Genomic DNA, 57,671 nt, shown 5'->3' on the forward strand with positions numbered 1-57,671 from the left:
CACCAATTGATCATTATTTTTCAGCATATGTGTATTTACCGCAATCTGAGGTAGTAATGTAAAGCCCAGATTAGAACTCACCATTTCAACCAAGGTTGGTAATGAGCTCGCTTTAAGGCGATGATCATTCTTGCGTTCACCGATAGGGCATACACTTAAAGTATGGTCTCTTAAGCAATGACCTTCTTCAAGCAACATGAGGTGTGTCAAATCAAGGTCTTCTAGAGATTTAGTTTGCGCCGTTTTGTGGTCAGCTTTGTTTGCAACTAAGTACAAACTCTCTTTCGCAACTTCAGCGACTTTTAAGCCACGTGTGTCGAATGGGAGCGCTAACATGATCATGTCTAAATTGCCATGTTCTAGCTTTTCAACCAAATGTTCACTCTGTGCTTCATGAAGATGTAGTTGAATTTTAGGCAGCTCTTTATGAACTTCTTCTAACAATTGCGACAAAATAAATGGTGCAATCGTTGGAATAATTCCTAAATGAAGATCACCAGTAAGTGGTTCGCTCATCTCACGGCTCAGTCGCATGAGATCTTGAGCATCAGCAAGAAGGACACGTGCTCGTGCAACCACTTGCTCACCGAGAGGGGTTAAACGTACATTTTGGCGATCACGTTCAACGAGAACGCCACCCAATAAACGCTCGAGCTCCATAATCCCGCCAGAAAGCGTAGACTGAGTAACGAATGAGCGACGTGCTGCTTCTGTAAAATGCAACGTCTCAGACAGAGTCACGAGATATGACAGCTGTCTTAGGGATGGTAATGCAGCCATAGTGTCCTAGTGTTTATCATTTAAAATGTTTTGCAAACAAACCACTCAGTTGTGGGATGAAATGCGCAGGAATATCATGCCCCATTCCTTCGATTAATTCAAACTTTGCGCCTGATATTGCTTTTGATACTGCCTTGCCGTGGCTAAAAGGGAGTAGACGATCCTTTGAGCCATGTACAACCAGTGTTGGCTTTTGAATTTGCTTATCGATAGAAACTAATGAGCCTGTACATAATATTGCTAAAAACTGTTGAAGTACACCCGCTGGATGATAACTACGCTTATATAATTTACGCGCGTTTTGAATAACTTCCAATTGATTGACGTAACCAGGTGAACCAATCGTCTGAATGACTTTAATACTATGATTTACAATACCATCTTCATCATTCGATGCAGGGCGACCAATAAGACTAAATAATTGTTTTGGAAATGGTGGCGGAAGAAATGGCTGATTATTACTGGTAAATAATAATCCTAGTTTATCCACTTTTTCTGGATATTTTGCTGCCAATATCTGAGCGATCATTCCCCCCATTGATGCACCAATAATATGCGCTTTTTCAAGACCTAATCGTTCAATGAGTAACGCTACATCTTCAGCCATATCATATAAATTGTAAGGAGAGCCTTGATTTCCTAGACCAAAAGCAAATCGACCCATAAGTTTAAATGTATTGAGGCGAGGTCCCTTGTGCTTAATTTTTGTTGAGAGGCCAATATCTCGGTTATCGAAACGAATGACTCTGAAACCTTGGTCTATTAAAGATTTGCAAAAAAAATCTGGCCAAAAAAGCATCTGCGCACCCAGTCCCATGATGAGAATAATCGTAGGATGTTCAGCCTTGCCTCCAACTTCAATATGAAGGTCGATCCCATTGCCTAGACTCACTTTACTTTCTTGCATGAATGGAGCATAAGGTGAAACTTGATATTCTAGTGCGTTATTCATTTTTATTGTGTCCAAACTAAAAGGGTACTTTCATTTGAAAATACCCTAAATCTTTGAATAATTAAACGGCAGCTGGAATTAAATCTGGGACCAGTTTGGTCAATGTTAAACGTTGCTTCGCTGCTGTTGGTCCAAGTAGCACAAATCCACGAAGCGTTGATTCTTGGTCAAGTGCTTTAGCAATCATTCCGTCATCGAGTTCTTCAGTTTCCCAAGTTGCCTCCACACCTTGAGGTACAGGTAATACAGTCAGTGGTGCAGCAGGAGTTTTCACTGCAACTGGCATCGCTGGATAATGAACTTGTGTATTTTCACCAGACAATGTTTTAGCTAAAGCACGTGCTTGTTGCATAATTGGCATGACATACGGAAGCAGTAAACCATTTACTTCTGCACAATCACCTAATGCATAAATATCGGTTTTATTGGTTTCCATTAAAGTGTTAGTCACAATCCCACGGCTGGTATGGATTCCTGCTTCTTGAGCAACTGATGTATTGGGTTGCAGGCCAACAGCAGAAAGAACAACGTCAGCTGTAAAGCTCTGTCCATTTGCAAGCGTTACGGTATAGCTTTCGTCTGAGTTTTTAATTACCCGATCTACGGTGGTGCTTAATGCAAACTGAATACCTGTTTCTTCAAGATTTTGCTGGAAAGCATGTGCAACGTGTTCTGGTAGAAGGCGACCCAAAGGTTGTGGGGCAAGATCAATCACAGTCGCTTGATGACCAGTGTTCTGTAAATCGTTGGCAAACTCACACCCAATGAGGCCTGCACCTAAAATGACAACACGCTTGTCTTGTTTAATGTCGAGCTTAGAGCGAAATTCACGATAATCAATCAGTGAGTTAACTACATGAATATCATCAGCACCATCACCTGAAATGGCTAAACGAATAGGGTTAGCACCTACAGCTAATATTAATTTGCTGTATATAAGGTTTTCAACTTGTCCATTTTTTGTGTAGGTCAATTGATGTTGATCTGCAGAAATTGAAGTGACAGTCGCATGATGAATAATTTGCATATTCAATTGCGCAGACATTTTCTCAGCATCACCTAAGGCAATTTGTTCTGGCGCTTTTTTACCAACAAGTGCATTAGATAAAGTTGGTTTTGCATAGTTCACCGCATCATCTGAGCAAATCATAACAAGTGCTTGTTCAGCATTCAGTTTGCGAAACTCTCGCGCTAATGTGTAACCTGCCATGCCAGAGCCAACAATGATGATCGGTTGCATAGTACTCTCCAATACTGATAATTTTTTTAGTAAATAAGAAAAAAGACCATATCAAAATGGTCTTTAAAGGAAATCTGAATTAAATTTCAATCATTTCAAAATCTGCTTTTGATACGCCGCAATCTGGGCAAGTCCAATCATCTGGAATATCTTCCCATTTAGTGCCTGCAGCAATACCATCTTGTGGCCAGCCTTCTGCTTCGTCATAAATCCATCCACAAACGATGCATTGATATTTTTTCATTTGATTCTCCAAAAATACTGACAATTCCATTTATTGGTGTCAGCCAAAATCTTTCTCACACCTAGACTCAAGTGATATGAATTTTTATCGTTCATATTCAAGCAAATTTTTACGCAGTTCGAGGTGGAAAGTAAAGTAAATAACGGAGTTTAGCTGACTAAAAGCGAAGCTGAATGGCAGATTAGGACAAAACGCATGCTAATTATGCTAATGCATGATAAGACTGAGCATTAAATCTTTGAAATATTTGCCAAAATTATATGTATTATGATTTAAAAAAAATTGTCAGACTTTTGTCGCGTATTGATTTACCAGCTATTCATATAAAATTTATACTGTTTGTGTTTTATACTTGTTATTTAATTAAAAAATGGTTTATTAAAAATCAATAAGTTATATTGGTTGGTATTTTTTCTTAGCTTATGTTTGCTATATTTTTTGTCAATAATTCGTTAAAATTTACGCATTCTTTTGTCTAATTTTTATCTCCTATGTCTACTTCTTTGTCTACATCATTGTGGTCACACATTCGTACGGTCCAAGATTTTCCAAAACCAGGAATTTGTTTCTTTGATTTAACTCCTTTGTTCATGCAGAGCATTGCACCTTTAACTGACGCCTTAATCGAAAGTATTCCTGCGGAGCAATTGGCAGAGGTAGAGAGTTTCGTTGCGGTTGAAGCACGTGGGTTTGTTTTGGCGAGTTTGTTGGCGCAACGTACTGGTAAGGGGTTGTTGTTGGTTCGTAAAGCTGGAAAATTACCACCACCAGTAATTGGTGTGGGCTATAGCCTTGAGTATGGCATGGACCGTTTAGAAATGTCTGCGGATGTACAGGCTCAAAAAGTGATTATTGTTGATGATGTATTGGCCACAGGTGGTACATTAAAAGCAGTTAAGCAATTGATGGATAAATGTCAGCACACTGTTTTAGGGGCGAGTATTTTCCTTGATTTGCCAGACTTACACGCGGATTTAGGAATGAATATTTGGTCTGTTTTGGACGATAAATCAAAACCTCAAATTTAAGTCGAAAAGCCTTGTGATTCACAAGGCTTTTTTAATGTGATTGATGATTTGAGTGGCTGACTAATCCGATCAGGTAATTCAGGCGATCAGGGTTTTCCAGTTGATGACGGCCACCAATAATACTTTCAACGTACATGTATGGCTCTAATAAGTCAGAGGTACTATGCATATCAATCAGTTCATCACCGAGTTCGATATAAGCGATTTGAGATGAGGTTTTGGATTGAAGCTCCTCAATTGTAATCGCTGGATAATCAGGATCAAAAGATGGCATTAGGCTCGGATTTGCAATCACAGCAGGAAGTTGAAATCGATTTGACATCTTTAATGCCCAGTAACCACCTAGACTATGTCCTACTAAAATGTCTGGTTTAATTTTCTCGATCATATCGATATAAAAACGTTCAACAGCAGCGTATTTTAAATTTCGATAATCAACATTAATGCAATATTTATTTTTAGAAAGAATTGCCTGAAACTTGGTAGATTCTCTTGAAGAATCTAATCCATGCATAAACAATACTTTAGGGTCTTGAGTGTTCATAAGTCATCATTAAATCCATTCTATTTTTTATGATTGTTGAAAGTATACTTTTCCACAATTTATAGGATGATTGTAGAGTGCTGTATTCAAAGTACAACTTAGCTTTTGGTCTAAGAAATGTTCAGACCTAGACTTTAGTGGATGAAATTAAGCGTTTTTCAAATGGCTGATTATTTTCTAATGCTCAAGTACTTTGAATTCTGCTATGCTATGCAACTTCTTTTTTAAATAAAATTACGAGGCAGAGATGACGCAACAAAACGCTCAATCGACTTCTGAACAAGCCATTTCCGAAAACGATTTAATCGCACAGCGTCATGCCAAGTTAAAACAGATTCAAGATAAGGCTCAAGAGCAGGGTACGAGCCCTTGGCCAAACACGTTTAAGCGTGAACATTATGCACAAGACCTTCAGGATCAGTTTGCTGATAAATCAAAAGAAGAAATTGAAGGCAGTGAAAAAGTTTATGTCAAAGTTGCGGGTCGGGTGATGTTGAACCGCGGTTCGTTCATGGTGATCCAAGACATGACCGGCCGTATTCAGCTTTATGTTGCACGTAAAGAATTATCTGCAGAGACTTTAGACACCATTAAAGGTCTTGATTTAGGTGATATTATTGCCGTTGAAGGTTACATTGGACGTTCAGGCAAAGGTGATCTTTATGTGCATATTGAACATTTTGAACTCCTCACTAAATCACTCCGTCCTCTTCCAGACAAGTTCCACGGTTTAACAGATACAGAAGTAAAATATCGTAAACGTTATCTTGATTTGATCGTGAACGAAGAAACGCGTAAGACTTTTGAAATTCGAGCAAAAGTAGTTGCTGGTATTCGTAACTTCTTGACTGAAAAACGTTATATGGAAGTTGAAACGCCAATGATGCATGTGATTCCAGGTGGTGCTTCTGCGCGTCCATTTGAAACGCATCACAATGCCTTAGACATGCCATTATTCTTACGTATTGCACCAGAACTTTACTTAAAGCGTTTGGTTGTAGGTGGTTTTGAACGTGTGTTTGAGATTAACCGTAACTTCCGTAATGAAGGTGTGTCTACACGTCACAACCCAGAATTCACCATGATCGAATTCTACCAAGCTTATGCAGACTACAAAGACTTGATGGAACTGACAGAGCAAATGCTAGAAAAACTAGCAATTGATATCTTAGGTTCGACAGATGTACCTTATGGCGAAGAAGTGTATAGCTTCAAAGGTCCATTCAAGAAAATCTCAATGTTTGATGCAATTCTTGAACATAACCCACAATTTACACCTGAAAATGTAAATGATCGCGAGTTCTTAGCTGAGTTTGTTAAGAATGAACTTAAAGAGCAAGTGAAGCCAGGTTTTGGTCTAGGTAAGCTTCAAACGATTGTATTTGAGGAAACTGTTGAAACGAAACTTCGTCAACCGACCTTCATTACTGAATATCCTGCGGAAACCTCTCCATTGGCACGTCGTAACGATGACAACCCGCACATTACTGACCGTTTTGAATTCTTCATTGGTGGTCGTGAGCTTGCAAATGGCTTCTCAGAGTTAAATGACCCAATTGACCAGGCTGAGCGTTTCCAAGCACAGGTAGCTGAAAAAGATGCGGGTGATGATGAAGCAATGCACTATGATGCCGACTTCGTTGAGGCGCTTGAATATGGATTACCTCCTACAGCAGGTGAAGGGATTGGTATTGATCGTCTGGTAATGCTATTTGCCAATGCGCCAAGTATTCGCGATGTGATCTTATTCCCACATATGCGTCACAAAAATGCGTAATAGTGAAATTAAAAAAGCCCTTCTTTGAAGGGCTTTTTTAATTTTTCTTAACATAAAATTAAATTTAAATGTTTTTTAGTGTGAGTGTATTTTGAGGTTTTAATTACAAAATATTTAATTAAGGTGATAAAAAATATAGAAAATTATCATTAAAGCTAATCTGTTTAACTAGCTGTATGTTTATCAAAATATTTATACAGTGTTATTAAATGTATCTAATTAAATACTTAATGTAAAGTTAATGGATTTATAAATTAAAAATTCAAATAATCAATAAGATATAATCCTAAATTGATTTGTGATGAACCCGAATAGACTTATAAAAATCCTATCATCGAGCTTACTATTTTCTAGTCCATTGGTGTTTGCCAATGGCATTCTCCTCAACGATGAAAACCTAAGAAATGATTTAAATTGGCTGAATCAACAAGGTGTGATTCAAATAAGCACCTCGACATGGCCGCTAAGTGGTGATGAAGTCCAACGTGCCCTCACCAATGCTAAAATTAACTCCATTGAACAACAAAAGGTTATTCAGGAAGTCGAAAGAGCGATTAAGCAGCAAAATGAAACATTAAAAGTTGATGTTTTCGCGGAGAGTGATCAAAAGAAAATCCCACAATCTTTTGCCGATCATCAAAAAGCACAATATGCGCTTGGTGCAGAGTTAAATCTTGGGGGGCAAAATTGGGATGCGAAGCTCAAAGTTAGAGGTGAAAAAGACCCTCAGATAGACAATGGGCAAGACGTTAACCTAGAAGGCTCATATCTTGCGGGTAAACTTTGGAATCAATGGCTCATTGCTGGTCAGATTCCAACCTACTGGGGACCTGGACACGATGGTAGTTTGATACGTGGAGATGCAAGTCGACCAGTATATGGTTTCACTCTACAGCGTGCTGAACAGTCTGCTTTTGATCATAAATGGCTATCATGGATCGGGCCTTGGCAATACCAAGCTTTTGGCGGCCAGTTAGATGATTATAAAGCAGTTCCTGATGCTAAAATTATTGGTTTACGTTTGACCGCACAACCACTACCTTATTTAGAGTTCGGTGCATCACGCATTATTCAATGGGGTGGTGAAGGTCGCCCTGAGGATTTAGGAACTCTCTGGGATGCTTGGATTGGTAAAGATAATGTTTACGGGGATACTGTTAATCCATCTAACCAGATTGCTGGATTTGATGCGCGTTTGAATCTAAGCTATTTATTGAACCAGCCAATCGGCGTCTATGCTCAATACGTGGGGGAAGATGAAGCAGGTGGCTTACCTGCTAAGAAAATGTATCAGGCTGGGGTGGATTATTCTTCATCTTTAAAAAAAATGCCTTATCAGGTTTATGCTGAGTGGTTAGACACCACTACAAATGGGAAGGCCCAAGGAATATCTTATAATCACAGTGTTTATACAGATGGATATTATCAACATGGCTATCCTCTTGCACATGCGATTGGAGGAGATGGTGAGATGATTTCTTTGGGTGGAAATATTCGTTTTGATGCCATGAATAGACTTTCAGGTCGCGTATTATTTGCAAAAGTAAATCAATCAAATCGAGATACCAATGTTGCATTTTCTGAGGAAGATGATATCCAAGCATTAGATTTAACTTGGACGCATTTTGTGAAGCCGAATTTGCCATTAAAGATTAATGGTTGGATTGCAGATTCAGATCGTCATGGTAATGATGCAGGTGCTTCTGTTGGTATTGAAATACCTTTAGATGTCAAAAAACTGGGACGTTAATATTCTTAGATTAGTATTTGAAAAAGCCACCTAAAAAGGTGGCTTTTTTTACATGAGACTTGTTTGTATCCGAACTTTCATTTCTAAGCTAAGTTGCGCGATATAATCCTTCATCCATGGGTAATTCTGTCCCATTGGATTTACTTTAGTGGCTGTGTCTAAAAAACTAAGCTCAGGCTGAATGAATAATTGCTTTTCTAAGCAGTCTTTAAATTGCTCAGCGTTCGCATATAAATCTGTTTCAACTACAAAAAAATGTTTTGGATAATTGTAAAAGGCGTAGCACAAATTAAAAGCTTTTTGATTGCCTTTTAAATGACCAATACTAATTTCACTTCTATGATCTTGATTGCTATGTGTAACGCCAATCAAGAACTTTAGTTTTTGATCAGTATGTTCAACAGCAAACTGTAAGCCAATTTGATCAGCAGTTAACTCGTGCTGAACAAAAATATTTAAAGCAGAACCATTTTCAGTAAACGGTTCTTGTAACACTAGAATTTGATGATGCTGATAAATATGACCAGCAATTTGAGCTCGCTCTAAATGTTGTTTAAGAGATTCAAGGCTAAGCATGGGAGATAAAAATAACTAATTTAGAGATTTTTTATATTGAATGAATCCTGTCTCGGTTGCAACACGATTATACAAAAGTCTAGCGTTATCATTGCTTTTATGGGTTAGCCAGTACACTCTATCATAATTATTTTTACATTCATCATAGCTAAATTCTATTAATTTCCTGGCTAAGCCCTGATTCCTGTAATTTGCATCAATAAACAAATCTTGGAGATAACAATAAGGGAGTTTAGTCCAAGTGCTTGCGTGAGAAATGAGATGTACAATTCCGACGACATTTTGATTTTTTATAATGGCATAGCCAAACATATCGGTTTGCGACGCATCAGATAATCGTTTGAAAGTCAGAGCCGCTTGTTGAGGATTCAATTCGGTCTTGTAGAATTCAAGGTAAGCAGACCAAAGGGCTAACCATTCTTGGTATTTTATATTTGAAAAGGCCTGTAATTGTTATCATAATTAGATTGTCTCTTTGCTTATATTCTATTTGAGTATATTAATATAAAAAAACGAGATAAAGCTCTGTTGTCTAAATCACTATAATGAATATAAATTTTCAAAAGTGTCATAAGTACACATATTCTAGCTGGTGTTGTCCATGTCATTAAATGAGGAAAGACTTACTCATCTTAAACAGCTTGAAGCTGAGAGTATTCATATCATTCGCGAAGTTGCTGCAGAATTCGAAAATCCAGTCATGCTTTATTCGATTGGTAAGGACTCGGCAGTTATGCTGCATTTAGCGCTTAAAGCATTCTATCCTGCAAAACTCCCTTTTCCACTGTTACATGTAGATACAGGTTGGAAATTTAAGGACATGATTGCTTTCCGCGACAATATGGCTAAGCAACACGGTTTCGATCTTATCGTCCACCAAAATAAAGAAGGTAAGGATGCTGGGATTAACCCATTTGATCATGGTAGTTCGAAATATACTGATATCATGAAAACTCAGGGTTTAAAACAGGCATTAGATAAATACAAGTTCGATGCTGCATTTGGTGGTGCTCGCCGTGATGAAGAAAAATCACGTGCCAAAGAACGTGTGTATTCATTCCGTGATGATAAACATCGTTGGGATCCTAAAAACCAACGTCCAGAACTTTGGAATCTTTACAATGGTAAAGTGAACAAAGGCGAAAGTATCCGTGTGTTCCCATTGTCGAACTGGACTGAGCTTGATATTTGGCAATATATTTACTTAGAAAGTATTCCACTTGTTCCATTGTACTTGGCGGCAGAACGACCTGTTGTTGAGCGTAGTGGTACATTAATTATGGTGGATGATGAGCGTATGCCTTTAAAAGAAGGTGAAGTTCCACAAATGAAATCGGTTCGTTTCCGTACTTTGGGGTGTTACCCATTGACAGGTGCGGTGGAGTCGACTGCTAACACCTTGCCAGAAATTATCCAAGAAATGTTGCTTGCAACCAGTTCTGAGCGCCAAGGTCGAATGATTGACCATGATGAAGCGGGCTCGATGGAAAAGAAAAAGCAAGAAGGTTACTTCTAGAATCTCTCTTGCGCAGCAGCGCTGCTCCTCTCTTTGTAAAAGAGAGGAGTTATCCTCCTTTTTCAAAGGAGGAACGAGGGAATTCAAATACACCGATTTCAACATATTTGTGGAGCTATGAGCCATGTCTCATCAATCAGATTTGATTAGCCAAGATATCTTGGGTTATTTAAAACAACACGAAAATAAAGACTTATTACGCTTTTTGACTTGCGGTAACGTAGATGATGGTAAATCAACTTTAATTGGTCGTTTACTTTACGATTCAAAATTGATTTATGAAGATCAATTGCAAGCAGTGACACGTGATTCTAAAAAAGTCGGTACAACAGGTGATGCACCTGACTTAGCGCTACTTGTAGATGGTTTACAAGCAGAGCGTGAACAAGGTATTACGATTGATGTAGCTTACCGTTATTTCTCTACAGAAAAACGTAAGTTCATTATTGCCGACACTCCGGGGCATGAACAATACACACGTAACATGGCTACAGGTGCGTCTACGTGTGACCTTGCGATCATTTTAATTGATGCGCGTTACGGTGTTCAGACACAAACACGTCGTCATACGTATATTGCAAGCTTACTTGGTATTAAGAACATTATTGTTGCGATCAACAAAATGGACTTGGTTGAGTTCTCTGAAGCACGCTTTAATGAGATTCAAACAGAATACGCAGGCTTTGTTGCACAATTGGGTGACCGTAAACCATCTAATATCATCTTTACGCCGATTTCTGCGCTAAATGGTGATAACGTTGTAAACAAATCACCAAATACACCTTGGTACACAGGCGAAACTTTGATGGGTACGCTTGAATCTGTAGAGATTAATCGTACTTCAGCTAAAGCTGACTTCCGCTTCCCTGTACAGTATGTGAACCGTCCTAACCTCGATTTCCGTGGTTTCTGCGGTACGATCGCACTAGGTGATATCAACGTTGGAGATACGATTACTGCGTTGCCATCAGGTAAATCATCTACAGTTAAAGAAATCGTTACTTTTGATGGTAACTTAGAACGTGCAGTTGCTGGTCAAGCAGTGACATTAACGTTAAACGACGAGATTGATATTTCTCGTGGTAACGTACTTGTACGTGCAGACCAAGAAGTACCGGCAATTTCTCGTTCTGTTCAAGCGACTGTTGTATGGATGGCTGACCAACCGCTTGCGATTGGTAAGTTATATAACGTGAAGATTGGTACGCAAACTGTTCCTGCTAAGGTAACAGCAATTAACTTCCGTACAAACGTAAATACGCTTGAAAAAGTTCAAGTTGAAAACTTAGAGCTGAATGCGATTGCGAATGTAACGATTGAATTTGATGCACCAGTCGTATTTGACCGTTATCAAGATAGCCGTTACACAGGTTCATTTATCTTTATTGACCGCTTAAGCAACGTTACAGTTGGTGCAGGTATGGTTGAAGAGGCAGTTGAGTGGACTGCACATAATGAGCCTGTAACATCAGAAGCACGTGCGGCGCGTTTGGGTCAAAAACCTGCTGCGGTAACTATATCAAATGCTGCAATTGTGAATGCACAAGTATTAGAAAGCTTATTGATCCAACAAGGTGTTGTCGCGATTGCTAAAGCTGGTTTAACTGCTGAGCAAGTTGCATTATTACGTGAAACTGGAGTGGTGGTCATTACTGATACTGCAACAGGTACGGATGCAAGTTTTGAAGTAGAAGCTGCTGAAGAATTGGCTGAGAAGATTGTGGAATTGGTTCGTCTTTAAGATTGACTGATTTAAAAAAACCCGCCTGATGGCGGGTTTTTTTATTTAAAAGTTAATAACGACCACACTAGCCCTAATGAGCTAAGATAGAATGAACATTAACGATAAATTCGAGATATGATGAAAATAGTAGCGTATTTGCTTTTGATGCTCTTAACGGCATGTGTTAATGCTCCGATACAACAAAAACACCCTAGTAAAGCTTGTTTAGAATACCAACAAATGATGACAGCGCCTATGCCTAGAGAAGCTATGCAAAAACTGCAAAAAAAATGCTTCGAATCTAAAGAATAGAGATTAACGGTAAAATTGAACTAAAAACTTAAAACATTTTCGTAGAGTAGAAAAGCTAAAAAATAAAATCATCGTTTAAAGTTAAATATTTTTTTATTGCTCATGAGTCTTGATTAAGATGGAAACTAATCCATTCTATTTAATATACATTTACTAAGAAAAATTATTAAATCATGCCTCAAGGTTCAAAATTTTAACGATATTGGATTAGTTTTGTGTGCTTGAAACTTGAAAAATATAGGAATAGTGATTGCATTGGTGCTAAATTAAATGAGATGAAATGATTAGGCGCTACAATGAATAAAGCACTCCCAAAATTTCACCCCAAACATCTCAATTGGCTGATGCCGTTAATTTTGTCATGTTTGATGAGTGGTTCAATTTCTTTAATTAATATTGTAATGAATCGTGGATTTTTTGATGGGATCTGGGCGGTCTGGATAAAGACGTGGGCAATGTCTTGGTTAATCGCATTTCCATTGATCTTAATATTTTTACCTGTGGTAAGAAAAATCTTAATGCATTTTGTAAAAACTATGCCATAGCCCTTGAATGAAAGGTTTGATTAGCATTTAAAACAACAATTATAAAATTCTATGATCTTGCAACTGTTAAAAAATCGGGATAATTTTGCAGGTCGATAAAAATTACAACCTAAGGATTGGCATGACATATAACTCAGTGTTCAAGGAAAACTTATTTCAGAATCAGGTCATCATTGTGACAGGAGGTGGTTCTGGTATTGGACGTTGTACAGCTCATGAGCTTGCATCATTGGATGCACAAGTGATTATTACAGGGCGTACCCAAGAAAAACTCGATAAAGTTGTTGCTGAAATCATGGAAGATGGTGGCAGAGCCTATGGCATCGCTTGTGATAATCGTGATGAAGCACAAGTAAAAGCCATGATTAGCGAAGTAATTGAAAAATTCGGACGAGTTGATGGCTTGGTGAATAATGCAGGCGGACAATTTCCAGCGCATTTAGAAAAAATCTCAGCCAATGGATTTGATGCTGTCATTCGAAACAATCTACACGCTACATTCTATCTTATGCGCGAAGCTTACAATCAGTGGATGAATAAGCATGGTGGAAGTATTGTCAACATGACTGCTGATATGTGGGGAGGTATGCCGAATATGGGACATTCAGGCGCAGCCCGTGCAGGGGTTGATAATCTGACCAAGACAGCTGCTGTCGAATGGGGTAAATCAGGAGTTCGTGTGAATGCCGTAGCACCTGGATGGATTTTGTCATCAGGTATGGATACATATACTGGTGAAATGGCTGAAAAAGTGATTCCAAGTATGGCGGAGAAAGTTCCTTTGCAACGCATGGGAACAGAAGCTGAAGTATCATCAGCGATCGTCTATTTGTTGTCTGAAGCATCTAAATTTATATCGGGTGTCACGATACGGATTGATGGCGCAGCTTCTCAAGGCACACGTATATTTCCATTAAGTCCGGCTGAGAATAATCAAGCCTATGATGGATTTCACCGTTCTTTTTTACCCGAAGTGATTCAAAATTTAAAAAAATAAGAAATGCCCAATTGAAGCTTTAAACTTAACAATTGGGCATGTAAATTTAAAGTTTCTTACTGAATCGTGACTGTCACGGGTTTACCGTACAGGGTGTAGCTATAATTCGGAGCAATCGTGTATTGATAGCTCGGCATGACATAGGCTTTGCCTGTTTCACTAAACGTAATCGACTGACCATTTTTACTATATTTGGCAGAACCAGGCAGAACAATCATTGAATTAAAGTTTTGTGCTGAAGCCTTACCTATCTGAGTAACTTTTTCTCCACTAAAAACAACAGGCTGTCCCACTTTCGCAGTAATTTGACCTGGAGTATTGATCTTGACGACTAAATCAGAAGATTCATGAGCATAATCGGTGGTTAAGCCATGTGTTCCTTGTACATACATACGATTAAAATCATCTTTATTGGTACGGAATGTCCAAGGCCAGAAAGTTACGCCACGTAAGCTCGCCATTGACATTAACTCTTTGCTTAATCCTGCAAAAGACGGGTTAAATGTAGAAGAATATTTTTGAGTCGCGTCTAATATTCGACGTGTGTTTACAATATTGCTTTGTGCGTTCGGCGTACTCGTTAAGAAGCCTGTAGAAACACCCGGTAAGGTATTTTTCATCTGTAAGATTTGATCACCATTAAAACTGATGACAATCGATTGATCATAGGCATTGTGCTTATCTAAAAGTTCTTTAATCTTCGCTACAATTTCAGGCTTAGCACTTTTAATTTCGATGAAATTGGTCACATGGGGGTATTTTTTGACTGCAGCCAAAACCTCATCCATGGTTGGAACTGGGCGACCATTGGGAATCGTACGTAACTGACGAATTTCAGCTAAGGTAAGATCTTCAGTATTTCTATTATCACCTGTGGTACGAGTTAATGTTCCATCATGCATCAGGAAAACATGACCATCTTTCGATAGATAAACATCATATTCAACTGCGTCAGCACCCACCTCAATAGCTTTAATTGTTCCTTCTAAAGTATTTTCATCCTCTAAAGCTGGAATGCCACGATGGCCTGTGATGAGGGGTTTTCTTAACAGGGTATTCGGTGCCATCTGCTTCATAATGTTTTGGAAAACATCTGGCTGTTGTGTATAGATCCCATTAATACCAGTGCTTAAAATATCAGCTGCTTTGAATGCATCAATGCCATCTTTTTGATCTGGATGAAGTGTGCTTGCCCAAGGTGTAATTAATAAGCGTTGTAGATGAGATACGACTTCTGATTGCACTAAGTGCGGCGGTAAAATGACAATTTTTGATAAAGAAGAATTGGTATTATGAGCAATTTTTACAATATCTGATTTACTATTGGTTAAACCAGATTGTTTTGAATAGTCGAGTGCTGTACGCAATACAGGGATTTCAACACGAGCTTTACGTAAGAGTTCAGGCTGATCCGACACCAAGGTGATATCAGCGAGATCATAGTTTTCTGTCAACGTTTTCAGATTACGAATTGTTTTTTCTGAATTGATCGTTAATAGCGGAATATGACGTCGTGTTGAATCATTTAAATAATCTTTTAAATGAGTAATTTTCTTTTGATCTTGGTTAAGAAGATTGAGTTGCTCATCCAGTTGGTAGGCAACATGAGTTGCTAATGGAGCTGAGTTCAGTGTAGTTGCGCCAGCAGGCTGAGCGAGTGCTGGTGCCATAGAGACTGGCAATTGCTGATCGATTAGATCTGTAACTCGATTAGACTCTGGTAGGGCTTCAAGTTGCTCAGTCACTTTAATTGAATCTACACGCATCAAAGCGCCAGCTGTAGAAATGCCAATGCCACCCTGATTTAAATTGTAAGGTAGCGTGCTATCGAGTACGAGTTCATCATTAATATAATGGCGTACGCGTTGGCCATGTACGATGACTGTTGCTTTGTAGGTTTTATTTAACTCAAAATTCTCTTTATATGCAGATTTCTGTAAAACATTCCATGTGTTGTTAGGTTGACGCATAGAAAGTTCAAGACCACTTGCAGCGGTTGCATCAACACGAAATGCAAATTGGTAATACGGCGTAAAAGCTGGATCAGCATATTGATCAGCGGCACGATAGATGATGCTACCCCAACGCCCGCCATTGTTATTTTCTAAGAAAGCAAAATCCATATCGATACGATAATTACGATGTTGCTGTAGTTCGGTTGGCAACATGATGGTCGTCATTTGTGTATCGTGCGCCGTACCATTGATGAGTAGTGCTCCATCTTTAACTTCAATATTACCTGGATTGCTACGAAGTTGAGTCCAATTGTTTGGAATAGTAGTTAAAGCATTGAAATTTTCTTCAAAAAGTATTTCGGGTACAGGTACTTCAATGTCTGGTGTTTCTGGTTCAGGAGATGGATTAGGATTTTCCGTTTGATCTGGATTTGATACAGCATTTTTTTGATCATCATCGGAGCAAGCCGTTAAGCTTAATGTTAATAATATTGCTGACGTCAGTGTTGTAAATTTCATCATTAAAAAGTACTCGAAAAGTATGTCCCTAAGCGAGACACAATCTAAGTACATAAAATGACAATTCTATGGATTTGTCATAAAGTAAAAAAAATATTACATATTAAATATTTATGAAATTCATCAGTTTTAAATACTGTCGTGTTTAAGCGGTGAACATCATTAAAAGTCCAGTTGAAATCTTATGAAAAGATAAGGGAAAATGCGATTTTCGAAAAAAACCAACTCAGCGAACTGAATTGGTCTTCGAATATCAATGAGATTTGCTTATTGAATGGTCACAGTCACGGGTTTTGCATAGATCATATAGGTGAAATTGGGTGCTATGGTGTATTGGTAGCTTGGCATGACATAGGCAGTACCACGTTCACTGAAACTCACAGATTGACCATTTAGACTATATTTTGCAGAGCCTGGTAGTACGAGCATCGTATTGAAGCTTTGGTAACTAGATTGACCCAGTTGCGTTAATTTTTGCCCAGCGATTTGTAAAGGTTGACCAACAGTTGCTGTTATTTGTCGTGGAGTTTCAATTTTGACCACAAAATTTGATGCATCTTGTGCATAATCCGTGGTCAACCCATGTGTACCTTGAATGTACATACGATAGAAATCATTTTTTATTAAACGGAACGTCCAAGGCCAGAAGGTTACACCACGTAAACTTGCCAGATACATGACGTCCTGATTCAAACCACTATAATTCGGATTGAATGTCGAAGAAAATTGTCGTGTTGTTTCCAAAATTCTTCGAATGTTTAGAAAAGTAGTTTGTTCCTTTGGTGGATATACCAATAAACCCGTTGATACACCTTTTAGAGTGTTCTTCATTTCAAGAATTTGTTGCCCATCAAAACTTATGACAATGGCTTGACCATATGCATCATATTTATCAAGTAAATCTTTAATTTTCAAAATTATTTCGGGTTTTGCACTCTTAATCTCGATAAAATTGGTCACATGTGGGTACTTTTTAACTACTGCAGCCAATACTTCATCCATCGTTGGTATGGCAAGTCGCTGCCCGGTCGTTTTTAGTTTACGAACTTCTTCGAGCGTCATGTTCTCAATATTTTTTGCGATACCCGTTGTGCGTAAAACCGATTTATCATGCATTAAAACGACATAGTCATCTTTCGTCAGATAGACATCATATTCCACGGCATCAGCACCAACTTCTATCGCCTTAAGAATACCTTCAAGCGTATTTTCATCAACTTGAGACGGGACTCCTCGATGACCTGTAATAAGTGGTTTACGAAGTAGGGTGTTGGGCGCCATTGAGCGCATGATGGAATGAAATAATTCAGGCTGATGTGTATAAATGCCATTTACTCCTGTTGTTAATATCTCAGCAGCTTGATAGGCATCAAGCTTAGGACTGGTCTGTCCAGAAGTATTGTGGGTAAAACCTGCCCAAGGTGTGATCAATAAACGTTGTAAGTGTGCAACTACATGAGACTGAACCAAATGGGCTGGTAAAATCACAATTTTAGAAAGTGATGTATTGGTTGCCTGTGCAATTTTCACAACACTATTTTGATCTGAAATTAAATTGTCCTTTTCAGACCAATCCAATACTGTACGGATTTCTGGAATCTCTACACACGCTTTTCTTAATAGATATGGATCATCAGAGACTAGCGTGACATCACTAAAATCATAATCTGAAGACAAAGATCTTAATTCAGCCAGTGTGTTTTCAGAGTCGATATGCAGAAGAGGAAGTGTTCTTTTGGTTTGATCAGAAAGAAGACTTCTAAGGTGCATCGAGGTCTTATTGTCGAAATCTTTTAAAAATAATTGTTCATCAAGTTGGTAAGCAATATAAGTGGCGGTATGAGCGTTATCAATTGTTAATGAGTCGGCTGGTTGTGCTAAAGCGGGCGCCATTGCAACTGGATATTTGTGATCAATGACATCTGTGATCCGATCTTGAGTAGGGAGAGCATCAAGTTGTTCAATCACCCGTATTGTGTTGACCTTCATCAGCAATCCTGCTGCTGAAAGTCCAATGGCACCTTGGTTTAGGTTGGTGGGTAATTCCCCATCAAAAACCAATTGATCATTCAAGTAATGACGAACACGTTGATCATGAACAACAACTGTAGCCTTATAAGGCGTATTTAAAGCGATGTTTGATTCGAATTTGGATGTATTGATGACATTCCATGTGTTATTCGAACGTCTAAGTGCGAGTTCTAGACCATTATAAGCAGATGCATCTGCACGAATAGCAAATTGGTAGTATGGTGTATATTCAGGTTGAGCAAACACTTCTGAAGCTCTATAAATAATACTTCCCCAACGAGTACCGTTATTACGCTCAAGGTATTCGAATTCTAACTCAATTTTATAGTTGCGAAGCTTTTGAAAATCCGAACTTAACATGATCGTGGTGGGTTTGATTAAGTCTTTGCGACCATCAATCAGTAAGGCACCTTCTTTAAATTGAATGCTACCTGGATTTGAAGGCAGGATATTCCAATCAGAAGGTATTGAATAAATTTCAGTAAAATCCAGATTTAAATACGTTTTTGGTTGTGGAACATTGATCGGTGTTTCAGGTTCGAGATTCGGTGGTAGAGATGGTTCTGGATCTTCAGGCTGAATTGGTATGGTTGGCTCAGGAGTATTTGGTAAGGTTGATTTAGCTTGATCTTCCCCAGAGCATCCTGCTAAACCGAGCATGAGCGATAGTGTGACAACTAGAGTCTGCTTTTTCATTTTAAAATTCTCGAGTGTACGATCCATGACGACCTTAAAATCTATGAAATTAAGGTTAAAATTCCTTTGTAAATCAGAAAAATACGAAGCTTTGTTTGTATTATTGAGTTATTTTAATATTCGTGTCTGAGGCAAGGTTCAAAATAAAAGATTTAAAACTTGCCATCCACCAACAATGACACGAATGATCCCCAAAGCGACGAACAATATCATTTCAAAAAAACAGAAAAATAAAAAAGTCCAACCTGCTGCACCATCCACTTTGCTCGCATCGTATTCAATGTATAGCAATAACAACACCAGCCCAATTTGGAAGTAGATCATCGCAATTACTGCTGAATCCCATGGAAAACGTAACAAAAAAGTCCAACAGATGATGACCAAGGCAGCAAAACTGCATGGCAAAATAAATTGCAGCAAGTAACGCATATTATTTTCCCCAAAAAATAATGATTCGTTTTCATCCTTATACATAAGTAATACAGGACTTTATCAATGCGATCAACTATGATGAAATTGATTGAAATGAATGAAAAATATTGTAAATAAAGGATTTGATTATGGCACAAAGCATGCAACATGTGATCATTACTGAACCAGGCGGCGTTGAGAAGTTGGCTTATGAAACGGTTGATATTCCGCAACCTAAAGACAATGAAGTCTTGGTGAAAGTACATGCTTTCGGCATTAACCGTCCTGATATTTTACAGCGCCAAGGTTTATATCCAATGCCTAAAGGGGTCACACCTGTACCTGGGTTAGAGGTATCAGGGGAAGTCGTTGCAGTAGGGGCTGAGGTAAACGCCTATCAGGTGGGGGATCAAGTGTGTGGACTTACCAATGGTGGTGGTTATGCGGAATACTGTGTGGTGCCTGAATCTCAGCTGATTAATATTCCTGCAGGGGTGAGTCATATTCAAGCTGCTGCAATTCCAGAAACATTTTTTACCGTTTGGGCGAATATTTTTCAAATGGGCAAAGCTAAAGCAGGGGAAACGGCTTTAATTCATGGCGGAACCAGTGGGATTGGAACAACGGCATTGATGTTGTGTAACGCATTTGGCTTAAAAACTTTTGCGACTGTTGGCTCAGATGAGAAAGTAAAAGCAATTCAAGATTTGACGCATGCAATTAATTATAAAACGGAAGACTTTGAACAGGTCATTCAGCAAGCGACTGAAGAAAATGGTGTAGATATTGTTTTAGATATGGTTGGAGCGCCTTATTTAGCTCAAAACCTGAATATACTACGTCGTGATGGACGTTTGGTTTATATCGCATTTCTTGGAGGAGCTAAAGCCGATGGCGTAAAATTAGGTCAAATCATGATGAAGCGTTTAACCATTACTGGCTCAACCATGCGTGCACGTACCACAGCAGAAAAAGCCAAAATCGCTCAAGATTTAAAGACACATGTTGCGCCGTTATGGGCAAAAGGTGAATGTCTACCGATGATTTATAAAACTTTTAATTTTGATGAGATTCAAGCGGCTCATTTGGCAATGGATGCAGGTGATCACATTGGTAAAATTGTGGTGAAAGTCTTGGATTAATCTCAACCACCTATGTTCGATTGAGTCAGCGCTGAGGATGAATAATCTGCTTCGTCCCAACAGACTGTAGATTATTCATCTGCTAACCAATTCTTAGACTGTTCATTGCTTGCGTCCAATCTTGGCAAGAACAGCGCGGACAATCTTGAAGTGGTTGCTGAAGTTCAGTACAGAATCCACAATGTGTACACGCATATATTACGCTAGGTTTTACCTTGTATATTGATTGAGCTTGATCTGGAAAAATTGGTAAGCCATATTTAACTTGCTCATCGGGATAAAACAAAATACTGAAATTCCCATCGGACTCTAATAGACCGACTCGAATTTGACCTAAATGCTCAACGGATTGACGACGCATTTCCGAAAAGAACTCATCATGCGACATATTACCTCGCTTGAATGCTTCAAGGACGAGCATGCCATCTTTTACGATGTAACAGGATTTACCTTCGACTAAGTCTTCGAAAGGCTGATATTTCATCATTAACCACGTTGTGGTGCGGTAAAGCAAGATGATCACACTCATGACGACTACGGCTTGAATTAAGGGTAAATCCTCCGTAAACATTGGATCTCCAGCAATTGATCCAAGACAAAGAATAATGGCAACTTCAAAGATGGAGAGTTGTCTAACCCCTCGCTTGCCAGTCAAACGAAGAAACAGAATGATCAGTAAATACATCACCACACATCGGATTAAAATTTCGAAAACAAATACCCATGTGGTGTCGTAAAAAAAGATAGAAGCAAAATCCATTTGTTCCTCAATTTTCTAGGTGATTCTACTTAAGCTATCAAGCGCCAAAAAAAAGAAATACAGAATTATTGTCGAATTATTATGACTTTATGTAGATGTGGTGCGTGACTTGAATATTAAATCATGTTGTTTAAAAGATAGGGAGTGGAATTACAGTTGTTAATGTTAATCAGGATTTTGAATATATGAGATAAGGTTGGCATTTTTTATTCATTACAATGAGCTGAAATGTTTGTTATGTATTTGTAATATTCTGTTATATTCTTATGGTTGCATGTTCCGGTGTTTAACCAAGAGTTAAGGTGTATTTTGGATTCATTCCGTAATCGCGTTCTGTTCATATTTGCTGGGTTAACCATTATCCTTGGGATATGCGTATCGCTGTATATTGGAAATATCGCATCTCAGCACTTGGCTAAAGCCAGTGGACAGACCCTACATGTCGCAGCAAAAAATATCAGTAATGCTTTGGCAACTTCTCTTGCCGAACGCGAGCGCGAAATGGTGCTGCTCAGCCAATCTCCTTTCTTTTCAGAAGCAAATCTAGATGATCCACGTGTCCGTACACGCTTGGAACAAGTCAAAAATGCGTATGTCTATTATGCTTGGATGGGGGTAACGGATTTAAACGGTGATGTTCAAATCGCTGCGGATGGTATTCTTGAAGGTGAAAATGTTTCTTCACGGCCATGGTTTAAGGCAGGTTTACAGGGTACATACTTAGGTGATGTGCATGAAGCTGTGTTATTGGCAAAAAAAATTCAAGCTTTAAATCCTCATGAGCCGATGCGTTTTATTGATTTCGCAACACCAATCTATGATCCAAATACTCAAAAATTAAAAGGAGTGTTAGCTGCACATGCAGATTGGGAGTGGGCACGTCATATTCTCAATAGAGCTTTATCTCAAACAGCATCTCAGCGTGGCATAGAAGTCTTTATCTTAAATAAACAGGGTGAACTGCTGTATCCATTTACAAGTATTGGACGAGTCCAGCCACCTCAATTTCAAGTCAACGATGCACTTTATTATATTGATGATTGGAATGAAGGACAGGATTTCTTAACCGCAAATATTGCGGTGGAGTCCGAGACTAAAAGTGATATTGGTTGGCATGTGGTTATTCGTCAACCTTTGGCGATTGCTTTGGCTGATATGCGTGATTTGCAGTTCAAAATCTTTCTGATTGGTTTATTCGTCTCGCTGTTTATCTTTTATGTGATTTATCAACTTGCCAATAAATTGAGCAGACCCATTGAGGCTTTAGCCAAATCGGCTTATGCGGTCGAACAGGGAGACGTGCATACGGCATTTCATAGTCAAAGCAGCATCCGTGAAATCCAAGGATTATCACATTCTCTACAAAGCATGACGCAAACCTTATTGGAACAAAAACAACAATTACTTGATGCAAACCAATCACTAGAGCTGAAGGTTCAAGAGCGTACTCGAGCACTTGAATTGGCTAATCTTGAGTTGATTCGATTGTCACGACATGACGCATTAACAGGTTTACACAATCGCCGTGCTTTAAACGAACAACTTGAATACTGGTTTGGTCAACATAAAAGAAATCAAATTGGCTATGCAGCACTTATATTGGATGTCGATTATTTTAAGCAAGTCAACGATCAATATGGTCATGATCAAGGGGATCAAGTGTTACAACAAGTAGCAAAAATCCTTGATCAAGCAACGCGTGAAACCGATTTTGTGGCACGTTATGGTGGTGAAGAATTTGTAATTTTATTGCCTGCAACACATCTGATGGGTGCGCAAGTTTTGGCAGAGAAAATTCGTACATTGGTGGAACAAGCTGTTATTTTGGCAGAGAAAACTTTGACCGTCAGTATTGGTGTCAGTGTGACTGATCTCAACGATGCTGATGCTTATGCCATTCTTAAACGAGCAGATCGACATCTTTATCAAGCAAAAGCCAATGGTCGAAATCAAACTGTGATCGATGCTTAAAATAAAGCATCCACATTTTGTTAAACTCAGTATTCTCTCATTGGACTAAACACCTGACGTGACTTCATTCGAAATTCAATCCAGTTCTTCTGCACAACTTGTTCAAGATCATAAGCTACGAGTTTTGATTAATCAGATTGAACAGCAAAAATTACAATTATCTGCATGGCAACACGCGCAAGAAGAAATTCGTGCTTACACGCAGAAGAAACTTATTCCTGTTTATCAAGTGCTGTTTCAGCAGTTACAAAGCCTATGGAATAGCCTAAGTCAAAGTGATTTAAATAAGTCGTCTCAAAAGGTTGTAGAAGAGAAGTGTTTTAGTTTGACTCAAATGTTGAGCAAATCAAATATGCTCAATGAAACTCAAATTGAGACAGTTGAAAAATTACATATTTATTTCGAACAGGTGTTTGCTCAACCACGAAATAAGCAAGATAAAAAGAACAACTTCGAATCTAGTCAAGCACCAGATGCTCATGGTGAACAAAATGATTCAACGATTGATGACGATTCATTGTGGGACAAAGCGCAGTATCAACAAGCAAGGCAGCAAGCCAAACTTAAACGGCAGCAAGATAAACAAGCCGAAGCAGAAAAGTTAGTGAATCAATCGCTAAAAACCGTATATTTAAAGATTGCCTCGATTATTCACCCTGACCGTGAGCCTGATGAGTCGAAAAAAGCGGAAAAGACCGAGCTGTTACAGCGTGCTAATGAAGCCTATGAACAGGAAGATTTGTTCTATTTATTGAAACTTCAGCTTGAAGTTGAGCAAAGTAAACATGGTTCAAATAAGGGTTTAAGTATTGAGCAAGTCAAGTTTTACCAACAGGCTTTAGAAGCGCAAAGCCAAGCTTTAAAACAGCAGATTCAGGAATTGATTGACTCGCTTGTGTGGTCAAACAAAGCCAAAATTGGCGTGAAAAAGTCAAAAGGGCAATTGAATATTAAGGACTTATATAAGCAGATTGATGCGGATGTGTCTGCGGTGAAGCAACAGCTAAAAGCTGAAAAGCAAAGGCTGAGTTTTATGGGGAAAGAGAGTGGGTTAGAGATGTTGTTGGAGCATGGGGTGCTATAAGTTTTGCTTTTCTCCCTCTCCCTTTGGGAGAGGGTCGGGGTGAGGGGCTATGAAAAAATTTTATTCATAATTAGGCTTATCTCACAATGTTGAGTTTCTCTATAAGGTATTTGGGGAAGATAACTTATATTTGATTCCTCAATAATTTTTAAAGCATTTAGGGCTTTAGATGGTTTATCCTCACCTGAAGTGAGCTCAGGATAATAAGCCTCGATTGCTCCTAAATTTAATACAAAATATCCTAAATCATATAACCGATTTATAAGTTGGATTTTTTCATCTAAATAGAATGTTTCAGATAGTTTTAAAGCTTCGCGGCGCTTGTTATTGGTTTCAAAATCGAAAAGCTCATCAATTTCTTGAAGTTCAATGTCTTCAATTTCTTCTTTATTTTTGACTTTATAGGCTAATTCTTTTAATCGAGTATATTTTTCTTGCCATGAACGTTTTTTGACATGCTCTGAAATTATCGATCCTTTGATTCTACTTTCAATACCTTGCTCTTCACAAATCTGATCGAGTTTATTTAAGAAATTGTTTCTTAAATCCTGAAGTTCAGAACTGTTTTCCCCTAGCTCTAGCTTATCAAATCCATCAATTAAAATATCTAAATCTAAGAGGGTAAATACCTCAATATCAAAATGTTTATAGAAATCATAAAACCTTTTTGTGTTCATTTTTCCATTTATTCTAATAATTGGAATATTTGTTTTTTCGAAACAATAAGATTCATTAATGAATTTTGATAATCCTTTCAAAAATATCAAATCTGAATCACCTTCTACCAATAGAACCTTTTTTGAAAAGAAAGCTGGCGTACTGTTTTCATAACATATAATTTGGAAGGCATCCTTATAAGAACTATTTTGAACAAAATTTATTTCTTTTGCTTTAGAGCTAGGAGGTGTACAAGAAAAGTCTTTATAAATTTTAATAAAACATGTTTCTTTAGCCGTAGCAGAAAAAAAGTTTGGGGAATGGGTTGTGACGAATACTTGATCTTTTAAGGATAATTTTTCAAGAACGTTATAGAGAATTCTTTGACCATTAGGATGGAGGTATAATTCCGGCTCTTCAAAAAGAAAAATGTAGTCTGTGTTTTGGTTGTCAGAATTAAGCTTTTCAACGTAAGTTCTAAGTATAGAAAATACAAGAGTACGTTTAACACCATCGCCTTTATAATCAATAGTGGTTTTTATACCATCATCTATTAAAATTTGAGTGCTATTAAAAATTTGTTTTACTTCTGGATTGGGAATTTCTAGCTCTAATTTAATTTGTGAAAAGCTTTCTTGAAAAACATTTTCTATTTCAGCTTCTAATAATTTAAGGCTAGGTAATCGTTCATCAATAGTACTTTCAGTGCCATCCTCATCTTTGATAAGCTGACGATTTAGCATTTTATTGAGCTTTTCAAAAGAGTTTTTTATGTCTAAAAATTCAGGAGATTGTTCAATTTGTTTGAATAAAATTTTTATTAATTTACCAAAACTTGTACTTTCTTTAGTTTTTGTTTCATCACTAAAATCTTTTACAGCTGGAATATAAATAGGTTCAGGAAACATTGGTGTAACTGTGTTACTGAATCCAGTTGGTAAATTTTCCCAACCATACTGGAATTTATCCTCAGGTAGATTTTCGATTAGCTCTTCAATTTTTTCTCTTGCACCTGTTTGTGTGGAAATTGAACTAGCTATATCTGGTGGCAATAGGTACGTATCTCTCATCAAGGCTTTTATTTCTGCTGATTTTTTGCCTTTAAGTTCACTATTTATCCAGTTAGCATCATAGATTGTATCGATAGGTACTTTTTTGTAGCAAAGTAAATCACTTGTGAAATCTAGTTTATATTTCCTCCGAAAGCTGATTGTATCATTTTGAATAATATTCTGAATTCTTGATCTATTTTCTTCATCTGATATTTTGTTTAAGTCATTTTCATTTAAGTCACTAAAAGTTATATCGATAAAAATTTCTTTAGACTTATCATAATAATCAGATTCTGAAATTTTTGTGCCATTTAGAAATAAATTGATAGCCAATAGAGTAGTTGATTTCCCTGCATTATTTTCACCAATAACACAATTCATCTGTGACGGTGTTAAATCAATATTTTTAAGACCCCGAAAGTTTTCAATGTGTATATTTGAAATTTTCATTTTTGATTATCTATTTAATTTTATTGTATATATTTATAATTCAATGTTTAAAAAAAAGCCACCCTAAGGTGGCTTTTTTGAAACAAACTACAGCCTTAAAGCGCAGCAATTTGCTCCATATTCGCTTTAATCTTCGCTAACTGATCAGCAAACTCAGCAAGTTTCACTTTCTCGCCCTCAACCACAGCCGCAGGTGCTTTCGCCACAAAACCTTCGTTAGAAAGCTTAGTTGCAATTTGATCATGCTGTTTTTGAACCTTATCTAAGTCTTTTTGTAGACGACCCAATTCCGCTTTCGGGTCAATTAAGCCCTTCATTGGAACGAATACAGACACATGACCTACAACGCTTGATGAAGACAATGGTGGTTGTTCAGCATCAGCAAGGAAAGTAATGCTTTCAACTTTCGCCAATGCTTTAAACAACGGTTCAATACGAGCAATCTGTGCTTTTTCCGCATCCGTTGTGTTTTGAAGCAGAACAGGCAACAAGCGCGCATTACCTAGACCCATCTCACCACGGATGTTACGTACTGCACCAATCAAACCTTGAAGCCATTGCATATCTGCTTCAGCTTGTTCGTTAATCAACGCTTGGTCAGCAACAGGGTACTGTGCAAGCATAATCGTTTCGCCAGAAATGTTCAGTTTTGGCGCAAGTGTTTGCCAGATTTCTTCTGTCAAGTAAGGCATCAACGGATGAGCCAAACGTAAAGACGCTTCCATTACAGAAAGAAGAACACGACGTACTTCAGCTTTACGCTCAACCGATACGTTTTCATCATTCAGAACAGGCTTAGTCAGCTCTACATACCAGTCACAGTATTCATTCCAAATGAACTCGTAAATCGCTTGTGCAGCCAAGTCCAAACGATACGTTGCAAATGCAGTTTGCACCGCTTGTTCAGCTTTTTGCAGACGGCTCACGATCCACTGTTCAGGCAATTCCCAAAGGTCTTGGCGAACTTCCTGACCAATCACTTGCTCTTCGCAGTTCATCATCACGAAACGTGTTGCGTTCCAGATTTTGTTGGCAAAGTTGCGGTAACCTTCAACACGTTTCATATCGAACTTGATGTCACGACCCGTATTTGCAAGCGCACAGAATGTAAAACGAACTGCGTCTGTACCGTAAGATTGAATACCTTCTGGGAATTCTTTACGGGTTGATTTTTCAATCTTCGCTGCTTGTTTCGGGTTCATCAAACCTGTTGTACGTTTTTGTACTAAAGTTTCAAGATCAACACCGTCAATCAAATCTAATGGGTCAAGCACGTTACCCTTAGATTTAGACATCTTCTGACCTTCGCCATCACGTACCAAACCGTGTACATACACAGTTTTGAATGGTACTTGTGGCGTGCCATCTTCATTTTTCATGAAGTGCATCGTAAGCATAATCATACGAGCAACCCAGAAGAAGATGATGTCAAAACCTGTCACCAATACATCAGTCGGGTGGAAAGTATTTAAGAAATAGTTTTCTTTATCTTTCGCTTCGTCACCTGTCCAACCTAAAGTTGAGAATGTCCAAAGACCCGATGAGAACCATGTATCCAATACATCTTCATCTTGGTTTAGCTGAACGTCAGCAGGGATGTTGTTTTTCGCACGAACTTCATCTTCGTTACGACCCACATATACATTGCCTTCCGCATCGTACCAAGCAGGAATACGGTGACCCCACCACAATTGACGAGAGATACACCAATCTTGAATGTTGTTCATCCAAGCCATGTACATGTTGCTGTACTGCTCAGGTACAAATTTGATGTCGCCATCTTTTACGGCTTTGATTGCAGGTTCAGCAAGCGGTGCAATCTTCACGTACCATTGGTCTGTTAATAACGGCTCAACGATTACACCTGAGCGGTCTCCACGAGGTGGTTTCAACGTGTACGGTTGAATTTGGTCTAACCAACCTTCGCTTTCAGCTTGTTCTACTAATTTTTTACGTGCTTCAAAACGCTCTAAACCAACATAGTCCGCAGGGGCAGGGATGGTTTTAGAAATTTGCTCGCCCGCTTTTGCGATATATTCAAACTCAGCAAGCACTTCAGCATTTTTGTTGAAGATGTTGATGATTGGCAATTCGCAACGTTTACCCACTTCATAGTCATTGAAGTCATGCGCAGGGGTGATTTTTACACAGCCTGTACCGAATTCTTTATCAACATATTCATCTTTAACGATAGGAACCGCACGACCTGTAATCGGTAGGATAATGTTCTTACCAACTAAAGCTGCATAGCGTTCATCATCAAGTGCAACAGCAACCGCTGTATCACCTAATAAGGTTTCAGGACGAGTGGTTGCAACAACGATGTGATCTTTACCATCGTGGGTACGAAGTGATTTGTCTTCAAAGAAGTATTTGAAGTGCCAGAGTGAGCCTGCTTCTTCTTTATCAGACTCAACTTCAAGGTCAGAAAGCGCAGTTTGTAATTTAGGATCCCAGTTAACAAGGCGTTTACCACGGTAAATCAAACCATCTTCGTGAAGTTTTACAAACACTTCTTTAACAGCGTTTGATAAACCTTCATCCATGGTAAAGCGTTCACGTGACCAATCAACAGAAGAACCTAAACGACGAATTTGACGGGTAATATTACCGCCAGATTGTTCTTTCCATTCCCATACTTTTTCGATGAATTTATCACGCCCCAAGTCATGACGGCTTACGCCTTGTGCACCTAACTGACGCTCTACAACCATTTGCGTTGCGATACCCGCATGGTCAGTACCTGGTTGCCAAAGCGTGTTAAAACCTGACATACGCTTATGACGTGTCAAAGCATCCATGATGGCATTGTTAAAACCATGACCCATGTGCAAGCTACCAGTGACATTTGGTGGCGGAATCATGATACAGAAAGACTCGCCTTTTTCAGACGGCTTAAAGTAACCGCGTTCTTCCCAAGTTTGGTACCATTTTTTCTCGATCTCGGTCGGATCGTAGGTTGTAGCAATATTTTGCGCTGAATCAGTCATAGTTCGAACAGATCAAAAGTAGATAAAAAATTGCATCTATTGTAGCAAAAAAAATGCATGGAGAGGCACGTTAAGCAAATGCATTCTCGTTTCAAATCCCACACAATCGAACAGTAATTGATTTTGAATAACACTAAAGCCAGCGTCAACTCGCGGAATCGGCCTGACAATAAAGGATAACAATCGCATGACCTATACTATTTCTTTGCGCTTACAACCTGAAACTTATCAGCAATATCAAACCATTCACCAAAAACTCAATGCAGGAGATCGTGAAGCGCAAGCTAAAATTCTTGGAGATAATCTGTCCAAAATTGCTTGTGAGATTATTGATCAAGCCTTTGGCACACTGGTCAAAGATTCTAATGCAAAGGATCAAGACTCAGCAAAAGTATTGAAACAAGTGCAAGATGCAATCTTGAAATACATGCCTTGGTCAGTATCTTTTTTTGGTAATGATCGCTTAACGCCTATGGTGAATCATGTACAAAGTTTGATGTATGAACAAGATGGAAAATACTATATTTCATACCCAGTTGAAAAAGTTATTGTGAATGAGCTACTGGGCTGTGCAGAACGTATGCGTGAAGGTCAAAATCAATATGTTGCTCCCGGCTTAAAAGCCTTCACTAAAGTGGTTGATCAAGGCGTTACGAGCTTAATTCGTGAACCTAAAAAAATGCTGAAATTTAATATGGTGGTGGATAAAACCTTAAATGGTGTGATCAGTTTGACCACAGGATTAGGGTATAAGCGATTTGAAAATTTAAGCAAAATTCATGATGCACAAAGTATCGTGAAGTACTTTGACCATTTTTTGGTTTTTCTTGATAATGAAGGACAGCAAAAAGCAAAATTAAATGCTTAAACCATAAGGATAAAGGGAATGGCAAAGTTGGAACAGCTTGATCAGAAAGTGGTGTGGATTACAGGTGCATCATCGGGTCTTGGTAAAGCGTTGGCTGCTGAATGTGCCAGCTTAGGGGCACAGGTTATATTGACGGCTCGTCGTTTTGAAGAGCTGGAAACGGTAAGACAGTCTTTGGCACACCCAGAACGACATATTGCCATTAAAGCGGATATCACGGATGAATCCCAAGTTCGTCATGCTTATGAACAAGTTCTCCAACAAAAGGGACGTATTGATTGGTTAATTAATAATGCAGGTCTATCACAACGTGCATTAATTAAAGACACGACCATGCAAACTGAACGTGCGATCATGGAAGTTGATTATTTTTCTCAAGTCTTTTTAACTAAAACGGTTTTGCCGACCTTTCAGCAACAGAAGTCAGGACGAATTGCCTTTATCTCAAGTGTCGCTGGTTTATTGGGTACACAATATCGTGCGACTTATTCGGCAGCCAAAGGTGCGATTCATATGTGGGCGAATAGCTTACGTGCTGAAGTTGCGCAAGATGGTGTGGGTGTCTCGGTAATTTTCCCAGGATTTGTGAAAACCAATGTATCCTTTAACGCTTTAAACGGGGAGGGAAAGCCCCAAGGTTATCAAGATGAGGCCATTGAAAATGGTTTAGAAGCAGAGGAATTTGCTAAACAAACCGTACAGGCATTATTGAAAGGGGATGAGTATATTGTCGTGGGTGGGGCAAAAGAAAAATTAGGTGTCTTTATTTCACGGTTATCACCAGCAATACTGTATCGAATGATCCGAAAAATGAAAGTAAAGTAATTTTTAATGATCGTGACCCGCGTATCGATGAGAAAAATTTTATCAACTATGTCTGGTTTTCTATCTCAATGATCATGCGAGCGATAAGGGGTTTGAAGACTCCTCAAATAAAGTATAGGGCTTGAGTGACTACTACATACCTGTAAAGAAAAAGAGAGACTTTTAGTCTCTCTTTTGTATAGCAGTTCCGTAAGCGAATACTTCAACTATTCCACCTTGAAGTCCTAAATCTGTGGTGCTGAGTCTTAACCCTAAGATTTCAGTTGCGCCCATTTTTTCAGCTTCAAGTTTAAGTCTAACAATAGCTTCACGTCTTGCACGTTCAACAATACTTTCATAACTGCGTAAGCGTCCACCAAAGAAATTTTGGATTTGCGCAAGTACAAACTTAAAATAATCATGCGAAATCACAACATTACTGCTGATCATTTGTCCATGGTTTTCAGAAGTTTTAAAACGCTGACTATCTAACTTGATATAAGCTAAGCGCGCTTCTTGTTCATCAAGTTGCTTAAGATGCTTTTGTTCATTATAGCGACCAAATCCAAATCCAATACAAAATAGGATGAGAAAGATAACCACCTGAAAAATGATACCATCCATAACGAATCCTTAAGAGGTGAATGGATCAGGAATTTTAGGTGCATTCGGTGTGACATACACAGCTGTGCCATAAACAAATAATTCGGAAGCACCTTGGGTAATATTGGAAGTCGAGAAACGAATTCCGACAATCGCATTCGCCCCTAAGCCACGCGCTTTATCAATCATACGGTTCATTGCTTCTTGACGAGACTCTTCAAGTAATTCCGTGTATGCGGTAAGTTCTCCACCGACGATATTCTTAAGTCCTGCGAGTAAATCACGTCCAACGTGTTTACTTCTGACGGTACTGCCATATACCACGTCAAATTGTTGTTGAATTTGATGACCAGGTACAGATTCTAAATTACTTAACAGCATGTGATTGAAGTCGTGATAAAAAGGATAATTAATGACAAAATATCAGTATTTGGGACAATAAAAAAGCCCACCGAAGTGAGCTTTGTTTAAACAAAAAATTACTTCTTGTCGTATTTTAAATCTGAGCTTGAAGGCTGATAAATCACTTGATCCGTAGTATTAGTTTTTAAGCCACCACCGAGTGATTTATAGAGCTCGATTTGGTTGTTAAGGTTCGCTTGTTCAAGCAGCAATAAACCTTGCTCAGCACTATACGATGTACGTTGCGCATCTAATACAGTTAAGAAACTGTCAATACCAGCGCGGAAGCGGGCATTTGAGAGTTTGTAGGTTGTATTGGTCGCATCAACTAAACGGCGTTGTGCAGTTAAACGTTCACCGATATTTTGACGCACTGCCAAAGCATCATTCACTTCACGGAACGCAGATTGAATTGATTTTTCATAATCAGACAATGCGATCTGTTGCTGTGTTTCAGAGACTTTAATATTGGCACGACGTGTACCCCAGTCAAAGATTGGTATATCTAGACTAGGACCAACAGACCAAACAAAAGCGCCAGACTTAAATAAATCACTTAAGTCTGTTGATGCATAACCTGCTGAACCTGTGAGGCTAATGGTTGGGAATAAACGCGCTTTTGCAGCACCGATATTCGCACCAGCCGCACTCAGCTGATATTCAGCCGCTTTAACATCTGGACGGTTGTTGAGTAGATCACTTGGCAAACCAGCCGCAAAAGCAGTGGTTGATGTCACACGTGTGATTCTCTCTTTAGGCAATAAATTGTCAGGTAGTGGTTGACCTACAAGGAGGTTTAACGCATTAACCGCTTGTGCAATTTGAGTCTTGTATTCAGCAACATCACCACGTGCCGTCTCAACAGAAACTTGAGCCTGACGAAGCGGAACTTCACTGTCGATTCCCACATCAAAACGTTTTTTGTTGAGATTGTAAGATTCAAGTTGAGCTTTCAGCGTCTGTTCAGCGAGCTTAAGATTCGCTTGCGCATATGAGTAAGCCAACCAAGCTTGAGCTGTTTGGCTAATCAAGGCAATTTGAGTGGCATCACGTGCGCTTGCAGTTGAAAGATAAGTGTCTAGGGCATTGTCTTTCAAGCTTCTAACACGACCCCAAAAATCAATTTCATAAGCCGTTAAACCTAAATCTACATTATAGGTTGTTACTGGGCTTGGCGAATTGACCGTGTCTTGTCGTAAAACACCACCACTTGCACCAATCGTAGGCAATTGATTGTTTTGGCTGATTTGAAATTGTTGACGTGCTAATTCGATATTTAGCGTCGCTTTACGAAGATCACGGTTATTTGCCAAGGCTAAATCCAAAACTTGGATTAAGCGTTGATCTACAAAAAAATCCTTATAACCTTGCTCCGCAATAGATGGACCAGAAGCATTGCCAAGATAACTTCCTGGAATATTGGCTTGAGTGACCGGTTCTGGACCACGCATGCTTTGACATGCTGTCAAAGCAAGCGCAATTGCAGATACCGCAATGCTACGACCTGTAATAGACCATACGTTTTGCATCACGAAATTTGCTCCTGTTTATTTTGTTTTGGTTTTGTTTTAAAGATACTTCGGATCCATACGTAGAACACTGGAATAAAGAAGATCCCTAAAAGTGTTGAGCTGATTACACCACCAAGTACACCATAACCCACGGAATGTTGACTTCCTGCACCTGCGCCAGAAGCGAGAGCTAGAGGAAGAACACCAAAACCGAAAGCCAATGTGGTCATAATGATTGGACGCAAACGCATTTTCGCGGCATGCAAGGTTGCTTCGAAGAGTTCTTCACCTTGATCTTGAAGCTCTTTCGCAAATTCTACAATCAAGATCGCATTCTTCGCGGACAAACCAATCACGGCAATAATCGCCACTTGGAAGTAGATGTTATTTGAAAGGTTTGGATCTTTCAAAATAATCATTCCCAAGAATGTTAAGGCAAGTGCACCAACAATACCCAATGGCACAACCATGAGTACAGAGAATGGGATAGACCAACTTTCATATAAGGCTGCCAAGCAAAGGAAGACAATCAATAACGAAAGAGCATAAAGGAATGGTGCTTGTGCGCCAGACTCACGTTCTTCGAGAGATAAACCTGTCCATTCGTAATCGAAGCCTTGTAAGCCCATTGAAGGAAGCTTCGCAATGATTTCTTCAACCGCGGCCATTGCATCACCCGAACTCACACCTGGAGCTGGAGTACCTGTGATGTTCATGGAAGAAACGCCGTTATAACGCTCTAAACGTGGTGAACCATAAGTCCATTCGCCTGTTGCGAACGCTGAGAATGGAACCATCGTACCTTGGTTATTGCGGACATACCACTTGTCTAAGTCTTCAGGCATCATACGAGAGCTCGCTTCACCTTGGACATACACTTTTTTCACACGACCACGATCGATGAAGTCATTAATGTATGAACCACCCCATGCCATACCCATCGTACTATTGATTTCAGCAATGCTGACTCCCATAGCACCTGCTTGAGCATGATCGACGATGACACGATATTGAGGCGTATCTTCTTGTCCGTTAGGACGAACACCTGTTAAGCGCTGATCTTGAGAAGCTAAGCCGAGTACAGCATTACGTGCTGCTAATAATTGCTCGTGACTTTGACCTGCAGCTGCTTTTAACTGTAGGTTAAAGCCTGCACTCACGCCCAACTCTGGCATTGCTGGAAGTTGAAGAGGCATGATATAGCTGGCATCTTTCACAATCATATTCAGTGCCATACCACGTTGGATAATGGCACCGACCTGAGATTCAGGAGAGGTACGGTCTTTCCAGTCTTTCAACTTAATGAAGGCAAGACCCGCATTTTGACCAATACCCGTGAACGAGAAACCAGCAACACTAAATACAGATTCAACATGTTCTTTCTCGTTATTGAGGAAGAAACCTGTCATTTGATCAATTGTTTTACCCGTGCGTTCAAGCGTTGCATTTGGTGGTAGCTGAACGAGAGTCATCACCACACCTTGGTCTTCATCTGGTAAGAATGAAGAAGGAAGGTTGACAAACAACCAACCCATCACAGCAATCACAACACCATAAACCAATCCTGCAAATAGCTTGGCATGTGTTAAACGGTTTACGCCGTTTTGATATTTCACCGAAATTTTGTCAAAACCATTGTTAAACCAACGGAAGAAACGGGCAAAAATGTTATTGCTTTGAGGTTTGTTGGCATCATGTTTTTTCAACATGGTCGCACACAATGCAGGGGTAAAGGTTAATGCAACAATCAATGAAAGGATCATTGCTGTAACGAGTGTGATAGAGAACTGACGATAAATTACACCTGTCGTACCCCCCATGAATGCCATAGGTACGAATACTGCAGTTAAGACAGAGGTAATACCAATCAATGCACCAGAGATCTGTCCCATCGACTTTTCAGTCGCTTCCACAGGCTCAAGATGCTCTTCTGCCATCACACGTTCAACGTTTTCTACGACGACAATCGCATCATCCACCAAAAGACCAATGGCGAGAACCATTGCGAACATGGTTAATGTGTTGATCGAGAATCCGAACATGTTGATCACGGCAAATGTACCCAATACAACCACTGGAACAGCCATTGTTGGAATAATGGTTGCACGCCAGTTTTGTAAGAACAAGAACATGACCAAGAATACGAGGATAATCGCTTCAATTAAGGTTTTCACAACACTTTTAATTGAGAGCTCAATAAATGGTGTTGTATCAAAAGCAAGTTTGTCCACCATACCTGTTGGGTAGTTTGGACGTAATTCTTTTAAACGATCTTCAATCGCTTGGGCTGTATCTAATGCGTTTGCACCCGTTGCCAAACGAATCGCTACACCACCTGCAGGTTGACCATTAAATTTAGAGTCAAATGCATAATTATCTGCACCTAATTCAATTTTAGCGACATCACCTAAACGAACTTGTGCACCATTTGGTGAGTTCTTAAGGAAAATATTTGAAAATTGTTCAGGTGTTTGTAAAAGACTTTGAGCAGTTACAGTCGCATTTAAAACTTGACCTTGTACAGAAGGTGCACCACCTAACTGACCTACCGCCACTTGCGCATTCTGAGTTCTTAATGCATTTGCAATATCACTTGGTGTAACTTGCAAGTTGGCCATTTTGGATGGGTCCATCCAAATTCGCATAGCATATGAACCACCAAATACTTGCACTTCACCAACACCAGTCACACGGCTAAGTGGTTCAGAGATATTTGAATTTACATAGTCTTTAATGTCATTTGCATCTAATGCATCTGACTCAGAATAGAAAGCAATAACTTGTAAGAAGCTTGCGCCAGACTTGGTAACTTTTAAACCTTGACGTTGTACGTCTTCAGGCAAAAGTGCAGTCGCTGATTGAAGTTTATTTTGAACTTGTACCTGAGCAATATCAGGATCGATACCTTGTTCAAAGTTTAGAGTAATGGAAGCTTGTCCATTACCAGCACTGTTAGATGAGATGTAACGTAACCCATCTAAGCCATTCATTTGTTGTTCAATAATTTGCGTTACAGTGTTTTCTACAGTTTCAGCAGATGCACCCGGATATGTTGCAGAAATCGATACCGTTGGTGGTGCAATCGTTGGGTATTGCGCAATTGGCATCTTGGTGAGGGATAAAATACCCGCCAACATGATGACCAATGCAATCACCCAAGCGAAAATTGGGCGATGGATAAAAAAGTGAGCCATTCAGTCTACTCCTTATGCATTTGAAGTAGCTTTTTGTTCAGATTGAGCTGCTGGCTTTGCTTGTTGACCATCTTTGCCGGCTTGAGGTGCTGCAGCTTGAGGTTGGTAAGGTTTAGCTACAACTTGTTGTTCGGGTTTTACTTTCGCCACACCATCTACAATGACCTTGTCACCCGTATTTAGACCTTTGGTCACAATCCAATCTTTACCTTGAACACCTGCAGTCTCAATTGGACGTACTTCAACTGCACCTTTCGCATTCACGATCATCGCAGTCGCTTGACCAGTTGGTGTACGGGTCACAGCCGCTTGAGGCACTAAAATCGCATTAGGAATTACACCTTGCACAATTTGAGCATTAGTGAACATTCCTGGCAATAATAATTGGTTCGGATTTGAGAACACAGCACGAAGGGTAACTGTCCCTGTTTCTGGATTTACACTTGCATCAGAGAATGCAAGATTACCTTCAATAGGGTAGATGCTGCCATCTTCAAGTTTTAAACGAACTTTAGTATTGTTGCTGCGGTCGATGCTGCCTTGACTTAACTGTTGACGTAAACGAAGAAGCTCAGCACTTGATTGGTTGATATCGACATAGATTGGATCAAGCTGTTGGATTGTTACCAATGCTTCAGGTTGATTAGCCGTTACCAATGCACCTGCAGTCACACTAGAGCGACCTGATTGCCCTGAAATTGGTGAGCGAACAGTAGAATAACCTAAGTTAATCTGCGCATTTTTCACCGCTGCTTCTGAAGCTGCAACATCTGCTTGTGCCAATTTAACTTGTGCTTGTAGATCATCAAATTCTTGCTTAGACACAGCATTGATACCGACAAGTTGGCGATAACGGTCAGCTTTAACTTGAAGCGCATTGAGATTGGCTTTTTGACGAACTAAGGCTGCTTTTGCACTGTCTAAGTTCGCACGGTTGGTATTTGCATCAATTTCGTACAGAGGTTGTCCTTCACGCACAAAACTACCTTCAGCAAACAGACGCTTTAAAATCACACCGCTTGCTTGCGGACGTACTTCAGAAATTTGATAGGCTGAAGTTCGACCCGAAAGCTCGACAGTTTGTTCAACACTTTGTGGTTGAGCAACGATGACACCAACTTCAGTTGGCGGCATTTGCTGTTGTGCAGCGGCTTGCTCTGCATCTTTTGGATCTTTGCTACAACCCACAAGTGCAATACTTGTTGCAAGAGCACAAGCAGTGAGGGCAGGGGCCCAAAGCTTTGCCGACATCATTATTCCACCTCGTTAGATTTTTCTCTAAAAATAATTGTTTGCTTTGCTATCCGTTGTGATAGGACTAACCACAGTATAGTCAGCCATATCAACGCAATACTCCAACCTGCAACAACATCTGTCGGGTAATGAGCACCGAGATAAACCCGTGAAAAACCCATGCCAACAAACCATATACAGGCAGCGACGAAAATGATTCTACTTTGATGATGGTTTCGAAAGATCATGATCATCAAACCAGCAATCACTGCTGCATAGAGACTATGTGCGCTTGGAAATGCGGCTCCATAAGTTTCAACGATTTGATAAATTGCATTTGGACGAGGTCGGTCGAAAGCATATTTGAGTAACCAGCCAAGACAGGCACCACCAACGAGACCAAGTGAGATAAATAGACAGTTAGCATATTGTTTTAATCGCCATTGCTGTAAGGTCCAAATCGCCACGCACATCAGCATGATCGGTAAACCGCCAACATGAGACAATAAAACCGCAATTCCATCTATGAGGGGATTGCGGTGTTGACTCATCCATGAAACAGCAGTGAGATCGAGCTGTTGTATCGTTGGAATATAGATTCCTATACTACTTATCGTTATTCCTAAACAACCTATTAAAATCAGTAAGTAAGGCATATAAAATAACCTGAGTTATATTATAGTCGCATACATTTATTGCATGAATGCGTCAAAGTGTACTCGCCAGTACACTTTTTTTCAAGTCAGTGTAAAAGCATAATTTATAGTAATTTCATTACAATGTGCATCTTATTTTTAGCACAAAAAATAACACTAATATCTAATGAGAAGATTTCTTTGGTGAAATTGGATCTTCGACCTCTAAAGGTTGTTTGGGGGGCCAGAAAAAGTCCATTGGTCGTGTAACAAAGTGAGTAAATACTAATTTTGCCAGAGGTTTCCATTGTTCAAAACGAACACGTCGTGCGCGTAATGCCACAATAATAGTGAGACTAAAGCTGACAAATAAGTTGGTCAAACCAATTAATAATACACCAAGGAATGAAACAATAATGAGCCCTATTTCAGGCGTGCCATTGATACTCAATAGGCCCTGCATAAAGTTTGCTGAAGCAAAGGCAATATGACGAATATCTAAAGGCAGACCAAGAATAAAGCCAATTGTCCCCATGCTGCCTAGCATGATTCCGAACAGGAAATTCCCGGCTAGTGCTCCTAAATTACGTTCAATATAGTTTGCAAACTTTTCCAGTCTGTCAGCACCTAGCCAGTTTTTTAAGCGATGATGTGCTTTTAAGCGAGGTCCGACTTTACGATACACTGCCATGTTGTCGAAGTAACCTGCGATCAAACCAGATAAAAATAGACATACACCTGCAATAGCTGCATGTGGGACTGCTAGGGATGTAAAAGGATTTAAACTATGAAGTAAATATGTTGCTTTACTGTGATTGAGTAATTGTTCACCCAAAATCAACGGCCACATCATGGTGATCAATGCTGCAACCGGGATTGCAATGGAAATATTGCCGAGAATAGCGACAAACTGCGTACGGATAATATTGATAATCAGTGCAGCAAGTTCTGCAATTTGTGCAGTTCGAGACCCTTTCTTTTGTTGAACTGTCGCGGCTAGGGCAGCTGCAGTCATAGCAGGTTGTTTGGTTGCAACCGTAAAATGGAGTACATGGATCAACATGAAACCTAATGCATAGTTCATGCTATACGCGAAGGCTTGCATGATAGGTGCCATGGCGATGCGCGCAGTGAGAATCTTCAAGGTCGCCATGATAGCGATAATGACGCCTGCACCTGCGGCTGATTTGTACATACTGAAGAAACCAGCTTTATTGGTACTTACATAATGTTCGCCAGTTTTACTGGCATTTTCAGTGACTTGTAATGCGATTAATTCACTGTTTGTTTTTAAAAGCTCTCGAACACTTCGCTCCTCATAGTGAGCCGCAACTAAATCTTGACATAACTCAGCGAGTGCTAAGTATTGAACTTTTCCAGTTTCAGTCAATAAGTTCAGTAATAGTTCAATACGATCTAAACATTGCTCAAGCAAAGACAATAAATAAGTGAGACTTAAACTCACCCCAATTCTTTTCGTAGCACGACGAATCTTCAAAACGACATCGCGGCACTGCTCGATCATCACCAAAGCCTGGTTGGCGTCGGGTACGACCATTTCAGTAAGATCATCAGCTTCACTATAATGTTTTTTGTATAGCTCAATAAATTCAATGATTTCACGATTCTGCACCAAAAAAGGTGACTCATATTCAGTCAGTTCTGGTTGTGCATTAATAAACTCAGGATAAAGTCCAATACCGCTGATACGGTAAGATAAAACTGTAATGGCTTTAATCATGTCGCGTTTGATGCCAAATTTTGCATCTAAGCTGCCATTACTTTGATTGACAATCTGAAAAAACTGAATCCATTGCTGATCTTCAATATTTTCTAGCCAATATTTATCGCTACGTAAATGAAAGACACGGAAGACTAAATCTTTTAGATCAGTTTCATCGGTCAAAAGGGGAAGAACATGCGCTCCCATTCGTTGACCCAACTGATTCCAAAAACCATCTAGAGAAAGAATCCCACTGTCCGCATAAATAGTGGTTTGTTTATAGCGATTGATCAGATGAACGATATAGGCTTGAAAAGTGGTGGCAGCAGTCGGCGTAATTAATAACGCTTGTATCAACGCCTGAAATTTTTGATTAATTTCTTCTAGGTTATAACTGTCTGATGGACGGATGCGATTAACGAGTTCAATGAGTATGTTTTCGTCTGGAGCAGCTTGATGATGGTCAAGTTGCTCCTGCATTTGTTTAAAAAGATCATTAAAGTTTATATGCATACGCAAATTTTTTTAGTAGAAATTTATTGGATTCGATCTAATGCTAATTGCGCCAAATTATCAAGCGCTTGACGATAAATACTTTCAGGCAGTTGTAACAATGCCTCACGAGCTGCTGTAGTTTCTTCAACAGCACGTTCGCGACAGTAATCTAGTGCACCAGAGTTTTGAACAATCTGAATCACTTGATCCAAATGTTCAGTCCCACCTGTAGTGATGCTACGACGGATAATATCGTGCTCTGCTCCAGAAGTTTTTTGTAGAGCAGCAATCAGTGGCAGTGTTGGCTTACCTTCCATTAAGTCATCGCCAATATTTTTACCAAGTGTTTCTGCGTCAGAGGTGTAATCGAGTATGTCATCTATGATTTGAAATGCATTTCCGAAATGACCTGCGTATTTTCTGAGTGCTTCACGATATTGATGTTGATTGGCAAGAATCGCAGCGCCTTCAGTCGCCAATTCAAACAAACGAGATGTTTTGCCGTGAATAATATCTAAATAAGTCGCTTCAGTGGTTTCAGGTTGATGTTGAGATTGCAGTTGAAGTACTTCTCCTTCAGCAATTTCACATGTTCCTGTTGAGAAGTCTTTTAATAACACCATATTGTTCAAATCTACGAGCAAATCGAAAGCTCTAGAAATCAGGAAGTCTCCAACGAGGACAGCGGTTTGGTTATTCCATGTTGCATTCGCTGTAGGACGACCACGGCGTAACCCAGACTCATCTACGACATCATCATGTACCAGTGTAGCGGTATGCAGCATTTCAATAATTGCAGCTAACTTTTGGGCATGCTCTAGGTTAGTTTCACCGCAAGCGCGAGCAGCCAATAAACACATAATAGGACGCATGCGTTTACCACCTGCCTCAACCACATGTTTGCTGACTGACATCACCAAAGCAACTTTAGAGCTGATTCCTTCATTAATAAGTTGGTCCATCGCAGCAAAGTCTGTAGCAACAGGTGCGAGAATGTCTTGCTTAAAATCGATGGCCATAACAATGAAGTCCTTATACAAACAGTAGATGTTACTCAGCTAGTGTAACAATTTAAGTGAAAGTTTTGGTCGCTTTGCCACATGAATATGCATGATTTTCTTAATGTTGTTCAGTTTCTATTCATGTTTGTGATTTAATCTTCATAATACCAATAAAACTTGATACGTTATTTGATATTTGAAGTAGTTCATTTTGTGAATAAATATAGTTTAATCAATCAGCAAATTGTTATTTTCATGTAAGAAATAGATATTTCGGGATGAAAGTTAACTTTTAGACAAAAGACCTTGTTGTTTATTTCATTATCACTTAAAATCTTTGCCCTTGAATAACCCCCAGTGGCGTTCGTTTTAAGATCGATATATTCCTTTATCGGCACGACGACACGGGCCTGTTGGAGTACATTATGTACGCAGTAATCCAAAGCGGTGGTAAACAACACCGTGTTGTTGAGGGTGAAACCCTTAAAGTTGAATTATTGAAAGCTGAAACTGGTTCTACTATTACGTTTGATGACGTATTAATGTTAGTGAACGGTGATAGCATTCAAATTGGTGCTCCAGTTGTTGCTGGTGCTAAAGTAACTGCTGAAGTAGTTAGCCATGGTCGTCACGACAAAATCCGCATCATCAAAATGCGTCGTCGTAAACACTATCGTAAACAACAAGGTCACCGTCAATGGTTCACTGAGTTGAAAATTACAGCTATTTCAGGCTAATTACGAGGAGTAAATAGACATGGCAACTAAAAAAGCCGGTGGTTCGACACGTAACGGTCGTGACTCAAATCCTAAAATGTTAGGTGTTAAAATGTTCGGTGGTCAAGCTGTGACTGCTGGTAACATTATCGTTCGTCAACGTGGTACAGAGTTCCACGCTGGTGCTAACGTTGGTATGGGTCGTGACCATACTTTATTTGCTACCGCTGATGGCGTGATCAAATTCGAAGTTAAAGGTCAATTTGGCCGTCGTTATGTATCTGTTGAAACTGTATAAGTTTTATCAGGCATAACCAAAAAACCCACTCTTGAGTGGGTTTTTTTATATCTGAAAGAAAGTTTTTGAACTGAAGTGAATCTTCATCATGATGAAGTTTTTTCAACAATTTAGCTAAATAACAATACAAAAGTTCTTATTTTCTCAATTATTAGCGATCAAATTTGGTTTAAGATGACTCCATATCAAATGATGATCAATAACAAAAGGTGGGATCATGACAATGCTTCGTAAAACGATTGGTGCAATTACAATGAGTGCTGCAATGATGGCACCAGTCGCAAGCACTCAAGTTTTCGCAGCGCCAGTGGCTGCTTCGGAGCAACAAGCGACCGCAAACTTGGTTCGTCAATTAAACGGAATAAAAAGTTTAACGGCAAATTTTGAACAAACAACGAAAGCAACTAAATCTAGTAAAGCACCACAAAAACAAGGTTTGAGTGCTCAACATATGAATCAGACTTTTACTGGGGTGATGAAAGTTGCTCGTCCAGGTAAGTTCTATTGGGAAACTACAGCACCAGCAAAACAAACAATTGTGACTTCTGGAAAGATGATTTGGATCTATGACCCAGATCTACAGCAGGCAATTCGTCAAAATATGGATGAGCAAGTTGCCAATACACCAGCATTATTATTGTCTGGTAATACCAACCAAATTATGCAGTCATATCGTGTAACACAGCCAAATAAAGCTAAAACTTATTACACGTTATATCCTAAGCAGAAAGATGGTGCCTTTCAGAGTCTGACCATTAGTTTCGGTGTAAATAAAGCGCCAAGCTTAATGATTTTAGAAGATTCATTAGGACAAACTACACACGTTAAATTTAGTAATGTGAAAGTGAATGCAGGTATTCCGGATTCAACATTTAACTTTACACCGCCTAAAGGCACAGACATTATTGACCAATAATATAAAAGCAGCGTTTATCGCTGCTTTTTTTAACTACAAATTTCAACTGAATTCATGTCATCTAGAATTTATAGTCTCTGTGTTAAACACTCATTTTTATTGGAGGCTATATGCTAAAACACATGAATCGGTTTGGAAAATTGAGTGTTATTTGTGCATCAATGATCATGTTAGGCGCTTGTCAGCCTAAATCTGATGCAGAAACTAAAAAAAGCAATGAGACTGCTGCGCAAGCAAAACAATCAGAATCTTGGTATATCGAATCGAAGAACGTCGAATTAAAGCCTAAACAGAAGCAAGTATGCGATGAGGCAGGGTGTACAGAATATTCATTCCAAACGGTTGAAACTAATCATCCGTGGATTAATACGTATTTTAAAAATCGGATAGAAAAAGCAGACCCTATACCATTCCAATCGGCTACTAAGAGCTCAGAGACTAAAACTGTTGATCCGCTGAAGTTGAGTCAAAGTCAGACTGTGGTACGTTATTTAAGTCAACATCAGAATATAGCGAGTTTTGAATATCTGAGCTATGTATATCCTGCTGGTGCAGCACATGGGATGTACCATAAAGAATATGTTCATTTCGATTTAAAAACTAAAAAAAGAATAGCACTACAAGATCTAATTGTGAAAGGTCAAAATAAAAAGCTATTAGAAACACTTTATAGTGCTAATAGTATGTGGCTTACAGATCACAATATTGAACAAGATAAACTCGAATTAAGCGACAATTTCTATTACGGAGTTGATGGTATCGTCTTTGTTTATCCGCTGTATGAACTCGCGTCCTATGCTGAAGGAATGTCTGAACTCACTTTACCTTATGTGAGTGTGAATGGTTTGATACAGTCAGAATATCTTCCAAACCTACCCAAACTCGCTGCTGAGTAATTGACTCTATTTTAATTTGATTCAATAAGCTTCAGCTGTCAGCGCTTCGACTGTATTTTTTTCAACGAAGCGCTTACACTATAGGCAGTTTTTTTCCCTGAAAAGATTAACCATGATCGACCCGAAATTACTTAGAAATAATATAGAGGCTGTAAATTTAGCCTTAGCTAAACGTGGCGTGCAACTCAACGTAGAAGAATGGGCATCTTTAGAGGCTCGTCGTAAAGAAATTCAGTCTAAGACTGAAGCTTTACAAGCAGAACGTAATTCGGGTGCTAAACAAGTTGGTCAAATCAAAAAAGCAGGTGGTGATGCCTCTGAAATCATGGCTCGTATGAGCGCGATCGGAGATGAAATTAAAGCCGCTGAGCTTGCGTTAACAGAACTACAAGCTGAAATTGAAGCAAAATCACTTTCTATTCCAAACCTACCTCATGAGTCGGTGCCAGAGGGCAAAGATGAGAATGACAACGTTGAAATTTTAAAATGGGGTACGCCTCGTGAATTCAACTTTGAAATTAAAGATCACACTGATCTTGGTGAGTGGATGGGTGGACTCGAGTTCGAAACAGCGACTAAGTTAACAGGTACTCGTTTCAGTGTGCTCAAGGGTCCGCTTGCACGTTTACAACGTGCACTAACGCAGTTCATGTTAGATACACATACATTGAAAAATGGCTATACAGAAGCTTATGTACCGTATTTAGTGAATGCTGATTCATTACGTGGAACTGGTCAGTTGCCTAAATTTGAAGAAGATTTGTTCAAGCTTCAAGGTGACAAAGAATATTACTTGATCCCAACTGCTGAAGTGCCTGTGACCAACTTTGTGCGTGATGAGATTATTGATCCTGAGCGTCTACCATTGAAATATGCTGCTCATACACCTTGTTTCCGTAGTGAAGCTGGTTCTTATGGCCGTGATACACGTGGTTTGATTCGTCAGCACCAATTTGACAAAGTAGAAATGGTTCAAATTGTTAAACCTGAAGACTCTATGCAAGCATTGGAAGAGTTGACAGGGCATGCTGAGGGTATTTTACAGGCGCTTGGATTGCCATATCGTAAAATCATCCTATGCGGTGGTGATATGGGCTTTGGTGCAACGAAGACTTATGACTTAGAAGTTTGGGTACCAAGCCAAAATACCTATCGTGAAATTTCATCGTGTTCAAACATGGGGGATTTCCAGGCTCGTCGTATGAAAGCTCGTTACCGTGCTGATCAAAAGAAAACAGAGTTTGTTCATACTTTGAATGGTTCAGGTTTAGCAGTTGGTCGTACTTTGCTCGCGGTGATGGAAAACTATCAACGTGAAGATGGTTCGATTGAGATTCCTGAAGTCTTACGTCCTTATATGGGTGGACAAAATTTTATCGATTAATCGATAAAACACTAAAAAAAAAGCTAACTCAATTGAGTTAGCTTTTTTTTTAGTGTTTTAATGAATGAGTTGAGCACTGCCTGTTTGCCTTTCAATAATTTTTTTTAAGGTCTCACTCGGTTTTTCCCCAAATGCATCTTTATACTCAAGTGAAAAACGACCTAAATGTGTAACACCCCATTTATAAGCAATTTCAGTAATATTAATTTTATGCGTAGACTGTGAAATTTCATTATAAATACATTTAAGTCGGTAATGGCGTATATAAGCATTTGGACTGCATTTTAAATATTTTTTGAAAATTGTATTCAGCTTTTTTTTGCTTAATCCAGATGCATATTCTAAATCTGAAATTTCAATTTTTTGATGTATATTTTTTTGTATGAATTCTAATAAGCGAGTAAAGAAGTCAGGATAATCTAAAGTATTTTTATAAATTAAATCACTATAGTTATTGGGTTGAGATAATAATAATGACTTCACAATAATATATTCAAAATCTGAGCGCATTTCTTGAAAAAATGAAGTATTGGTAAAATTGTTTGTGAAATTTTTAATACTGTCAATTAAATCCCACCATGCTTTAATTTTCGGGTTGTTTTGATCCATCACATTTTGAAATACCAAAGGTTCGGTAACTGGCTGAGAGATTAAATCTGAAAGTATTTTTTCAACAAAAGTCTTTGAAAAAGAAATGAATGTTTGCACACAGTCTTTGTCAATAATTAGTTCAAATTTATCTTCAGGTGAAACAATGGATGCTTGATCATAACAGGCGTAAAAAGTTTGACCATCTTTTTTAAATAGTGGTCGCCCAATTTTAGGGCGCGTTATACAAAAGTGGTTCATATTTTCATGCGTATGCGTTTTGAAAATTACATCTTTACCATATGTTAAATCCCCAATAATCATACGACCGATTTGCGATCCATTAAAACTAAAATCCAATGGTTCATATTGATTAAAATCGACTAAATCATGTGGGCCAATGATTAAATCAAGACAATGGTTGGCATCATGAATATTCTGCGTATGTGATTGAATCGTAGAAATAGACCTATGTTGCTGGCTATACATAAATACCTCTATCCTTAGCTTGCTTATCATTACTTATGCAAAAATCAATCCATGATTTTGCTTTTTTTGTTTTATCTCAAATAAATAAATTAATCTAAAATAGCAGAATATAAAAATACTCTTTTGGTACTAAATTAGATTAATTTGATATGTTAATTAAAAGTGGTAAGCAACACGTAACATAGGGCTACTCGCAGTCGCTCCTGAACCAGCAACACCAGATGTATCATTACCATATTTATTTTTCCAGTATTGATAAGCAATCCCAGCTTTCAATTTTGGTTGATTGGCAGATTTATCTTTAAGTAAAGAATACATTAAAGACATGTCTACAAAGATTTCGCTAGCGGTAGGCTCACCAAAAGGATCTTTCCCTTTGGTGCTCATCCAAACACCTATGCCTTGATAATTCCAATTCGATTGCATAATAGGAAAATCCCAAAGCACTTGAAGTGCTAAGTAAGGATCGTAGGTATATTTTTTACTCAGTACATTAGCATCATTGCTCTCGTAATAACCTAGCAAACTGAGATTAAGATAGCCTGGCGTATTTAATGTAACACTTGGACCAGCAACATACATTTGTCGATTTGAACCATAATCATCATTCTTTGTATTCCAGTCAAAACCTACTGTAAAACCATATGTCTTGAACCAACTAGAATCATTCAGTTTGTGTTGCGTGATACTTGGGATATCTAAGGTATGACGATAAATTGCATATGCCTCTTGAGCTCCTCGACCAGAAGCTTTGTTTGCATTTGGTTCAGCTGAGGATTGATGCATATTGAGTTGAAAAAAATTGGTGCCATATTTATAGCCGCTTAGGTGTACAAGACTAAAAATATATTTGTCAAAATCACCGTCTTTAAATGGTTCTGAGAAATCTTGACCATAACTGACAGCCAGTGAAGTATCACTCCAATTTGCCGCTTGAACTGCAGTGCTTAATGCAAAGCAGATTGATCCAGTGAATAACCCCTTTAAAATATAATTCACAGCTAAATTCCCTCTTAAAATAAATAAGCCGACAGTGAAACTGTCGGCTTAAGTGGTGGATTAACGAATATTATGCTTTTCCAAAATTGGTAAAACATGATCACGGAAATACGGAAATTCGCGGCTATAATCGAGGAATGAAAGTGTCGTTCCTCTAAAACCAGCTTCATGTAAATCTAAAATACCTTGCGCAACTTGTTCAGGTGTACCGACTAATGGAAAGCCACCATGGCCTACACTCATTGCATCACGTATCGATTGTTGAACCTCTTTTGGGAAACTTTGAGCATGTGCAAACATTAAGCTCATCAGATTGTCAACGGCAACAGTATCAGCATTGTTTAATTGACGATCCCATTCTGCTTTGGCTTCCTCTTGTGTAGGTCTGCAAATGACATGGGAGAAGGTCATCACATTGACTTCTCGGTTTACGTCGCGAGCTGCTTGTTTAAGCTCATCAATTTCAATCTTGCTTCTGCCCAAGTCTGAAGCTGGTGTAAAAAGAAAGTCCGCATTATTAACGGCAAATTCACGTCCATTTTTTGAACCAGCAGCATTGAAGATAGGCGGATGTACAAGTGGTTTTGGTTTTCCATAAGTTCCTTTGGTTTTGAAAAACTTACTTTCAAAATCAAATTTTTCTTCACTGGTCCATACTTTTTTAATCAGGTCATACCAGTCTTGTGCATAACCATAACGAGTTTCGTGATCATCAGGTAAATGTAGACCGAGTGCTTCATATTCAGGTTTATTCCAGCCTGCAACAATGTTGAGTCCAATACGACCTTGACTAATCTCAGATAGCGTTGCAATCTGCTTGGCAACTACAACTGGATGATTGGGGACGGTCTGAATTGTCGCAAAAACTGTAATGTCTTTGGTTAAAGCCAATAATGCGGCCGCCCAAGTCATGGTCTCTAAAATTGTTCCCTGAAAGTCTGTTTCACCGCCATAGCCTGTAAAGCGAGCAATCGGTAACATGAAGTCGATACCAGCTTCATCTAGCATTTTTCCAAGTTCGAGATTCTTTTCCCAGCTCGCACTCCATCGATCTTCAAGAGTTGAAATGGTCATTCCACCTGAGCAGTTAGAAGCAAATGAGCCGAGTAGAAAGCGATTATCATTGAAAAAGTGATGTTGATTCATTTTAAAAATCCTTAAATTTCGTGAATTCGCTATACACCAGCAAATGCTTGATGAAGATTTGCTTGTTTATATTGCCCGTTATGGAACACCAATGGATTTCCAAGCTGATTACGGCAGGCTTCAATTTGTCCCACAATAATGTAGTGATCCCCAGCTTCATGAAGCTCATACTGACGACAAACAAAAGTGGTTAAGGATTTATTTAGAATGGGGATGCCCATATACTCATCAACGTCATCTAAGCCTTCGAATTTGTCATCAGAAGATTTTGAGAAATGCTTAGACTCTTGATACTGATCTTCACTCAAGATATTGATGGCAAAATATTCTGCCTGTTTGAAATCTTCGAAATGTGTCGCAGATTTTGCGATGTTCCATAAAATTAAAGGTGGATCAAGCGATACAGAAGTAAATGAGTTCGCTGTCATTCCAATTTTTTTATGATTTGAATCTAATGCAGTTACTACTGTAATCCCAGTTGCATACTGACCTAAGAGTTGGCGTAACGAGCGTTGCTCCAACTGTATTACAGGTGTCATTTCATTTAACATGATCATAATCCTTCATCTTAATTCTGATTGTCAGAATGAGTTCCTTTATTCGCCAATCGGTTTATTTTCACTGGATGGCCAAGTTGGCATCAGTTCATTTGAGGGTAAAGTTTCATCTAAAAGTTTCTTGGCAGTTTCAACACCTGCAACAGGTAGTCCAGTTGGATCTAATACGCCAATTTGCACCAGTAAACTTGCCTGATCCCAATAGATATGCTCATGACATAGTTTCGGTCCACGGAACTTGATAATGCCGAGCATTGGAATCTCTACATATTTTCCCGTCGGTTTAATTCCAGGAATTAACCAATCAATTTCCTCATCATGAGTAAAACTCATAATGAATTCATCAACGACTTGAGTTGCGCCTACAGTTCGTGAAATAGGCGTCAGTTTCATATCTTTTGGATTGTTATGAACAAAATGGTATTGATAGAAGCGAGCTAATTGTTTGTAGCCGACGCCACCTGTCAATGTTGGAATGTGATTGACATAAGGCTCTGCCACCATTGTTGCCATCGTGTCTGGAACATTTCGAGTGTCAAATTCAAATCGAATATGCTCTTCCCATAGCGCAGCAAGGTCGTAATTTGGTCCTATTGCTTTGCGTAAAGCTGTAATGGTTCTTTCATGTGCCATGAGTGCACTAGGCTTGTGATAATGCATACTCTGTGGACGAGCAAAGGCATGATCGACATCTGGATAAATATATGTTTCGACTTTTGAGTTGTTTTGCAGAGCAAGTAGGATTTGATCACGAGTGTTAGAATCACAGAACTGATCTTGTTCAGCAAAATGAAGAACCAGTTTGGATTGAATGTTGACTGCTTCTTCTAGGTTTTGCTCGATTCCTACACCGTAGTAAGCAACAGAACACTTTAAATCTGGAATGCGGCAAGCTGCGAGATATGCCAATTTACCGCCTAGGCAGTATCCGACCAATCCAGTACCTGCATCTTGATCAACTGTTTCAAGGGATTTGAGTGTTTCAATTGTAGATTTGATATCCTCAATACCCAGATCTTGATTAAATTGAGTATATAAGTCATATGCTTTTTGAAAGTCTTCTTCGGTATAACCGAGTTCTACATTAGGTTGAATACGCCAAAATAAATCAGGAACAATAACGGTATAACCTTCTTCAGCCAAAAAGTCTGCCTTTTGACGCATAACTTCATTAACACCGAAAATTTCCTGACATAACACAAGACCAGGACCTTTACCTGCTTCAGGTACTGAAAGATATGCTTTAAACGAACCTGCTGATGAATGTACATCAATATATGAACCAGCCATCTCGATAATCTCCTTTACTGTTGAACTTATCATCGGCATCAGCAGGATTTTTGACTATCCAAATAGAGTTCAAGTTTTATCCGTTTTAGGTCCCTTCATCGATATGCATCTGTTAAAAAAGCTACCACTTGCTTACTTTTAAGCAGCTTGAGTCGTGGAGAAGGTGCTAAAATATAGTAGGCATATGAGGATCGATTCAGTGGATATTTTTCCAATTTCATTAAAATTGCAGCAGCAACCTTGTTTGATTGTCGGTGGAGGGCATATTGCATATCGCAAAGCACTGTTACTGCAAAAATCAGGAGCAGAAATTTCGGTTATTTCACCTGAGATTGAGGCGCAACTTTTAGAGATTGTCGAGAAAAGCTCTGGTCAATACATTCAAGCTCATTTTGAAGATCACGATTTAAAATTAAACGATTACCGTTTAGTGATTGCTGCCACAGATCAGCCTTTAGTGAATCAACAAGTTTTTGAAGAATGTGAAAACTTAAATGTATTGGTGAATAGTGTTGATGATCCACCACATTGCCGATTTATGGTCCCTGCAATTGTTGATCGCTCTCCACTTGTTATTTCAATTGCGAGTAATGGGACATCCCCAGTATTGTCCAGACAGATTAGAACTCAACTTGAGACTGTAATCCCGCATGGAATCGGAACATTAGCTAAAATCTCTGGTGAATGGCGACAACGTGTAAAACAAAAAATTGAAAATCCTGATGAACGCCGTATCTTTTGGGAAGAGCTGTATGCTGGACCTTTCAAAGAGCGTGTATTTAATAATAATCTGGCTGAAGCAGAAAAAATTATTCATCAGTCTTTAATAGAATGGAACAAACCCAAAGGTGAAGTTTATTTAGTTGGGGCAGGTCCAGGTGATCCCGAGCTTCTCACACTCAAAGCTTTAAGGTTGATGCAACAAGCAGATGTTGTGATTTATGACCGTTTAGTTTCTGGTGCTATTATGGAGTTATGCCGCCGGGATGCTGAAAAAATCTATGTGGGTAAAGCAAGGTCAAATCATGCTGTTCCACAAGAAGGTATTAATGCTTTACTCGTGAAATATGCGAATGAAGGCAAACGTGTCTGCCGTTTAAAAGGAGGAGATCCTTTTATTTTTGGGCGAGGTGGTGAGGAAATTCAAGAACTCTATGAGGCAGGAATTTCATTTCAGGTCGTTCCCGGAATTACCGCAGCATCAGGGTGTTCAGCATATGCGGGTATCCCTTTAACTCATCGTGATTACGCACAAAGTGTTCGCTTCTTGACTGGACATTTGAAGGAAGGTTCTCCTGAACTTCCGTGGAATGAACTCGTGTATGAACACCAAACATTGGTACTGTACATGGGGCTTGTTGGATTAGAAAAAATCTGTGAAAAGCTTATTCAACATGGTCAACGAGCAGACATGCCTGTTGCTTTAATTTCTAAAGGTACGACACCAGAACAAAAAGTTGTTGTGGGGACTTTGGCAGATATCGCTTCGAAAGTGTTAGAAAATCAAATTCAGGCGCCAACTTTGACCATTATTGGTGAGGTGGTGAAATTAAGAGAACAGTTGAAATGGCAAGACGAACTGTAAAAGTCTGCTATAAAGTTGAGAAATTATTGTGATTCATGTTGTTTTATACGAACCAGAAATTCCTGCAAATACAGGAAACATTATCCGTTTATGTGCAAATACAGGAGCACAATTACATTTGGTCAAACCGCTAGGTTTTGAGCTGGATGATAAGAAGTTAAAGCGTGCTGGATTAGATTACCATGAATGGGCTCGCATGCAGATTTGGGATAATATCGAAGCTTGTCTGGAAAATCTAGCAAGTCAAGGTGTCGATCAAGATTCGATTTATCCTTTAACGACCAAAGGTACCGAAACACCACATACCTCGAATCTTAATAGACCCGTTGCTTTACTCATGGGGCCTGAAACGCGCGGACTACCTGAACATGTCCGTATGATGTTCCCAAAGCAACATTGGATTCGTTTGCCCATGGCGCCAAATTCTAGAAGCTTAAATTTATCTAATGCTACGGCAGTGATTGTTTATGAAGCATGGCGACAACAAGGATTTAAAGATTTAACTTAAGTCAGTAAGGTCATCGAAAGGTGACCTTTTTTAATGCATAAAAGTTTAGTAAAACTTGGCTCATATGATGAAATATTCATTAAGAATAAAATTAAAATAATGATTTTAAATACGATTTGATTTTATATTTCGGGAATTCAATTTTTTTGAGTACAAGTCTAAAAAATATACACAACGGTCAAATTTTTTCATTTGTTAATGAAATTAATATTTATATAAAACAGAGTGTTAGGTTTGATTTTTGTTGATCTTAAACTAGCTGTCATCCAAATGAGATATTAGAAATTCGACCAATTGGTATATTTGTTGCTTAGTTAAAGTGAATATATGGTTCCGATAAATTTGATAGACGAACTGTGATTTGTACTTAAACGAAATGTATTTATCATTGTACAGCCAATGTCTAAAGATGTTCGACATTGGCTCACATTACCAATGGGGTGGTATGTGATGAAAGAGAATTGGTTTTCCAAATTTACTCCTTTTCAAGGAGATATTGAAAAAACTCCCGTTGCCATGAACGAGTACTTGCCTGCAGGACAAAGTATTGTACTTGGACTTCAACATACATTTGCCATGTTTGGTGCAACAGTGTTGGCACCGCTGCTCATGGGGTTTGATCCTAGTCTAACGATCCTGTTATCTGGTATTGGCACGATATTATTTTTCCTTATCACAGGTGGGAGAGTGCCAAGCTATCTTGGGGGGAGTTTTGCTTTTATTGGTGCTGTGATTGCTGTAACAGGCTATACCGGTTCAGGGTTAAATCCAAATATTGGGATTGCCTTAGGTGCAATAGTGGTTTGTGGCATTTTCTATGCCTTGATGGGTTTGCTTGTAATGAAAACGGGTTCTCAATGGATGGAGAATCTTTTACCACCAGTTGTTGCTGGTGCAATCATTATGATTGTTGGATTAAATTTAGCACCTGGGGCGATTAAAGCCGTATCAGGTAATGAGTTTGATACATGGATGGCTTTGTTGACCGCAATGTGTATTGGTGGTGTCGCAGTATTTACAAGTGGAATGTTGAGACGATTATTGCTATTGGTGGGTTTGATAGTTTCGTATCTTGTATATTTTGTTTTAGCTAACATGATGGGAATGGGTAAACCAATCGATTTTAGCTCGGTTTCAAATGCGGCATGGTTTGGTTTACCAACTTTATATCAACCTGAATTTCAAATGAATGCAATTCTGCTGATTCTACCTATCGCATTTATTCTTATTGCTGAAAATCTTGCGCATTTCAAAGTTGTAAGTGAAATGACAGGCAAAAATATTACGCCTTATATGGGTAGAGCATTTTTGGCAGATGGGGTATGTACCTCTATGTCTGGTGCTGTAGGAGGAACTGGATTAACTACATATGCAGAGAATATTGGGGTCATGGCGGCAACGCGTATTTACTCTACAGTGATTTTTGTAATTGCGGGTATTGTCGCCATTATTCTGGGATTATCACCAAAATTTGGAGCACTCATTAGCACATTACCTGTCGCAATTTTGACAGGGACTTCAATGATTGTTTTCGGCTTAATTGTAATCGCTGGTGCGAAAATCTGGATCGAAAATAAAGTCGATTTTACTCAAAACGGCAACATTATTGTGGCATCAGTGACTGTGATTATGGGCGCAGGGAACTATTCGATTATGGTTGGTGGACTTGATCTCGGCGGCATTACAACGGCGACATTTGCTGGAATTATTCTAAATCTGATTTTTAATCGAGCTAAGCAAAAGCAGAATCAAATAGTAGCAGACGTTGTACCAGAAAAAACTTAAGTTTGAGACTTAGCTTTTAAGACAAATTTTAGTCAATCCTAAATTGTCGAAAGTTTCAGCAAGATAATGAAAACGTAAAAGATGTATACCTGATACAAGGGGATAAAAATGGGAATACCAGTAATTGATTTAGCAGGCGTAGATATAAACAAACCAGAAAGTGAGGCGACTAAACGTGCAGTTGCTGAACTGAGAAAAGCTGCGATGCATTCAGGTTTTTTCTATGTGAAGAATCATACAGTTCCTTTAGAAATGATGACGCGACAGTTTGCATTAGCAAAAGAATTATTGGCGCTTCCAGAAGACGTTAAGCAAAAATATGATGTACGTAATTTTTTTGGATTCCGTGGATTTGATAAACTAAATGGTCAGCAATTAGACCCTTACGGCAAGCCAGATTATAAAGAAGGGTTTTATTGTGGTCGTAATTATCCTCAAGATCATCCTTTTGCAATCGCTAAATATCAAAACTATGGTCCAAATCAGTGGCCTGAAGAATTACCTCAATGTGAATTGATTTGTCAGGAGTACATCGATGAAATGTATAAACTGGCAAATTTTCTGATGCAACTTTTGGCATTAACGTTAAATCTGCCATCGAACTATTTTGATGCTTCTAGTAAAGATCCTATGGGAACATTACGTATGTTGCGTTATCCACCTACACCTAGAGATGATGATGAAACATATGGCGTTGGCGCGCATACAGATTGGGGGTCAGTCACCATTTTGGCACAAGATCAAATAGGCGGATTAGAAGTGTGCATGCCTGACGGAGAGTGGGTTGCAGCACCACCAATTGAAGGAACATTTGTAGTTAATCTAGGTGATATGATTCCAAAATGGACCAATGGTCTATATCACTCCAATCCACATCGAGTAAAAAATAGTTTTTCAAATGGTGCTTATCGTTACTCAATTCCATTTTTTTATGAACCAGACTATCACGCTGTGATTGAGCCAGTTCCAGGAACATTGAAAGAAGGTGAATTACCTTTATATGCACCATGTACAGTAGGGGAGCATTTAGAAGAAATGTATAATCGTTCATATAAAAAAGCGGAAGAGAATGCAGTAGCTTAAATCTCGCGATACAAAAAAAGCATTATCTATATAATGCTTTTTTTTAATTATTCTAATGATTTATGAGCGATATTGATTGATAAAGTCCTCAGAACTTAGCCCTTTTTTAGCATAATGAATTGATGCTCTTTCCGCATATATTTGTCTAATATAGCGCGCTATGTCGCAGCTATCTGCAAACATATTATATTTCCAACCCAAACCATAGGACCATAAATTAATATTATCCACGGTCATGATTTCAATATTTGTATCCTCATGATCCAAATAATGGTCAATCATCTTGCGAATGACCTCTTGGGTGCAGCTTAATTTATATGCATGCCATTCATCATGGGGACACGCATTTTTTGGTGGCTGCCTAAATGGGTATTGAATGCCTCTTCCAGGGCGATTAAGACCGTGACCTTCCCATGGGCTGTATTCTTGGGACCATGTATTTAATGGTCCGTTTGGAACCGCAGGACGTATTTGCCCCCAATGTACCAAATTTTGATTTAACCAATCATCTGCAAAACTATCGCAGTTGAAAGGATCAAGCTTTCTAATGGCTTCTTGGTCATGTTGAAAAGAGATATAAGATTCGATTGGATTTTCGATTTTGAAAATACAGTGGCTATAGTCCATCGCCATTTTAAATGGAATACCTTGATGATTGACTAAAGCTGCAACTTTCTCTACCCGGCGATAATCTTCAGACCAATTATCTACGTGATTTTCAAAGGTAATGGTTATACCCTTACTTTGAGCATACTCATAAAAATATAAATAGGCATCAGCAACTTGTTGATCATTAAGATAGTTGAATTTACTGTCTTTTGCTGCAAGCATAATGTTGTGGTATTTGGCGCCTACGGCACATGTAAGCTCGATATTTTCTTTGAATATTTTTTCATGTTCTCCCCAAATATAGCATCCGTAACCTGAATAAACTGGAATATTGTATTTTTGACTCCCTTTAATGTAATCATCAATCATTTCACGATGAGTCGGAATGTGATCGATAAAATCCCACACGCTCGATTCTGCAAGTAGATCGAATTTTTCCATTATTGATGGTTCTTCAAGAGATACTGGATTTTCAAATGATGAGGCTTGTATGCCTAGTCCAGCACAGCCTAATGGAAACATTTTTTTCATAAATTCAATACCAAAAATATATAATTAAATCAGTGAATTGATAATGCAAAAAAAATGCCTTAATCCCTTAATATTTCAATCTATTACATTATTAAAATGGCTTTTTTAAAATATCAGTTG

At 38.8% G+C, this 57,671-nt stretch carries 48 protein-coding genes (1 of these 48 only partly in view); 21 read left to right on the forward strand and 27 right to left on the reverse strand.

The window, feature by feature from the left end; genetic code table 11:
* From oxyR to rubA, 4 genes are all read right to left on the reverse strand, one after another.
* Window positions 1–780, reverse strand: the 5' portion of a protein-coding gene (gene oxyR, locus AC1M9K_RS07055; RefSeq protein ID WP_481588886.1) for a LysR family transcriptional regulator OxyR. It extends 126 nt beyond the left edge of the window; 780 of the gene's 906 nt are visible here — the first part of the coding sequence; the start codon lies at window positions 778–780; its stop codon lies off the left edge, out of view.
* A gap of 16 nt (window positions 781–796) precedes the next feature.
* Window positions 797–1,732, reverse strand: coding sequence for an alpha/beta fold hydrolase (locus AC1M9K_RS07060; RefSeq protein WP_092766881.1), 936 nt, complete (start codon window positions 1,730–1,732; stop codon window positions 797–799).
* A gap of 61 nt (window positions 1,733–1,793) precedes the next feature.
* Window positions 1,794–2,972 carry an NAD(P)/FAD-dependent oxidoreductase gene (locus tag AC1M9K_RS07065; RefSeq protein ID WP_481588887.1) on the reverse strand — a complete coding sequence of 393 codons (1,179 nt, stop codon included), beginning with the start codon at window positions 2,970–2,972 and terminating at the stop codon, window positions 1,794–1,796.
* A 79-nt stretch (window positions 2,973–3,051) separates the two neighbouring features.
* Window positions 3,052–3,216, reverse strand: coding sequence for a rubredoxin RubA (gene rubA / locus AC1M9K_RS07070; RefSeq protein ID WP_000760495.1), 165 nt, complete (start codon window positions 3,214–3,216; stop codon window positions 3,052–3,054).
* A gap of 491 nt (window positions 3,217–3,707) precedes the next feature.
* Here rubA and AC1M9K_RS07075 point away from each other — a divergent pair, with 491 nt between their 5' ends.
* Window positions 3,708–4,244, forward strand: a complete 537-nt coding sequence (locus tag AC1M9K_RS07075; RefSeq protein ID WP_035266671.1) for an adenine phosphoribosyltransferase — start codon at window positions 3,708–3,710, stop codon at window positions 4,242–4,244.
* A gap of 31 nt (window positions 4,245–4,275) precedes the next feature.
* Here the strand turns inward: AC1M9K_RS07075 and AC1M9K_RS07080 are convergent, their stop codons facing one another.
* Window positions 4,276–4,788, reverse strand: coding sequence for a YqiA/YcfP family alpha/beta fold hydrolase (locus AC1M9K_RS07080; RefSeq protein ID WP_035266673.1), 513 nt, complete (start codon window positions 4,786–4,788; stop codon window positions 4,276–4,278).
* Between the two features lie 247 nt (window positions 4,789–5,035).
* On the opposite strand from AC1M9K_RS07080, the gene lysS reads away from it, so the two are divergent.
* On the forward strand, window positions 5,036–6,565 hold the full coding sequence (gene lysS / locus AC1M9K_RS07085) for a lysine--tRNA ligase (RefSeq protein ID WP_092766879.1): 1,530 nt from the start codon (window positions 5,036–5,038) through the stop codon (window positions 6,563–6,565).
* Between the two features lie 301 nt (window positions 6,566–6,866).
* The gene (locus tag AC1M9K_RS07090; RefSeq protein ID WP_481588888.1) at window positions 6,867–8,315 is read left to right on the forward strand and encodes a capsule assembly Wzi family protein; all 1,449 of its coding nucleotides are present in this window, start codon (window positions 6,867–6,869) and stop codon (window positions 8,313–8,315) included.
* Window positions 8,316–8,363: 48 nt separating this feature from the next.
* On the opposite strand, the gene AC1M9K_RS07095 is transcribed toward AC1M9K_RS07090, so the two are convergent.
* Together AC1M9K_RS07095 and AC1M9K_RS07100 are read right to left on the reverse strand one after the other, a co-directional pair.
* Window positions 8,364–8,891 carry a hypothetical protein gene (locus tag AC1M9K_RS07095; protein WP_092766877.1) on the reverse strand — a complete coding sequence of 176 codons (528 nt, stop codon included), beginning with the start codon at window positions 8,889–8,891 and terminating at the stop codon, window positions 8,364–8,366.
* Window positions 8,892–8,906: 15 nt separating this feature from the next.
* Window positions 8,907–9,323, reverse strand: coding sequence for a GNAT family N-acetyltransferase (locus tag AC1M9K_RS07100; protein WP_481588965.1), 417 nt, complete (start codon window positions 9,321–9,323; stop codon window positions 8,907–8,909).
* Window positions 9,324–9,492: 169 nt separating this feature from the next.
* On the opposite strand from AC1M9K_RS07100, the gene cysD reads away from it, so the two are divergent.
* The 4 genes from cysD (at window position 9,493) to AC1M9K_RS07120 (ending at window position 13,984) form a co-directional block, all read left to right on the forward strand.
* A complete protein-coding gene (gene cysD / locus AC1M9K_RS07105; protein ID WP_035266686.1) occupies window positions 9,493–10,407 on the forward strand; it encodes a sulfate adenylyltransferase subunit CysD in 915 nt (304 codons plus the stop codon).
* 124 nt (window positions 10,408–10,531) lie between these two features.
* A complete protein-coding gene (gene cysN / locus AC1M9K_RS07110) occupies window positions 10,532–12,148 on the forward strand; it encodes a sulfate adenylyltransferase subunit CysN (protein WP_481588889.1) in 1,617 nt (538 codons plus the stop codon).
* Between the two features lie 590 nt (window positions 12,149–12,738).
* Window positions 12,739–12,987, forward strand: a complete 249-nt coding sequence (locus tag AC1M9K_RS07115; RefSeq protein WP_481588890.1) for a DUF2798 domain-containing protein — start codon at window positions 12,739–12,741, stop codon at window positions 12,985–12,987.
* Window positions 12,988–13,108: 121 nt separating this feature from the next.
* Window positions 13,109–13,984 (forward strand): SDR family oxidoreductase, encoded by an 876-nt coding sequence (locus AC1M9K_RS07120; protein WP_481588891.1) that lies wholly within the window; start codon window positions 13,109–13,111, stop codon window positions 13,982–13,984.
* Between the two features lie 56 nt (window positions 13,985–14,040).
* Here AC1M9K_RS07120 and AC1M9K_RS07125 read toward each other — a convergent pair whose 3' ends face one another.
* From AC1M9K_RS07125 to AC1M9K_RS07135, 3 genes are all read right to left on the reverse strand, one after another.
* Complete coding sequence (locus tag AC1M9K_RS07125) at window positions 14,041–16,461, reverse strand: glycerophosphodiester phosphodiesterase family protein (RefSeq protein WP_481588892.1); 2,421 nt, start codon at window positions 16,459–16,461, stop codon at window positions 14,041–14,043.
* 264 nt (window positions 16,462–16,725) lie between these two features.
* Window positions 16,726–19,185, reverse strand: a complete 2,460-nt coding sequence (locus tag AC1M9K_RS07130) for a glycerophosphodiester phosphodiesterase family protein (RefSeq protein ID WP_481588893.1) — start codon at window positions 19,183–19,185, stop codon at window positions 16,726–16,728.
* Window positions 19,186–19,323: 138 nt separating this feature from the next.
* Window positions 19,324–19,614, reverse strand: coding sequence for a hypothetical protein (locus tag AC1M9K_RS07135; RefSeq protein ID WP_092766871.1), 291 nt, complete (start codon window positions 19,612–19,614; stop codon window positions 19,324–19,326).
* A gap of 131 nt (window positions 19,615–19,745) precedes the next feature.
* Here AC1M9K_RS07135 and AC1M9K_RS07140 point away from each other — a divergent pair, with 131 nt between their 5' ends.
* Complete coding sequence (locus tag AC1M9K_RS07140) at window positions 19,746–20,738, forward strand: NAD(P)H-quinone oxidoreductase (RefSeq protein WP_481588894.1); 993 nt, start codon at window positions 19,746–19,748, stop codon at window positions 20,736–20,738.
* 82 nt (window positions 20,739–20,820) lie between these two features.
* On the opposite strand, the gene AC1M9K_RS07145 is transcribed toward AC1M9K_RS07140, so the two are convergent.
* The gene (locus AC1M9K_RS07145) at window positions 20,821–21,498 is read right to left on the reverse strand and encodes a YetF domain-containing protein (protein WP_035266694.1); all 678 of its coding nucleotides are present in this window, start codon (window positions 21,496–21,498) and stop codon (window positions 20,821–20,823) included.
* A 309-nt stretch (window positions 21,499–21,807) separates the two neighbouring features.
* Here AC1M9K_RS07145 and AC1M9K_RS07150 point away from each other — a divergent pair, with 309 nt between their 5' ends.
* Window positions 21,808–23,469 (forward strand): sensor domain-containing diguanylate cyclase, encoded by a 1,662-nt coding sequence (locus AC1M9K_RS07150; protein ID WP_481588895.1) that lies wholly within the window; start codon window positions 21,808–21,810, stop codon window positions 23,467–23,469.
* Window positions 23,470–23,527: 58 nt separating this feature from the next.
* Complete coding sequence (locus tag AC1M9K_RS07155) at window positions 23,528–24,553, forward strand: molecular chaperone DnaJ (RefSeq protein WP_481588896.1); 1,026 nt, start codon at window positions 23,528–23,530, stop codon at window positions 24,551–24,553.
* A 47-nt stretch (window positions 24,554–24,600) separates the two neighbouring features.
* Here AC1M9K_RS07155 and AC1M9K_RS07160 read toward each other — a convergent pair whose 3' ends face one another.
* Both AC1M9K_RS07160 and AC1M9K_RS07165 read right to left on the reverse strand, forming a co-directional pair.
* Window positions 24,601–26,712 carry an ATP-dependent nuclease gene (locus AC1M9K_RS07160; protein WP_481588897.1) on the reverse strand — a complete coding sequence of 704 codons (2,112 nt, stop codon included), beginning with the start codon at window positions 26,710–26,712 and terminating at the stop codon, window positions 24,601–24,603.
* 95 nt (window positions 26,713–26,807) lie between these two features.
* Window positions 26,808–29,702 (reverse strand): valine--tRNA ligase, encoded by a 2,895-nt coding sequence (locus tag AC1M9K_RS07165; RefSeq protein WP_481588898.1) that lies wholly within the window; start codon window positions 29,700–29,702, stop codon window positions 26,808–26,810.
* Window positions 29,703–29,889: 187 nt separating this feature from the next.
* Here AC1M9K_RS07165 and AC1M9K_RS07170 point away from each other — a divergent pair, with 187 nt between their 5' ends.
* Together AC1M9K_RS07170 and AC1M9K_RS07175 are read left to right on the forward strand one after the other, a co-directional pair.
* Window positions 29,890–30,570, forward strand: coding sequence for a hypothetical protein (locus AC1M9K_RS07170; RefSeq protein WP_035266700.1), 681 nt, complete (start codon window positions 29,890–29,892; stop codon window positions 30,568–30,570).
* 18 nt (window positions 30,571–30,588) lie between these two features.
* Entirely contained in the window at window positions 30,589–31,395 is an 807-nt protein-coding gene (locus AC1M9K_RS07175) for an SDR family NAD(P)-dependent oxidoreductase (protein ID WP_481588899.1), read from the forward strand.
* A 162-nt stretch (window positions 31,396–31,557) separates the two neighbouring features.
* Here AC1M9K_RS07175 and AC1M9K_RS07180 read toward each other — a convergent pair whose 3' ends face one another.
* From AC1M9K_RS07180 to sdsA, 8 genes are all read right to left on the reverse strand, one after another.
* Window positions 31,558–31,998, reverse strand: coding sequence for a YbjQ family protein (locus tag AC1M9K_RS07180; RefSeq protein WP_481588900.1), 441 nt, complete (start codon window positions 31,996–31,998; stop codon window positions 31,558–31,560).
* Window positions 31,999–32,007: 9 nt separating this feature from the next.
* Complete coding sequence (locus AC1M9K_RS07185; RefSeq protein WP_092766864.1) at window positions 32,008–32,358, reverse strand: YbjQ family protein; 351 nt, start codon at window positions 32,356–32,358, stop codon at window positions 32,008–32,010.
* Window positions 32,359–32,456: 98 nt separating this feature from the next.
* Entirely contained in the window at window positions 32,457–33,908 is a 1,452-nt protein-coding gene (adeK, locus tag AC1M9K_RS07190; protein ID WP_481588966.1) for a multidrug efflux RND transporter AdeIJK outer membrane channel subunit AdeK, read from the reverse strand.
* Window positions 33,908–37,084, reverse strand: a complete 3,177-nt coding sequence (locus AC1M9K_RS07195) for an efflux RND transporter permease subunit (protein WP_035267851.1) — start codon at window positions 37,082–37,084, stop codon at window positions 33,908–33,910. The genes adeK and AC1M9K_RS07195 overlap by 1 nt, the downstream gene beginning before the upstream one ends.
* A gap of 12 nt (window positions 37,085–37,096) precedes the next feature.
* On the reverse strand, window positions 37,097–38,338 hold the full coding sequence (locus AC1M9K_RS07200) for an efflux RND transporter periplasmic adaptor subunit (RefSeq protein WP_035267853.1): 1,242 nt from the start codon (window positions 38,336–38,338) through the stop codon (window positions 37,097–37,099).
* Entirely contained in the window at window positions 38,338–38,973 is a 636-nt protein-coding gene (locus AC1M9K_RS07205) for a phosphatase PAP2 family protein (RefSeq protein ID WP_035267854.1), read from the reverse strand. Before AC1M9K_RS07205 ends, AC1M9K_RS07200 begins: the two co-directional genes overlap by 1 nt.
* Before the next feature lie 163 nt (window positions 38,974–39,136).
* Window positions 39,137–41,188, reverse strand: coding sequence for a site-specific recombinase (locus tag AC1M9K_RS07210; protein ID WP_180027964.1), 2,052 nt, complete (start codon window positions 41,186–41,188; stop codon window positions 39,137–39,139).
* Window positions 41,189–41,211: 23 nt separating this feature from the next.
* Window positions 41,212–42,189, reverse strand: coding sequence for an All-trans-nonaprenyl-diphosphate synthase (gene sdsA / locus AC1M9K_RS07215; RefSeq protein WP_035267858.1), 978 nt, complete (start codon window positions 42,187–42,189; stop codon window positions 41,212–41,214).
* Window positions 42,190–42,596: 407 nt separating this feature from the next.
* Here sdsA and rplU point away from each other — a divergent pair, with 407 nt between their 5' ends.
* The 5 genes from rplU to serS all read left to right on the forward strand — a co-directional run bounded on the left by rplU (window position 42,597) and on the right by serS (window position 46,381).
* Complete coding sequence (gene rplU / locus AC1M9K_RS07220; RefSeq protein ID WP_035267860.1) at window positions 42,597–42,908, forward strand: 50S ribosomal protein L21; 312 nt, start codon at window positions 42,597–42,599, stop codon at window positions 42,906–42,908.
* Window positions 42,909–42,927: 19 nt separating this feature from the next.
* Window positions 42,928–43,185 carry a 50S ribosomal protein L27 gene (gene rpmA / locus AC1M9K_RS07225; RefSeq protein ID WP_035267862.1) on the forward strand — a complete coding sequence of 86 codons (258 nt, stop codon included), beginning with the start codon at window positions 42,928–42,930 and terminating at the stop codon, window positions 43,183–43,185.
* Window positions 43,186–43,402: 217 nt separating this feature from the next.
* Window positions 43,403–44,101: an outer membrane lipoprotein periplasmic chaperone LolA gene (gene lolA / locus AC1M9K_RS07230; RefSeq protein WP_092766859.1), complete on the forward strand. Its 699-nt coding sequence runs from the start codon at window positions 43,403–43,405 to the stop codon at window positions 44,099–44,101.
* 110 nt (window positions 44,102–44,211) lie between these two features.
* Entirely contained in the window at window positions 44,212–44,997 is a 786-nt protein-coding gene (locus tag AC1M9K_RS07235) for an RsiV family protein (protein ID WP_481588901.1), read from the forward strand.
* 112 nt (window positions 44,998–45,109) lie between these two features.
* On the forward strand, window positions 45,110–46,381 hold the full coding sequence (gene serS, locus AC1M9K_RS07240) for a serine--tRNA ligase (protein ID WP_035267865.1): 1,272 nt from the start codon (window positions 45,110–45,112) through the stop codon (window positions 46,379–46,381).
* A gap of 57 nt (window positions 46,382–46,438) precedes the next feature.
* Here the strand turns inward: serS and AC1M9K_RS07245 are convergent, their stop codons facing one another.
* The 5 genes from AC1M9K_RS07245 to AC1M9K_RS07265 form a co-directional block, all read right to left on the reverse strand.
* Complete coding sequence (locus AC1M9K_RS07245) at window positions 46,439–47,458, reverse strand: AraC family transcriptional regulator (RefSeq protein ID WP_092766856.1); 1,020 nt, start codon at window positions 47,456–47,458, stop codon at window positions 46,439–46,441.
* 156 nt (window positions 47,459–47,614) lie between these two features.
* Complete coding sequence (locus AC1M9K_RS07250; protein ID WP_481588902.1) at window positions 47,615–48,457, reverse strand: hypothetical protein; 843 nt, start codon at window positions 48,455–48,457, stop codon at window positions 47,615–47,617.
* Window positions 48,458–48,517: 60 nt separating this feature from the next.
* Window positions 48,518–49,603 (reverse strand): LLM class flavin-dependent oxidoreductase, encoded by a 1,086-nt coding sequence (locus tag AC1M9K_RS07255; protein WP_481588903.1) that lies wholly within the window; start codon window positions 49,601–49,603, stop codon window positions 48,518–48,520.
* 29 nt (window positions 49,604–49,632) lie between these two features.
* Window positions 49,633–50,154 (reverse strand): flavin reductase family protein, encoded by a 522-nt coding sequence (locus tag AC1M9K_RS07260; protein ID WP_179997732.1) that lies wholly within the window; start codon window positions 50,152–50,154, stop codon window positions 49,633–49,635.
* Between the two features lie 45 nt (window positions 50,155–50,199).
* Window positions 50,200–51,450 (reverse strand): dienelactone hydrolase family protein, encoded by a 1,251-nt coding sequence (locus AC1M9K_RS07265; protein ID WP_481588904.1) that lies wholly within the window; start codon window positions 51,448–51,450, stop codon window positions 50,200–50,202.
* 199 nt (window positions 51,451–51,649) lie between these two features.
* Here AC1M9K_RS07265 and cysG point away from each other — a divergent pair, with 199 nt between their 5' ends.
* The 4 genes from cysG to AC1M9K_RS07285 all read left to right on the forward strand — a co-directional run bounded on the left by cysG (window position 51,650) and on the right by AC1M9K_RS07285 (window position 56,411).
* Window positions 51,650–53,035, forward strand: coding sequence for a siroheme synthase CysG (gene cysG / locus AC1M9K_RS07270; RefSeq protein WP_092766853.1), 1,386 nt, complete (start codon window positions 51,650–51,652; stop codon window positions 53,033–53,035).
* Window positions 53,036–53,063: 28 nt separating this feature from the next.
* Window positions 53,064–53,543, forward strand: coding sequence for a tRNA (cytidine(34)-2'-O)-methyltransferase (locus AC1M9K_RS07275; protein WP_035267879.1), 480 nt, complete (start codon window positions 53,064–53,066; stop codon window positions 53,541–53,543).
* A 450-nt stretch (window positions 53,544–53,993) separates the two neighbouring features.
* Window positions 53,994–55,328 (forward strand): solute carrier family 23 protein, encoded by a 1,335-nt coding sequence (locus AC1M9K_RS07280; RefSeq protein WP_035267892.1) that lies wholly within the window; start codon window positions 53,994–53,996, stop codon window positions 55,326–55,328.
* A 108-nt stretch (window positions 55,329–55,436) separates the two neighbouring features.
* Window positions 55,437–56,411: an isopenicillin N synthase family dioxygenase gene (locus AC1M9K_RS07285; protein WP_035267882.1), complete on the forward strand. Its 975-nt coding sequence runs from the start codon at window positions 55,437–55,439 to the stop codon at window positions 56,409–56,411.
* Between the two features lie 60 nt (window positions 56,412–56,471).
* Here AC1M9K_RS07285 and AC1M9K_RS07290 read toward each other — a convergent pair whose 3' ends face one another.
* Window positions 56,472–57,551, reverse strand: coding sequence for a TIM barrel protein (locus AC1M9K_RS07290; RefSeq protein ID WP_035267883.1), 1,080 nt, complete (start codon window positions 57,549–57,551; stop codon window positions 56,472–56,474).
* Window positions 57,552–57,671 lie beyond the last annotated feature (120 nt).

It is taken from the genome of Acinetobacter sp. 24-47-67, assembly GCF_056779735.1.

Excerpts from the sequence above, each read along its gene's own strand:
- AC1M9K_RS07060 (WP_092766881.1), bottom strand. The coding sequence starts at position 1,732 with ATGAATAACGCACTAGAATATCAAGTTTCACCTTATGCTCCATTCATG.
- AC1M9K_RS07065 (WP_481588887.1), bottom strand. The coding sequence starts at position 2,972 with ATGCAACCGATCATCATTGTTGGCTCTGGCATGGCAGGTTACACATTA.
- rubA (WP_000760495.1), bottom strand. The coding sequence starts at position 3,216 with ATGAAAAAATATCAATGCATCGTTTGTGGATGGATTTATGACGAAGCA.
- AC1M9K_RS07075 (WP_035266671.1), top strand. The coding sequence starts at position 3,708 with ATGTCTACTTCTTTGTCTACATCATTGTGGTCACACATTCGTACGGTC.
- AC1M9K_RS07080 (WP_035266673.1), bottom strand. The coding sequence starts at position 4,788 with ATGAACACTCAAGACCCTAAAGTATTGTTTATGCATGGATTAGATTCT.
- lysS (WP_092766879.1), top strand. The coding sequence starts at position 5,036 with ATGACGCAACAAAACGCTCAATCGACTTCTGAACAAGCCATTTCCGAA.
- AC1M9K_RS07090 (WP_481588888.1), top strand. The coding sequence starts at position 6,867 with ATGAACCCGAATAGACTTATAAAAATCCTATCATCGAGCTTACTATTT.
- AC1M9K_RS07095 (WP_092766877.1), bottom strand. The coding sequence starts at position 8,891 with ATGCTTAGCCTTGAATCTCTTAAACAACATTTAGAGCGAGCTCAAATT.
- cysD (WP_035266686.1), top strand. The coding sequence starts at position 9,493 with ATGTCATTAAATGAGGAAAGACTTACTCATCTTAAACAGCTTGAAGCT.
- cysN (WP_481588889.1), top strand. The coding sequence starts at position 10,532 with ATGTCTCATCAATCAGATTTGATTAGCCAAGATATCTTGGGTTATTTA.
- AC1M9K_RS07115 (WP_481588890.1), top strand. The coding sequence starts at position 12,739 with ATGAATAAAGCACTCCCAAAATTTCACCCCAAACATCTCAATTGGCTG.
- AC1M9K_RS07120 (WP_481588891.1), top strand. The coding sequence starts at position 13,109 with ATGACATATAACTCAGTGTTCAAGGAAAACTTATTTCAGAATCAGGTC.
- AC1M9K_RS07125 (WP_481588892.1), bottom strand. The coding sequence starts at position 16,461 with ATGATGAAATTTACAACACTGACGTCAGCAATATTATTAACATTAAGC.
- AC1M9K_RS07130 (WP_481588893.1), bottom strand. The coding sequence starts at position 19,185 with ATGAAAAAGCAGACTCTAGTTGTCACACTATCGCTCATGCTCGGTTTA.
- AC1M9K_RS07135 (WP_092766871.1), bottom strand. The coding sequence starts at position 19,614 with ATGCGTTACTTGCTGCAATTTATTTTGCCATGCAGTTTTGCTGCCTTG.
- AC1M9K_RS07140 (WP_481588894.1), top strand. The coding sequence starts at position 19,746 with ATGGCACAAAGCATGCAACATGTGATCATTACTGAACCAGGCGGCGTT.
- AC1M9K_RS07145 (WP_035266694.1), bottom strand. The coding sequence starts at position 21,498 with ATGGATTTTGCTTCTATCTTTTTTTACGACACCACATGGGTATTTGTT.
- AC1M9K_RS07160 (WP_481588897.1), bottom strand. The coding sequence starts at position 26,712 with ATGAAAATTTCAAATATACACATTGAAAACTTTCGGGGTCTTAAAAAT.
- AC1M9K_RS07165 (WP_481588898.1), bottom strand. The coding sequence starts at position 29,702 with ATGACTGATTCAGCGCAAAATATTGCTACAACCTACGATCCGACCGAG.
- AC1M9K_RS07170 (WP_035266700.1), top strand. The coding sequence starts at position 29,890 with ATGACCTATACTATTTCTTTGCGCTTACAACCTGAAACTTATCAGCAA.
- AC1M9K_RS07175 (WP_481588899.1), top strand. The coding sequence starts at position 30,589 with ATGGCAAAGTTGGAACAGCTTGATCAGAAAGTGGTGTGGATTACAGGT.
- AC1M9K_RS07180 (WP_481588900.1), bottom strand. The coding sequence starts at position 31,998 with ATGGATGGTATCATTTTTCAGGTGGTTATCTTTCTCATCCTATTTTGT.
- AC1M9K_RS07185 (WP_092766864.1), bottom strand. The coding sequence starts at position 32,358 with ATGCTGTTAAGTAATTTAGAATCTGTACCTGGTCATCAAATTCAACAA.
- adeK (WP_481588966.1), bottom strand. The coding sequence starts at position 33,908 with ATGCAAAACGTATGGTCTATTACAGGTCGTAGCATTGCGGTATCTGCA.
- AC1M9K_RS07195 (WP_035267851.1), bottom strand. The coding sequence starts at position 37,084 with ATGGCTCACTTTTTTATCCATCGCCCAATTTTCGCTTGGGTGATTGCA.
- AC1M9K_RS07200 (WP_035267853.1), bottom strand. The coding sequence starts at position 38,338 with ATGATGTCGGCAAAGCTTTGGGCCCCTGCCCTCACTGCTTGTGCTCTT.
- AC1M9K_RS07205 (WP_035267854.1), bottom strand. The coding sequence starts at position 38,973 with ATGCCTTACTTACTGATTTTAATAGGTTGTTTAGGAATAACGATAAGT.
- AC1M9K_RS07210 (WP_180027964.1), bottom strand. The coding sequence starts at position 41,188 with ATGCATATAAACTTTAATGATCTTTTTAAACAAATGCAGGAGCAACTT.
- sdsA (WP_035267858.1), bottom strand. The coding sequence starts at position 42,189 with ATGGCCATCGATTTTAAGCAAGACATTCTCGCACCTGTTGCTACAGAC.
- rplU (WP_035267860.1), top strand. The coding sequence starts at position 42,597 with ATGTACGCAGTAATCCAAAGCGGTGGTAAACAACACCGTGTTGTTGAG.
- rpmA (WP_035267862.1), top strand. The coding sequence starts at position 42,928 with ATGGCAACTAAAAAAGCCGGTGGTTCGACACGTAACGGTCGTGACTCA.
- lolA (WP_092766859.1), top strand. The coding sequence starts at position 43,403 with ATGACAATGCTTCGTAAAACGATTGGTGCAATTACAATGAGTGCTGCA.
- AC1M9K_RS07235 (WP_481588901.1), top strand. The coding sequence starts at position 44,212 with ATGCTAAAACACATGAATCGGTTTGGAAAATTGAGTGTTATTTGTGCA.
- serS (WP_035267865.1), top strand. The coding sequence starts at position 45,110 with ATGATCGACCCGAAATTACTTAGAAATAATATAGAGGCTGTAAATTTA.
- AC1M9K_RS07245 (WP_092766856.1), bottom strand. The coding sequence starts at position 47,458 with ATGTATAGCCAGCAACATAGGTCTATTTCTACGATTCAATCACATACG.
- AC1M9K_RS07255 (WP_481588903.1), bottom strand. The coding sequence starts at position 49,603 with ATGAATCAACATCACTTTTTCAATGATAATCGCTTTCTACTCGGCTCA.
- AC1M9K_RS07260 (WP_179997732.1), bottom strand. The coding sequence starts at position 50,154 with ATGTTAAATGAAATGACACCTGTAATACAGTTGGAGCAACGCTCGTTA.
- AC1M9K_RS07265 (WP_481588904.1), bottom strand. The coding sequence starts at position 51,450 with ATGGCTGGTTCATATATTGATGTACATTCATCAGCAGGTTCGTTTAAA.
- AC1M9K_RS07280 (WP_035267892.1), top strand. The coding sequence starts at position 53,994 with ATGAAAGAGAATTGGTTTTCCAAATTTACTCCTTTTCAAGGAGATATT.
- AC1M9K_RS07285 (WP_035267882.1), top strand. The coding sequence starts at position 55,437 with ATGGGAATACCAGTAATTGATTTAGCAGGCGTAGATATAAACAAACCA.
- AC1M9K_RS07290 (WP_035267883.1), bottom strand. The coding sequence starts at position 57,551 with ATGAAAAAAATGTTTCCATTAGGCTGTGCTGGACTAGGCATACAAGCC.